This is a genomic window from Streptomyces macrolidinus (assembly GCF_023887685.1).
GTDB lineage: Bacteria > Actinomycetota > Actinomycetes > Streptomycetales > Streptomycetaceae > Streptomyces > Streptomyces macrolidinus.
Genome location: NZ_JAMWMR010000017.1, coordinates 57,672 through 115,342, shown reverse-complemented (window position 1 = coordinate 115,342; position 57,671 = coordinate 57,672). Strand labels below are relative to the sequence as shown.

The window sequence follows — 57,671 nt, the reverse complement described above, 5'->3', positions numbered from 1 at the left end:
GGCGCCCTGCTCGGCATGGACGTCCGCATCGTCGGCCCCCGGCTGCTGTGGCCGGACGACACCATCATCGAGGTGGCCCAGCATCTCGCCCAGACCTCCGGCGCCCGGATCACCCTCACCGAGGACGTCAAGGAAGGCGTGCGCGGCGCCGACTTCGTCGCCACCGACGTATGGGTGTCGATGGGCGAGCCCAAGCAGGTCTGGGACGAGCGCATAGCGCTGCTCGGCCCGTACGCCGTGACCATGGACGTGCTGCGCGCCACCGGCAACGACGACGTGAAGTTCCTGCACTGCCTCCCGGCCTTCCACGACCTCGGCACCGACGTCGGCCGCGAGATCCTGGAGCGGCACGGGCTGACCGAACTGGAGGTCACCGACGAGGTGTTCGAGTCCGAGCACTCCGTGGTCTTCGACGAGGCGGAGAACCGGATGCACACGATCAAGGCGGTCCTGGTCGCCACCCTCGGCGGACCTCCCGCACCCGCACCTTCACCCCTCGGCTGACCGACCGCCCTCCACCCGCACCCCCGGCCTCCCCCAAGCCCCTTCCCGTACCATCCTCGGCGGGCCCGGAACCACCCCCTCCGCGCCCGCCGTGCGACCGCCCCCAGCTCTCGGTATCCCCCCACGGACCCCCGAGCGACGGCACCCCTCTGGTCGCCGCACACCGAAAGAGCACCACCCTCATGCCCGGCTCACCCGCCAACCGCTTCCGTATCAAGTCCCCCACACGGCTCGTCGCCGAGGCAGGCGCCGACCTCGAAGGCCATGGCCTCAAGCGCCACATGGGCCTGTTCCACCTCGTCTGCTTCGGCGTCGGCGCGATCGTCGGCACCGGCATCTTCGTCGGGCTCTCCGAATCGGTCGCCCAGGCCGGTCCCGCGGTCGTCGTCTCCTTCGTGCTCGCCGCGATCACCTGCGTCTTCACCGCGTTCGCCTTCGCCGAGCTGGGCGGCGCGATCCCGGTCTCGGGCTCCTCGTACTCCTTCGCCTACGCGGGCCTCGGCGAGGGCACGGCCTTCCTCGTCGGCTGGTGCCTGCTCCTCGAGTACGGCATCTCGGTGTCCGCGGTCGCGGTCGGCTGGAGCCAGTACGTCAACGAACTGCTGCACAGCCTCACCGGCTGGACGCTGCCCGCGGCGCTCTCCGCCGGACCGGGCGACGGCGGGGTGATCAACCTGCCCGCCGTGATCGTGATCGCCCTCGCCTCCGTCCTGCTCGTGCGCGGAGTGCGCGAGAGCGCGGGCGCCACGGCCGCCATGGCCGTCCTCAAGCTCGCGATCCTCGTCGCCTTCTGCGTCATCGGGTACAGCGCCTTCAAGGACGGCAACCTGACCCCGTTCTCCCCGGCCGGGCTCGGCGGCATCGGCGCCGGCACCACCGCCGCCTTCTTCTCGTACATCGGCTTCGACGCGATCACCACCGCGGGCGAGGAGGCCAAGAACCCCCGCCGCGACATCCCGGTCGCCATCCTCGTCTGCATCGGTGTGGTGACGCTGCTGTACTGCGCGGTCGCGCTCGCCGCGATCGGCGCCATCGGCGGCCCCGAGGTCGGCGGGCGCCCCGCCGCGCTGTCCTACGTCGTCAACCAGGTCACCGGCTCCACGATCGGCGGCGGTGTCATCGCCTTCGGTGCGGTCGTCGCCATCGCCTCGGTCGTCCTCGCCGTGATGTACGGCCAGACCCGCATCCTCATGTCGATGTCCCGGGACGGACTCATCCCGCGGGTGTTCGAACGCATCTCGCCGAAGACCTCGACGCCGGTGGCCGGCACGCTGATCGTGGCGCTCGTCTTCGCGATCCCGGCGGCCTTCGCCTCACTGGACTCCGTGGTCAACCTGTGCACGATCGGCACACTCGCCATCATGGCCGTCGTCAACATCGCGGTCATGGCCCTGCGCCGCCGTGAGCCGGGCCTCGCCCGCACCTTCCGGGTGCCGCTCTACCCCGTGATGCCGCTGCTCGGCGTCGCGTTCTGCCTGTACCTGATCTACCAGACGGGCTGGACGACCTGGGTGCAGTTCGTGGTGTTCCTGGCGGTCGGGTCCCTCGTGTACGTCCTCTACGGGCGTCGGCACTCGCGGCTGGCCGCGGGCCTGCGTACCACGCGTACGGACGAGGTCACGCCGGACGCCACTGCCGTGGAAACACCGGCAGTCTGAACCACACCGCCTTGCCGGACGCGGTGAGGCGGTGGCCGCAGGACGAACTCAGGCTGCGGATCAGCAGCAGGCCCCGACCGTGCTCCTGCCACGGGTCGGGGTCCTCCACGACCGGCTGGGTCAGATTGCCGGGCGGTGCCGGGTCGGGGTCGTGCACCTCGACCTTGCAGCCCGTCGGCAGCAGCTCGACCACCAGCTCTATCGGACCCTCACCCGCGGCGTGCTCCACGGCGTTCGCGACCAGTTCCGCGGTGAGCAGCTCCGCGGTGTCGCCGTCGGTCGCGTGCTCGACATCCGCGATCGCCGTACGGATCAGGGCGCGGGCGACGGGCACGGCCTCGGCGGTGTGGGGCAGGGCGACGCGCCAGAAGGCGGGTTCGGGGGGCTCGTACAAGGCGGATCCGTTCCTGGCGCGCAGGGTGTCCTGCTCTCCATATGAAGGGCATGGTACGGCGCGCCCCATACAGGGCGGTCGGCGGGGTTTCGCCCGGAAACCGCATCGTTTCCGGACTCTGCTGTCTCGTTACGGTCTCTGCTGTCTCGTGAGGGCACTACCTCCACCGACGCCCCACAGAACCACGCAGTGCCCACCGTTACCGGGCTGTCGACAAGGCGTGACGAGACACCCGACCTTCCCGATCGGCCGAATCTTATCGCGCACTCGTGACGACAGTCACGAACAGGTGATAGCTTCATGGTGGAGCAGCGCAGTGGAGCAGAGCAGCAGTCCGGACACCGCCCCGTCCGAGGAGGCAGCACGCCATGAGTCCCTTCACCGGCTCGGCCGCCCGCACATCCGACTGGCGGCACCTGCGGTGCGTCTGCGCCGACGGGGTAGCCACGGTCACCCTCGCCCGCCCGGAGAAGCTCAACGCCCTCACCTTCGGCGCCTACGCCGACCTGCGCGACCTGCTGGCCCAGCTCTCCCGGGAGCGGTCCGTCCGGGCCCTGGTGCTGGCCGGTGAGGGGCGCGGCTTCTGCTCCGGCGGCGATGTCGACGAGATCATCGGCGCCACGCTGTCCATGGACACCGCCTCGCTCCTCGACTTCAACCGCATGACCGGACAGGTCGTACGGGCGGTGCGGGAGTGCCCGTTCCCGGTGATCGCCGCCCTGCACGGGGTGGCCGCGGGCGCGGGCGCCGTCCTGGCGCTGGCCGCGGACTTCAGGGTGGCGGACCCCTCGGCCCGCTTCGCCTTCCTCTTCACCCGGGTCGGCCTCTCCGGCGGCGACATGGGCGCCGCCTATCTGCTGCCCCGGGTCGTCGGCCTCGGGCACGCCACCCGGCTGCTCATGCTGGGCGAACCGGTGCGCGCCGCCGAGGCCGAACGCATCGGGCTGATCAGCGAACTGACCGAGGAGGGCCGCGCCGACGAGGCCGCCCAGGCGCTGGCCCGCCGACTCGCCGACGGCCCGGCGCTCGCCCACGCCCAGACGAAGGCCCTGCTCACCGCGGAGTTGGACATGCCGCTCGCCGCCTCCGTCGAACTGGACGCCGCCACCCAGGCGTTGCTGATGAACGGCGAGGACTACGCCGAGTTCCACGCGGCGTTCACCGAGAAGCGGGCCCCGAAGTGGCAGGGGAGGTAGCCATGACAGCGGTACGCACGGAAGCGGGGCGGCCCCTGCGTGTGGCCGTCATCGGCGGCGGCCCCGGCGGGCTGTACACCGCGGCTCTGCTCAAACGCCTCGACCCCGCCCGCGAGATCACCGTCTGGGAGCGCAACGCCCCCGACGACACCTTCGGCTTCGGGGTCGTCCTCTCCGACGAGACCCTCGGCGGCATCGAACACGCCGACCCGGTCGTCCATGCGGCGCTGAAGGACGAGTTCGTGCGCTGGGACGACATCGACATCGTGCACCGGGGCACCCGCCACACCTCGGGCGGCCACGGCTTCGCCGCGCTCGGCAGGCGGCGGCTCCTCGAGATCCTGCACGAGCGCTGCCGCTCCCTCGGCATCGACCTGCGCTTCCGCGCCGAAGTCCCGCATCCGGCCCGCCTCATGGCGGAGTACGACCTGGTGATCGCCGCCGACGGCGTGCACAGCACCACGCGCGCGGCGTACGCCGAGGAGTTCCGGCCCTCTATCGAGGAGCACCGCTGCCGCTACATCTGGCTCGCCGCGGACTTCGCCTTCGACGCGTTCCGCTTCGAGATCGCCGAGACCGAGCACGGCGTGATGCAACTGCACGGCTACCCCTACGCCCGCCCGACCACCGCGGCCGACACCCCCTCGGGCGCCTCCTCGGACACCTCCGCGGGCGCCTCCACAGTGATCATCGAGATGCGCGAGGAGGTGTGGCGGGCGGCCGGGTTCGCGGAGCTGGACACCGCCGAGACGATCGAGCGCTGCGCCAAGATCTTCGCCGACGCCCTCCAGGGCAGGCCGCTGCGGTCCAACAACTCCGCCTGGACCGCCTTCCGTACGGTCGTCAACGCGCACTGGTCGCACGACAACCTGGTCCTCCTCGGCGACGCCGCGCACACCGCGCACTTCTCGATCGGCTCCGGCACCAAGCTCGCGGTGGAGGACGCCCTCGCCCTGGTCGCCTGCCTGGAGGAGCACCCCTCGCTGCGCGAGGCCCTCACCGCCTACGAGGAGGAGCGGCGCCCGGTCGTCGCCTCCACCCAACGCGCGGCACGCGCCAGCCTGGAGTGGTTCGAGAACCTCGCCCTCTATCTCGACCAGCCCGCCCGGCAGTTCGCCTTCAACCTCCTCACCCGCAGCCGCCGGGTCACCCACGACAACCTGCGCCTGCGGGACGCCCGCTTCACCGAGGCCGTGGAGCGGGACTTCGGCTGCCCGCCCGGCACACCCCCGATGTTCACCCCCTTCCGGCTGCGCGGCCTGACCCTGCGCAACCGGGTGGTGGTCTCACCGATGGACATGTACTCCGCGCGCGACGGCGTCCCGGGCGACTTCCACCTCGTCCACCTGGGCGCACGGGCGCTCGGCGGGGCCGCTCTGGTGATGACCGAGATGGTGTGCGTGAGCCCCGAGGGCCGGATCACCCCGGGCTGCGCCGGGCTCTACACCGGGCGCCAGGCCGAGGCATGGCGACGGATCACCGACTTCGCGCACGCGCAGGCACCGGGCACCGCGATCGGCGTACAGCTCGGGCACAGCGGACGCAAGGGCTCCACGAAGCTGATGTGGGAGGGCATGGACGAGCCGCTCCCGAGGGGTAACTGGCCGCTCGTGGCCGCCTCCCCGCTCCCGTACAAGCCGGGAAGCCAGACCCCCCGCGAGCTGACCCGCGCCCAACTGACCGATATCCGCGAGCAGTTCACGGCCGCCGCCCATCGGGCCGCCCGCGCGGGCTTCGATCTCCTCGAACTCCACTGCGCCCACGGCTACTTGCTCTCCGGCTTCCTCTCGCCGCTCACCAACCGCCGCACCGACGCCTACGGCGGCACGCTGGCCAAGCGGCTCCGCTTCCCCTTGGAGGTCTTCGACGCCGTGCGCGCGATGTGGCCCGAGGAGAAGCCGATGACCGTACGGATCTCCGCGAGCGACTGGGCCGAGGGCGGCACCACCGCCGAGGAGGCCGTCGAGATCGCCCGCGCCTTCGCGGCCCACGGCGCGGACGCGATCGATGTGTCGACGGGACAGGTGGTGGCCGAGGAACGGCCCGCGTTCGGGCGCTCGTACCAGACACCGTTCGCCGACCGCATCCGCCACGAGACCGGCATCCCGGTGATCGCCGTGGGCGCCATCTCGTCCTGGGACGACGTCAACTCCCTGATCCTGGCGGGGCGTACGGATCTGTGCGCGCTCGCCCGGCCCCATCTGTACGACCCGCACTGGACGTTGCACGCGGCGGCCGAGCAGGGCTACAGCGGACCGGGCGTCCAGTGGCCCGCACCCTACCGGGCAGGCAGCCGCCGCCCGCAGACCGGCCGCACGGACGCCCCGAAACCCCGGCTCACGCTGGGGAGTTGAGCAAGACACCAGCCAAGTGGGGGACTACACCCCGGCGAAGGCCGCGCCCGCGTCCCGCAACCGCTCGTGCAGCGCCCGGAAGACCTCGCTCGAACGGGCACCCGGCCAGTCCTCCGGGAGCAGTTCGGCGGGCAACCCCGGGTCGACGTAGGGCAGATGGCGCCAGGAGTCCAGGGCGCGCAGATAGTCGGGGTACGCCTCCTCGGGCGGGGTGTCCTTGCGGTGCTGCCACCTCCGCAGCACCGGGGCGTGGTGGTCGAGGAAGGCCTCGTGCTGTTCGGCGAGCGCGTTCAGGTCCCACCAGCGGGCCACGGCCTGCGCGGTCGGTGCGAAGCCGAGGTGCTCACCGCGGAAGAAGTCCACATAGGGGTCGAGATCCAGCCGCGTCAGCGTGTGCCGGGTCTCCTCGTAGAGCCGGGCCGGGGCGATCCACACCCCGGGGGCCGCCGTTCCGAAGCCGAGCCCGGCGAGCCGGGAGCGCAGCAGATGCCGCTTCTGCCGCTGCGTCTCCGGTACCGAGAACACCGCGAGCACCCAGCCCTCGTCCTTCGGGGACGTCGTCGCGTACACGCGCCGGTCGCCGTCCTCCAGCAACTGCCGGGCGTCCGGGGACAGCGCGTACCCGGCCGCGCCCGTCGCGGTGCGCTCCGGTACGAGCAGTCCGCGCCGCTTGAGCCGTGACACCGACGAGCGGACGGAGGGCGCGTCGACGCCGACCGCGGCGAGCAGCCGGATCAGCTCGGCCACCGGAACCGGGCCGGGGACGAAACGGCCGTACGCGCCGTAGAAGGTGACGATGAGGGACCGGGGAGCGTGCTGATCGGACACGTTGATCACTCTAGATCGTCCGCGTCAGCCATCACCGTCCGCGGGTGCCGACTTGACGTCCGTGCTCTCGACCGTGCTCTCGTCCGCGCTCTCTTCCATGCGCAGCCGGAACCGTTGGAGCTTGCCCGTCGCGGTGCGCGGCAGCGCGTCCACGAAGAGGAACTCGCGGGGGCACTTGTAGGGCGCCAACTCCGCGAGCAGGAAGGCCCGTAAGGCCTCCGGGTCACGGGACGCGCCCGCCCGGAGGACGGTGTACGCCACCGCGATCTGCCCACGTGTCGGGTCGGGCCGTCCGACGACCGCCGTCTCGATGACGTCGGGGTGGCGCAGGAGGGCGTCCTCGACCTCGGGTCCGGCGATGTTGTAGCCCGCCGAGATGATCATGTCGTCGGCGCGTGCGACATAGCGGAAGTAGCCGTCGGAGCCCCGGACATAGGTGTCCCCGGTGATGTTCCAGCCGCCTCGCACGTACTGCCGTTGCCGCGGGTCGGCGAGATAGCGGCAGCCGACCGGGCCGCGCACCGCGAGCAGTCCGGGTTCGCCGTCGGGCAGAGGTCTGCCGTCGGCGTCCTGTATCCGCGCCTGCCATCCCGGTACCGGAACTCCCGTGGTTCCGGGGCGGATCAGGCCGTCCGCGGCGGAGATGAAGATGTGCAGCAGCTCGGTGGCGCCGATGCCGTTGATGACGCGCAGCCCGGTGCGCTCGTGCCAGGCGCGCCAGGTCGCCGCGGGCAGGTTCTCACCGGCCGACACACAGCGCCGCAGCGAGGTGATGTCGTACCCGTCCAGCTCGTCGAGCATCGCGCGGTACGCGGTCGGCGCGGTGAACAGTACGGAGACCCGGTGTGCGGCGATCGCGGGCAACAACTGCCGCGGGCCCGCCTGTTCGAGCAGCAGGGCGCTGGCCCCGGCCCGCAGCGGGAAGATCACGAGCCCGCCGAGCCCGAAGGTGAAGCCGAGCGGCGGGCTGCCCGCGAACACGTCGTCGGGGCGCGGCCCGAGCACATGGCGGGAGAAGGTGTCCGCGATGGCCAGCAGATCGCGGTGGAAGTGCACACAGCCCTTCGGGCGCCCCGTGGTGCCCGAGGTGAAGGCGATCAGCGCCACGTCGTCCGCCGCCGTGTCCACGGGCGCGTACGGCTCCTCGGACGTGGGCAGCCGCGACAGGTCGTCGGGGCCGTCACCGCCGTAGGTGGTGAGACGCAGTCCGGGGACGTCGGCCTTCACCAGGTCGTCGGCCACGCGCGCGTCGCACAGGGCGTGGCTCACCCGGGCGATCTCGCACATCGTGCGCAACTCGTGCGCGCGCTGCTGGGCCAGCACGGTGACGGCGACCGCGCCCGCCTTCAGCACCGCGAGCCAGCACGCCGCCAACCGCGGGGTGGTGGGTCCCCGCAGCAGGACCCGGTTGCCCGGCACGACGCCGAGGTGGGAGGTGAGCGCGTGGGCGATCCGGTCGACCCGGGCGCGGAGCTGTCCGTACGTCCACACCTCGCCGTCCGCGGTACGGAAGGCGGGGCGCTCGGGGGCAGTGCGGGCGAGCAGTTCGACGGCGGCGTTCAGCCGTTCGGGGTAGCGCAGCTCGGGCAGGTCGAAGCGCAGCTCGGGCCACAGTTCGGGGGGCGGGAGGTGGTCGCGCGCGAAGGTGTCGACGTGGGCGGTGCGGGTGGCCTCGGCCGACGTCGGTGCCGGCGCGGGGTCCGCGGTGTCCGTGGCGCTGGTGGGACTGGTGGCGCTTGTAGGACTGGTGGCGCTTGTGGCGTCCCTCGGGTCCATGGCGGTTCGCCCCCTTGTCGTGGTGGGCTCGCGCATCGAGCGTATCGTGTTGGTGACGACAGTCAATGCTTCGCGATACGGTCGGAGGAACAGCCCGGCGCCCGGCGCCCCCGGTGCGCCGTCAGGGAGAGGGGACCGGCCATGAGCGCATTCTCACTCGACCCGGCGCGCACCGCCTGGCGCGCCGAACTGCGCGCGGCGGCCGAGGAGCGGCTGCGCCCGCTCGCGGAGAAGGGCGAGCCTGGCCGCGTCAACCGCGCGCTCGTCAGCGAACTCGGCCGACTCGGGCTGCTGGAGCGGCTGTTCACCTCCGGCGCGCTCGACCTGTGCCTGATGCGGGAGTCCCTCGCGTACGCCTGCACGGAGGCGGAGACGGCGCTCGCCCTCCAGGGCCTGGGCGCGTACCCCGTGCACGCGTACGGCACCGGGGCCCAGCGCGACCGCTGGCTCCCCGGCGTCCGCGACGGTTCCACGGTGGCCGCCTTCGCCCTGACGGAACCGGACGCGGGCTCGGACGCGGGGGCACTCGCGTTGCGGGCGGAGCCGGACGGAGGGGGGACGACGGGCGAGGGCGACGGCCCGGTACGCCATGGCGAGAGCTCGGTGCGTGCCGAGCGCGACGGTCGTCGGGGCTGGCGGCTCACCGGTGAGAAGTGCTGGATCTCCAACGCCCCCGAGGCCGACTTCTACACCGTCTTCGCGCGCACCACCCCCGGCGCGGGTTCCCGCGGCGTGACCGCCTTCCTGGTGCCCGCCGATCGCACGGGCCTGACCGGCACCGCGCTGGACATGCTCTCGCCGCACCCCATCGGCGCCCTCGCCTTCGACGCCGTACCCGTCACGACGGACGACCTCCTCGGCGAGCCCGACCGCGGCTTCCGTGTCGCCATGGGCACCCTCAACCTCTTCCGCCCCAGCGTCGGCGCCTTCGCCGTGGGCATGGCACAGGCCGCCCTGGACGCGACCCTCGCCCACACCACACGCCGACAGGCGTTCGGCGGCGCGCTCAAGGACCTCCAGACCGTCTCCCACCAGGTCGCCGAGATGGCCCTGCGCACCGAGGCGGCCCGCCTCATGGTCTACGCGGCGGCGACGGCGTACGACGCGCAGGCCCCGGACGTCCCGCGCCGCGCCGCCATGGCGAAGCTGCTGGCGACCGAGACGGCGCAGTATGTCGTCGACACCGCCGTCCAGTTGCACGGCGCCCGCGCCCTGCGCCGCGGCCACCTCCTGGAACACCTCTACCGAGAGGTACGCGCACCTCGGATCTACGAGGGCGCGAGCGAGGTCCAACGCGGCATCATCGCCAAGGAGTTGTACGCCACCGTGGAGGCATCGTGACCACCGAACGCACCGACCGACCCGTCCTCTCGCGCGTCGACCCGCCCACGCTGTCCCGGCCGTCGGGCTTCAGTCACGCCGTCGTCGCCACCGGGTCGCGGGTGGTGTTCCTGGCGGGCCAGACCGCGCTCGACGCGGACGGCAAGGTGGTCGGCGCCACCCTGCCGGAGCAGTTCGAACGGGCCCTGACCAACCTGCTCGACGCCCTGCGCGCCGCGGGCGGCACCCCCGCCGACCTCGCCCGCGTCACCGTCTACGCCACCGACGTGGCCGACTACCGTACCCACGCGCCCGAACTCGGCGCCGTTTGGCGGAGGTTGGCGGGCCGTGACTACCCCGCGATGGCCGTCGTCGGCATCACCCGCCTCTGGGACGAGGAAGCCTTGGTGGAACTCGACGGATTCGCGGTCCTCCCGTAACCCCCTCGTGCGGAACCCGTAGCCCCCTCGTACGGAAGCCGGACCCCAACTCGCCACCGAAGGGGTGACGATCACACCTCCGCGCCCGACCTCCCGGTACCTGTGGGAATTCCCCACACCAGGAGGTACTCCCATGTCCTTGCGCCATGCCCTCGGCGCGGCCGTCGCGGCCACCCTGCTGCTGTCCGCCGCCCCCGCCGCGGGCGCCACCTCCGGCTCGTACGACAGGCTGACGATCGACTCGACCGGACGTCTCACCCGCTACGGCGTGCTGACCCTCTCCGGCAGCTACCGCTGTCGGCACAGCACCGGTCCCACCTTCATCGCCTCCTCGATCTCCCAGCGCGACCCCCGCGTACGCCACGGCATCGGCGGCACCATGGCGATCTGCGACGGCACCTGGCACCGCTGGGCCAACTCGGAGCGCAACGAAGGCGTGTACCACCTGGGCCGGGCCTATGTGGAGGCCACCTTGATGGAACTGAGCGGCCACGGACTGCCCCTGCCCCACTTCCACGCGGTCCAGCGAAAGACCATCACCCTGGTCAGACGCTGACCCCGTACGGCGAACGGCCCCGGCACTCCTGTGAACTCCCCGCCGCGCGTGGCGTGTCGGGAGCGCCGGGCCGCCGGATCACGCGCGCGACGACCTCTCACACGGGGGCTCGTCGTCGGTCGCCAGCCGCGCATGACGCTCGACGTCGTAGCGCACGCCGTCGTACTCCAACCTCCGCCGCTCGACGCCCTCCACGGCGAACCCGGCCGCCCTGGCCACCTTGCAGGACGCCGGGTTGTCGACCCGATGGGCCAACTCCAGCCGGAACAAGTCGAGTTCGTCGAAGGCCCAACGCGCCAGCGCCCGGGACGCGTGTGACGCGACACCCTGGCCGCGGGCCGACGCCGTAGTCCAGTACGACACCCACCCGGTCCGATGCCGCCGGTCCGTGACCCGGACCGCGACATTGCCCACCACGCTGTCCGCGGCATCGACCACCGCGAAGGCGAAGGCGGTACCCGAGCCCCACTGCTCGGCCTGGCCCGCGAGCCACCGCTCGGCTGCCTCCAACGAGACCACGGGCTCACGCGCCTGACGCTCCATCAACGGCTCCGCGAACGCGGCCAACACCGACGGCGCGTCCGCGGCCGACCAGCGACGCAGCCACAAGCCCGCGGAAGCCTCCAGATGATCACGCACCCGGTCGAGTCTTCCGCACCGCCACTTCGGAGGCAACGCCGTTCTCGTCAGCCGTTGGGCGTCGACGTGGAGAGCACCGCCCGGACGGTCTTGCCGCTGGGCGGGTAGGGGGCGGTGTCCCAGTGGTCGACGAGAGCGGCCACCAACGACAGGCCACGCCCGCCGCAGTGCAGCGCGTCAAGTTCCGCGTCCATCGCGGGGATCCGCGGATACCGGTCCCCGCGGGCGTCGGTGACCTCGATACGGAGGCGACCGGCCGCCGGGTCGAAGACGAGTGTGAGCCGGAAGCTGCGGCCGGGCACGCGGCCGTGGAGCACGGCGTTGGAGGCGAGTTCACCGACGACGAACTCGGCGCGCTCCGTGAGGTCTTGCGGGGCATCCCAGAACCGCAGTTCGGTGACGCTGAGAAGCCGGGCGAGTCGGGCGCCGCGCCGCGTGGAGGACAGTAGCTGCGTGAACATGCGTTCAGGCGCGCTGACTTGGGGAAACGCTTGGTTCATGGGGTCAGCGTGGCGGTCGCGCACGGGTGAGGGCGAGCGGCGCGCCTCGTACGGTGAGTCAGCGTACGGGCACGAAGAGTGGACAGTACGCGGACGGCTGCGTCACGCTGAGTTGTGTGTAGGGAGCGGCGCAAGGGGCTGCCGCGGCGCGGTACGAGGAGAGGGGCGGCGGATGGGCAACGTCGAAGGGGGCGCGGGTGAGGTCGAGTGGGAGCGGGAGCCTCATCCATCGGACAGTCTGCGCACGTTCGGCGCGGTGGTCCAGGCGCTGCGGGAGCACGCTGGGCTCAGCCGCGCCGAGCTGGCTGCTCTCGTCCAGTTCTCCAAACACATCGTGGAGTCGGTGGAGTTGGGCCGCCGAATGCCGGACGACGCCTTCGTGGACCGCGCGGAGGGAGCGCTCGGCAACACGGGTGCGCTGCGCAAGGCCGCCCGGTTCCTGAGCCGAAGCGAGGTGGGTCTCGCGGCTTGGTTCCGCCAGTGGGCGAGGCTGGAACGGGAAGCGGTGGGCCTGTGTACGTACGAGTGCAGGCTGGTGCCGGGGCTGTTGCAGTCGGAGGCGTATGCGCGGGCGGTGTTCGACAACAGCATTCCGCTGCTGACCGACGAGCAGACGGAGGCGCAGTTGGCCGCGCGGTTGCAGCGGCAGGCGATGATGCGGGATCGGCCGACCGTGCCGTTCGGGTTCATCGTGGAGGAGTCGGTCTTCCGGCGGCGGCTCGGAGGTTCACAGGTGCAGTTGAACATGCTGGACCATGTGCTTGAGGTCACCGCGCCACGCAACATCACGCTTCAAGTGGTCCCGCTGGAGCTGGAGTTCCATGGCTGCCTGGACGGGCCCGTGCGAATCTTGGAGACCTCGGAGGGGCGGCGACTTGGGTACTCCGAAGGGCAGCAGAACGGACGACTGATCTCCGACCCGAAAGAGATGAGCCTGCTCTGTCGACGCTATGACACACTGCGCTCACAGGCCCTGAATCCGAAGGAGTCCAGGGACCTGTTGGAGCGACTGCGAGGAGAGCTATGAGCAGCGGCACGCCGGAACTCGCCTGGTTCAAGTCCAGCTACAGCGGTACTCAGGGCGATGACTGTGTGGAGGTAGCGATCGCTGAACAGGCTGTTCATGTGCGGGACTCCAAGGACGTGAGGCGCCCGGCCTTCGTCGTGGGTCGCGAAGGTTGGGGCCGGTTCGTGCGGTTCGCGTCAGAGCGCTGAGCGACTGCGAGGAGAGCTATGAGCAGCGGCACGCCGGAACTCGCCTGGTCCAAGTCCAGCTACAGCGGCAGCCAGGGCGACAGCTGCGTGGAGGTGGCGATCGCTGAACAGGCCGTTCACGTACGGGACTCCAAGGACGTGAGGCGCCCGGCCTTCACGATGGGCCGTGAAGGCTGGGGCCGGTTCGTGCGGTTCGCGGCGGAGCGCTGAGTGGCTTGAGGATGTGCCGTCCGCTGTGCCCGGTGTCGGAGCGGCGGACGGCACGCCTTCACCGCGTTCGGGGGCTCTTCGTCTCGTCCGTAGGACCGTAGCCGAGGGACGCGCGGTTGATGAAACGGTCACCGAGGTCGCGGACGGGTGCGGGCTTCGGCTTCTGCGTCGTGTTCTTCGCCGTGGACTTCCTCGGGGCAGGCGTCTTGCCGCCCACCCGCCCGGCCGGCGTCGACTTCGCCTGCCTGGCGTTCTTCGCGGCCGTCGTGTTACGAGCCGCGAACTTCTCGCGGAGCGCTGAGAGTTGCTCGCGTTCCTGGACAGCCACGTCGGCGGGGAGGGCGTTGGCGAGGGCCCGAGCCCGGCTGAGCGCGTAACGCGCCGCATGCCAGCGCTTGGCGTTGATCGCTGTGCGGGCCACTTCGATGGTCTGCTGCAACGCCTTGATCTTCCCGGGCTGCCGCCGGGGTATGGGTGACTCGGCCCCGCTGCTCCGTCGCTGAGACGCGGCACGGGTACCCCAACCCGTACCCGAGGTCAGGACAACGGCCGAACGAGGGTTGCTGGTCTGGCTTCGACGTACCACGGGACGATTGTGCCTCGACCGAAGGGCTGCCCTGGGCTGCCCGCCCTGGGGATGACGCCCGAAACCCACGAGGTCGGTGACGAGGTGGCTACCATGTGCGGTCGAGGGCGATCACGCGGACGTCCCGGTACGGGTCCATGGCATCACGGAACGCACGTCGTCCCGTTGCCGATTGCGGCAGACACAGCGGACCATGGCGTTGCGTCCAGGATCCAGTCCTTCGGTGTGAATGGAGAGGTCGTGCAGATCGGGGAGTTGTCCGAGCGCACTGGCGTGAGCCGCCGGTCCATCCGATATTACGAGCAGAAGGGGCTGCTGCACGCGCACCGGACCGACAAGGGATGGCGGGAGTACAGCGAGGACGCGGTCAACGCCGTGCTCAACGTCCAAGGGCTGCTACAGGCGGGATTGACCGTCGACGACATTCAGCGAGTCGCCCCCTGTCTGTCCATGGACGTGATCGACTTCATGTCCTGCGAGAACGCCGACCACGCGATTGCCATGTACGAGGAGAGGCTGGCCGTGATCGACGAGAAGGCGGCGTTGTTGCAGCGCCACCGTGAGGAGCTGACCGAAAGAATCGCCATGCTCCGCACGCACTCGGGCGCCGGCGACTTCGCCGCCCTGCTGAAGCAGGCCCAAGGGGTCTGAGAGACCGTGTCCACTGCTTGCCTCCGTGGCGGGTGCCGACTGCCGACACCGGATGCCACGGAGGCGCGCCGCTACGAGGCGGTGAAGCGTCAGACACCACCGCGGGCGGGGTACGCCCGGTCGAGTACGAAGGCCATGCCCCCGATCAGCTCGTCCAGCGGTGGCCGACCGAACGGCATGTTGAGGATGGACGCGTAGTACAGCTCCTGGTCCGGCTTGACCAGGAACAGGCCAGGCTCGTTGAAGCGCTCCGGCTCCTGGTCGTTCGCGGACCCGGACACGAACAGGCCCCAGTCGCGCATGACCGACACCGGCAGGTCGTACCCCACCGGTACCTTCGTGAGGCCCCACTCGGTCCGGGCGCGCTCGGCGCGCTCCCGTGAATCGGCGCTGATGGCCACCGGGTCGACTCCGAGGGCCTGGAGGTCGTCGAAGCGCTGCTCCATCTGGTTCAACTGGCCCCGGCAAGCGGGGCAGTGCAGGCCCCGGTAGAAGACGATCACCGTGAAGTTCCGGGGACTTTGCTCGGTGAGGTTTCACGTGCCGCCACCGACCAGGGGAACGATCAATGACGGGGCCTTGGTGCGTGGACGGGGTGGAGCGGTGATGACGTCGTGGGCACTGTTCATGTCGACTTCCCTTCTCGCTGCGCGTCATTTCGAATGCAGGCGTGCGAGGTGGATATGAATCGTGACTGCCTTCATCGCGAAAGAAGAACTTTCGCTGCCAGGACATATACCTGATCACCCGGACGTCTTGCTGTCAACTTCCGTGAATCAGGTGGGCGTTGGGTGGCCTGGAATCGAGAAGTAACCGGACGTCGAGCGGCCGGGGCCGAGGGCGGCGACTGTCGGTCGGGTGTGACGCGGGGACGCCGGAGAAGGCGGAGCGGGCCCGGATGCGGAATCAGTCGGGAGGGTCCGGGAACCGTTGTGAACAGCGCTTCAATACCTCGCTGACCAGGCACTTCGGCCTTGCTGTGCCACCCTGCACCCCGGCGTTGAGCCGCTTCGCCCATGTCACGGAAGCACGTGCTGCCGCGGTCCGGCTTGACCTTGACACCAGTGTAACCACCTAGCGTGCATTCCTGCGGGCATCACCATGTCGGCCGTGAATTCGGCCGACTCATTTCGGAACACGCAATCGAGATGAGCACGGGGGCGCGGCATGGGTGCTCCGGTGCGGATTTCAGCGGGTAAGGCGGAGGATTCACAACCATGAAGCAAAGACTGCCGAGTTGGCTGTTCGTGTTGTTCTTGACTCTCTTGGCCACAGCCACCGATGAATTCATCATCGCCGGTGTACTCAAGACGATCGCCGCCGACCTCGACGTCAGCCTCTCCGCCGCTGGGCAGTTGGTGACGGTCTTCGCCGTGGTCTACGCGCTGGGCGCACCGACGCTGGCAGTCGTCTGCGAGCGCTTCCCCAAACGCAGTGTCATGATCGTCGGGCTCCTGTGCTTCGTGGTGGCCAACGTGGTCGCCGCCCTTGCCCCCGGTTACTGGATCCTCATGGGGGCCCGCGTCTTCGCCGGTCTCGCCGCGGCCATCGTCACTTCCGCGGCCTTCACCACGACGGCCATGGGCGCCCCGGAGGGCATGCAGGGCCGATACCTCGGTGTCGTCACCTCGGGTATGACGGCCGCCCTGTTCACGGGAGTTCCGCTCGGTTCGTGGCTGGGCGGTGCTTTCGGCTGGCGGGCGACCTTCTGGCTGATCGCCGGTGTCGGGGCGATCGCTGCCCTCGGCCTCCTCGTCACGGCACCGAACATCCCCGGAAGCAACTCCGCGCCGCTCAAGGAACGGCTCAGCCCGTTGCGTAACGCCGCGGTTCTCCGACTCGTGATGGTCACCTTCCTGGCGGCCAGCGGTGGTCTGATGTTCTACACCTACCTTGGGGCCTACACCACGGAGGTGGCGCACGGGTCCTACCACATGCTGTCCGTCATGCTCTTCATCGTGGGCGTCGCCGGTCTCGCGGGCGCGCTGCTGGCCGGTCGCGCGATCGATGCCAGGGGGCCGCGGACGGGCCTGAAGCTGGTCATCGGGGGGCATGTCATCGGGCTGGCGCTTGCCGCGCTGCTGGTGTTCAGCGGCATCGGTAACCCGATCGTGCTGGGAGTCGTCATCGCCTTCTGGGCCGTCTGGGCCTGGGGGCTCAACCCGCCCATCCAGGGCAGCATCATGGGCGCGGCCGGACCCCAGGTCGGGATGACCGCGTTGGCGCTCAACATCTCCGGTCTCTACCTGGGTACCGGCGTGGCCGGCGCGATCGGTGGAGCCATCGTCGGGTTCGCCGACATCAAGTGGGTGCCCGTCGCAGCCACCGTGATGATGACCCTCTCGTTCTTCCTCATCCCGAAGGCCGCGCCCCAGGAATCGGGTGCGGCCGGATCCGCCGGGGAGCCCCAGGACATGACCGAGTCCCAGCCCGCCGGCACCTGATCACCTCCGCACAGGAACCGGCACAAGGGAGTGAGGGGCGCCGCGAAGCCGCGGCGCCCCTCACTCCAAATGTGTTCCCGCGCCGTTCGGTGTACCCGAACGGGCACACCGAACACACCTGAACGAGTCGGAGGGGGCGGCGGTGCCGCCGACGAGGAGTGTCAGATGTCCCTGAAGATCTCGATCTGCGCCCCCACCGAGTTGAGTCGCTCGGCCAGGTCCTCGTAGCCGCGGTTGATGACGTACACGTTCCGCAGTACCGACGTGCCCGGGGCCGCCATCATCGCCAGCAGGACGACCACCGCCGGGCGCAGCGCGGGCGGGCACATCATCTCGGCGGCGCGCCAGCGGGTCGGGCCCTCGACCAACACCCGGTGGGGGTCGAGGAGTTGGAGGCGTCCGCCGAGCCGGTTCAGGTCGGTCAGGTAGATGGCCCGGTTGTCGTAGACCCAGTCGTGGATCAGCGTCTTGCCCTGCGCGGTGGCCGCGATGGCCGCGAAGAACGGGACGTTGTCGATGTTCAGGCCGGGGAACGGCATCGGGTGGATCTTGTCGATCGGAGCCTCCAGCTTGGAGGGCCGCACGGTCAGGTCCACCAGGCGCGTACGGCCGTTGTCGGCTACGTACTCGGAGGAGCGGTCGTGGTCGAGCCCCATCTCCTCCAGCACCGCCAGCTCGATCTCCAGGAACTCGATCGGCACCCGGCGCACCGTCAGCTCCGACTCGGTGACGACCGCGGCGGCCAGCAGGCTCATCGCCTCGACCGGGTCCTCCGAGGGGGAGTAGTCGACGTCGACGTCGATGTTCGGTACGCCGTGCACGGTGAGTGTGGTGGTGCCGATGCCCTCCACCTTGACGCCGAGGGCCTCCAGGAAGAAGCAGAGGTCCTGGACCATGTAGTTGGAGGACGCGTTGCGGATGACCGTGACGCCGTCGTGGCGGGCGGCGGCCAGCAGCGCGTTCTCGGTCACGGTGTCGCCGCGTTCGGTCAGCACGATCGGGCGGCCGGGGGAGACAGACCGGTCCACCACGGCGTGGTACTGACCCTCGGTGGCGGTCACGTCGAGGCCGAACCGGCGCAGCGCGATCATGTGCGGCTCGATGGTGCGCGTCCCGAGGTCGCAGCCGCCCGCGTACGGGAGCCTGAAGCGGTCCACGCGGTGCAGCAGCGGGCCGAGGAACATGATGATCGAGCGCGTGCGGCGGGCGGCCTCGGCGTCGATGGCGTCCAGATCGAGGTCGGCGCCCGGCAGGATCTCCAGGTCGACGCCGTCGTTGATCCACCGGGTCCGTACGCCGATCGACCCGAGCACCTCCAGCAGGCGGTAGACCTCCTCGATGCGGGCGACCCGGCGCAGGACCGTACGCCCCTTGTTGAGCAGGGTGGCGCACAGCAGGGCCACGCAGGCGTTCTTGCTCGTCTTCACGTCGATGGCGCCGGAGAGCCGACGGCCGCCGACCACGCGCAGATGCATGGGGCCCGCGTAGCCCAAGGAGATGATCTCGCTGTCCAGCGCCCCGCCGATGCGGGCGATCATCTCAAGGCTGATGTTCTGGTTGCCGCGCTCGATGCGATTGACGGCGCTCTGGCTGGTGCCGAGCGCCTCGGCGAGCTGTGCCTGTGTCCAGCCACGGTGCTGGCGGGCGTCACGGATGAGCTTGCCGATACGTACGAGGTAGTCGTCTGACATGAGGTTGAGGCTATCTCAGATATGAGATGGCACCTCCTGAGGGGGTCCATTCGGGTGACCGACCCTCAGGGACGCGCACTCCAACGGCTCAACGAACGGCTCGACCAGCGGCTCAGTCGGCGGCTTGGCTCAGCGGCGGCCAGTCGAGGAGGTGTTGGAGGATGGTGTCGGCGCCCTCGGTGCGCAGGCCGGCCAGCGGGAGGCGGCCGTAGAGCGTGAGGAGTACGTCGCTCGCGGAGCCGTGGAGCGACGCGTCGGCGGTCGCCGGGCTGTCGAGCACGCGGGCGCCGGTGGGGCCGAGGTCGAGCAGCCAGGAGGGGCCCTCGGTGGTGTGCAGGGCGATACGGACGGGGTCGTGCGGCCAGGGGCCGCAGGCGCCGAGGAGCACGGTGAGGAACTCGTCGATGCCGTCCACCGCGATCGCCGAGGGGACCGGCTGCGGGCTGCCCACGGCGAGCTGGGCGTCGTAGGCGTGGACGGCGGCCTCGTAGACCTGGCGGCGGGCGGCCACACCGACCGTCACGGGTGCCCCGGAAGCGGCCCACCAGCCCCAGCACCCCGCCTCGGGCCCGGCCTCGCGCAGCGCACCGACGAACGCCTCGGTCGCCGCGGCCAACTCCGCGGAGCGCTCGGGTGCCCCCGGCGGCTGCTCGCTCGGCCCGGCCTGGACGACGGCGGTCCAGAAGCGCTGCGCCTGCGTGAGATGCACCAGCAGGTCCCGTAACGACCAGCCCGGACAACTGGGAACGGCTGAGCCGAGATCGTCGGCGGAGTCACAGACCTGGAGCAGCGCGGCGGAGCGTTCCTCGATCTGGGACAGGAGTTCCTCGAATGGAGGTGTCTGAGTCATCTTCACGTTCTAGCAGCCGCCTCCGGCGCTGTCCGGACGTTCCGGCAATCCGGAAAGAGGTGGGCGCGAAGGGCGTCCGGCATGACCATCCCGCACCTATGTACTAGAGTTATCTCGACATCGAGATATCTGCCGAAGGCACCGCCGTCGCCATTCCGGTAAGGGCTGCCTAACTTAGCCTTACCTCAGCGGGTCGACCGAGACGCGTGGCGGCAGGATTGCGGTGGTACGCGCACATCAATGAAGGAGACTGTCGTGTCGGCGAACAGCTTCGACGCCCGCAGCACGCTGCAGGTGGGCGACGAGTCGTACGAGATCTTCCGGCTGGACAAGGTGGAGGGCTCGGCCCGCCTGCCGTACAGCCTCAAGGTTCTGCTGGAGAACCTGCTCCGCACCGAGGACGGCGCGAACATCACCGCCGACCACATCCGCGCTCTCGGCAACTGGGACTCCCAGGCCCAGCCGTCGCAGGAGATCCAGTTCACGCCGGCCCGCGTGATCATGCAGGACTTCACCGGCGTGCCCTGTGTCGTGGACCTCGCCACCATGCGTGAGGCCGTCGCGGCGCTCGGCGGCGACCCGGCGAAGATCAACCCGCTCTCCCCGGCCGAGATGGTCATCGACCACTCCGTCATCGCGGACAAGTTCGGCACCAGCGAGGCCTTCAAGCAGAACGTCGACCTGGAGTACGGCCGCAACCGCGAGCGCTACCAGTTCCTGCGCTGGGGCCAGACCGCGTTCGACGACTTCAAGGTCGTCCCGCCGGGCACCGGCATCGTCCACCAGGTGAACATCGAGCACCTGGCCCGTACCGTCATGGTCCGGGGTGGTCAGGCGTACCCCGACACCCTCGTCGGCACCGACTCCCACACCACCATGGTCAACGGCCTCGGCGTCCTCGGCTGGGGCGTCGGCGGCATCGAGGCCGAGGCCGCGATGCTCGGCCAGCCGGTCTCCATGCTCATCCCGCGCGTCGTCGGCTTCAAGCTCACCGGCGAGCTGCAGCCCGGCACCACCGCCACCGACCTCGTGCTGACCATCACCGAGATGCTCCGCAAGCACGGTGTCGTCGGCAAGTTCGTCGAGTTCTACGGCGAGGGCGTCGCCGCCACCTCGCTGGCCAACCGCGCCACCATCGGCAACATGTCGCCGGAGTTCGGCTCCACCGCCGCGATCTTCCCGATCGACGGTGAGACCCTGAACTACCTGCGCCTGACGGGCCGCAGCGAGCAGCAGGTCGCCCTGGTCGAGGCCTACGCCAAGGAGCAGGGCCTCTGGCTGGACCCGAAGGCCGAGCCCGACTTCTCCGAGAAGCTCGAGCTGGACCTGTCCACCGTCGTGCCCTCGATCGCCGGCCCGAAGCGCCCGCAGGACCGCATCGTCCTCGCCAACGCCGCCGAGCAGTTCAAGCTGGACGTCCGCAACTACGTCGACACCGTGGACGAGGCGGGCGTGGAGTCCTTCCCGGCCTCCGACGCCCCGGCCCTCCACCCGAACGGCACGCCGTCCAACCCGGTCCAGGTCACCGCCCCCGACGGCACGACCTACACCCTGGACCACGGCGCGGTGACGGTCGCCGCCATCACGTCCTGCACCAACACGTCGAACCCGTACGTCATGGTCGCCGCCGCCCTGGTGGCCAAGAAGGCGGTCGAGAAGGGCCTGACCCGCAAGCCGTGGGTCAAGACCACCCTCGCGCCGGGCTCGAAGGTCGTGACGGACTACTTCGACAAGGCGGGCCTGACGCCGTACCTGGACAAGGTCGGCTTCAACCTGGTCGGTTACGGCTGCACCACCTGCATCGGCAACTCCGGCCCGCTGCCGGAGGAGGTCTCCAAGGCCGTCAACGAGCACGACCTCGCGGTCACTTCGGTCCTCTCCGGCAACCGGAACTTCGAGGGCCGTATCAACCCCGACGTCAAGATGAACTATCTGGCCTCCCCGCCGCTGGTCGTCGCGTACGCCCTCGCGGGTTCCATGAAGATGGACATCACCAAGGAAGCGCTGGGCACCGACCAGGACGGCAACCCGGTCTACCTGAAGGACATCTGGCCCTCGGAGGCCGAGGTCAACGATGTCGTCGCCAACGCCATCGGCGAGGACATGTTCAACAAGTCCTACCAGGACGTCTTCGCGGGCGACGCCCAGTGGCAGGCGCTGCCGATCCCGACCGGCAACACCTTCGAGTGGGACGCGGAGTCCACCTACGTCCGCAAGCCCCCGTACTTCGAGGGCATGGCCATGGAGCCGGCGCCGGTCCAGGACATCGCGGGCGCCCGTGTCCTCGCCAAGCTGGGCGACTCGGTCACCACCGACCACATCTCCCCGGCCGGTGCGATCAAGGCCGACACCCCGGCCGGCAAGTACCTCACCGAGCACGGCGTCGAGCGTCGCGACTTCAACTCCTACGGTTCCCGCCGCGGCAACCACGAGGTGATGATCCGCGGTACGTTCGCCAACATCCGTCTGCGCAACCAGATCGCGCCGGGCACCGAGGGCGGCTACACCCGCGACTTCACGCAGGACGGCGGTCCGGTCTCCTTCATCTACGACGCCTCGCGCAACTACATCGCGCAGAACACCCCGCTGGTCGTCCTGGCCGGCAAGGAGTACGGCTCCGGCTCGTCCCGCGACTGGGCCGCGAAGGGCACCGCGCTGCTCGGCGTCAAGGCCGTCATCGCCGAGTCGTACGAGCGCATCCACCGCTCGAACCTCATCGGCATGGGCGTGCTCCCGCTCCAGTTCCCGGAGGGCGCCTCGGCCGACTCCCTCGGCCTGACCGGCGAGGAGACCTTCTCCTTCTCCGGCGTCACCGAGCTGAACGAGGGCACCACGCCGCGCACGGTCAAGGTCACCACCGACACGGGCGTCGAGTTCGACGCGGTCGTCCGCATCGACACCCCCGGTGAGGCCGACTACTACCGCAACGGCGGCATCATGCAGTACGTGCTGCGCAGCCTGATCCGCAAGTAAGCGGTCCGGCAGGGCAGTTGAGGGCCGCATCCCCACGGGGGTGCGGCCCTTCGCCGTACCAGGCCCTAGATCCACCCCGCGGCCTGGGCGATCGCGAACGGTGCGGGGACCAGGGCCGTCATGCCGAGCCACAGATGCGGCCGTCTGCCCTCCTGCCACGGTATGAGGACATCCACCACCAGCACCATCCCGACGACGAACGCGCCGCCCAGCACCGCGCCGAGCGTCATGCCGAGGGTGTTGCCCGCGGGCTCCTTGCAGCCCAACCGCTCGGCGCAGCGGGCCAGTTCATGCCCGGTCAACAGCCATCGGACACACAGGCCCGGAACGATCGCCACCGCGCCGATCAGAAGGTTCGCCACCGCGGGCGCCCACCAGGAACCGGCGGTGCCCCTCTCGCGGCCACCGTCCGCACCGGAACCGTGCACAGCCCGCCCTCTCCCCGGCCATTGCGTTCGTTAGCTAGATGACCACGAGAGCACCAGGGTTGCCCTCGCGCGTCCCGGCGCCGACAACACCGCCCCCACGAGTGACCTTGCGTGACCTCGCGGCCGTCCGCCGGTTCGTCGCCCACGTCAGCCCAGCAGTTCCACCTCCGCCAAGGTCGACGCCTTGTCCAGCACCAGCCGATAGCGCGTGTGCGCGGCGGGGCGCGGGATCGAGAACACCCTCGTCTGCCGGTCCCAGGCGAAGGCCCGGCCCTCGCGCCGGTCCAGCGTCGTCCAGTGCGTACCGTCCTCCGAGGCCGTGAGCCGCCAGCCCGCCGGGGCCCGCGTGTGGTCGGCCGGGGACGTCAGGGTGTACTGCACCGCCTTGGTGCGGCCCCCCACCGGCAGGTCCACGCTCGTCACGCTCGCCTCGGTCGCCGATGTGTCGTCGAACAAGGGTCCTGTGCCCAGGAGTTGGTCCGTACGCGGCGACGGCACCCGGTCGTCCCGCGTGATCGAGCCCGGCCCCGCGTTCTTCCCCGTGCCCCAGGCCGACGGCCGCGGACCCATGGCGAAGTCCAGCACCGCGCCCCGGGCGAGCAGCGCGTGCGGCAGCGAAGTCGACGTCCACGCCGTGCCGTTGACCCGGAGACCCTGGACGTACACGTTCTTCGCGCTGTTCTTCGGTGCGTTGACGACGAGGTCCCGGCCGTTGTCGAGATGCACCGTCGCCTTGGTGAACAACGGTGATCCGACGGCGTATTCACCACTGCCCATCACCAACGGATAGAAGCCCAGCGCCGAGAACAGATACCACGCCGACTGTTCACCGTTGTCCTCATCGCCGAGGTATCCCTGCCCGATCTCGCTGCCGGTGTACAGCCGGGAGAGGACCTCGCGGACCTTCGCCTGCGCCTTCCACGGCTGCCCGACCGCGTCGTACAGGTAGATCACATGGTGCGCGGGCTGGTTGGAGTGCCCGTACATGCCCATCCGGACGTCACGCGCCTCCGTCATCTCGTGGATGACACGGCCGTACGACCCCGCGAACCGCGGCGCAGCCGTCTCGGGCGTGGTGAAGTACCGGTCGAGCTTGGCCGCGAGCCGCGCCCGCCCGCCGTACAGGTTCGCCAGGCCCCGGCTGTCCTGCGGGACCGTGAAGGCGAGGCCCCAGCCGTTCGTCTCCGTGTAGTCGCCGCCCCACACCCGAGGGTCGTAGTGCGCCGGGTCCAGCCGCCAGGCACCTCGGGCGTCCCGGCCCTGGAAGAAGCCGACCCTCGTGTCGAAGAGGCGGACGTAGTCACGGGCGCGGTTCAGGAAGTACGCCGACTCCTCCTCGTAGCGCTTCGTGCCGGTCTCCCGGTACAGCGCCCGGCCCATCTTCGCGATGCCGTAGTCGTTGATGTAGCCCTCCATCGCCCACGACAGGCCCTCGCCGGTAGCGGTGGTGGTGTAGCCGAGGAACGGTGAGGTCACCATGCCCTTGCGGCCGACACCGGACGAGGGCGGCGCGACCGTCGCGTTCTTCACGGCCGCGTCGTAGGCGGCCCGCGCGTCGAACCGCACACCCTTGACATAGGCGTCCGCGAACGCCACGTCCGAGGACGTGCCGGTCATCAGGTCGGCGTACCCGGGGGAGGACCAACGGGAGGTCCAGCCGCCGTCCTTGTACTGCTGGACGAAACCATCGGCCAGTTCGCCTGCCTGACTAGGCGTCAGGAGCGCGTACGCGGGCCATGTGGTCCGATAGGTGTCCCAGAAGCCGTTGTTGACGTACACCTTGCCGTCGACGACCTTCGCCCCGGTGTGCGTGGGCGTGTCCGCACCGGTCATGGGGGAGAAGGGAGACGCGTAGCGGTACACCGAACCCACCTTCTCGAAACCCGAGTTGGGGTACAGATACAGCCGGTAGAGCGAGGAGTACAACGTCGTGAGCTGATCCGGCGTCGCTCCCTCGACCTCCACCTTCCCAAGCAGCTCGTCCCAGGCCCACCGGGCCCGGTCCTTCACCGCCTCGAACGACGTGCCGTCCGGGGCCTCTTGGCGCAGATTGGCCTTCGCCTGCTCCACGCTGATCAGCGAGGTCGCGAGCCGGAGGGTCACCGTGCGGTCGGCGCCCGGCCTGAACCGCAGATACCCCTTCACCCCCGAGGCGGCCCCGTCCGTCACGGGCGCGTCGAACACGCCGTAGACGAACAGCCGGGTCGCCCCCGTCGACAGGGGGGACTTCACGTCCGAGAAGCCGGTGACGGTCCCACTCGCCTTGTCGAGGGTCAGCCCGCCCTGCGCCGTCACGTTGTCGAAGAGCACGCTCGCGTCGTCGCCGGGATAGGTGAACCGCAGCACCGCCGCGTGGTCGGTCGGCGCCATCTCCGCCCGCAGGCCGTTCTCGAAGGTGACCCCGTAGTAGTACGGACGCGCGGTCTCCCGCTCGTGCCGGAACGCCAGCGCCCGCGCGGTGCGCCCGGTGTCCGGGGTGCCCGACGCGGCCGACGGCATCACCTGGAACGTCTGCCGGTCGCCCATCCACGGACTCGGCTCATGGCTCGCGCCGAACGCCTGGATTCTCGGCAGGTTGGCGGCGTCATTGCCCCGCGCGTACTCGTACAGCCAGCTCAGCGAGGATGCGTCGGTCACCGGCGTCCAGAAGGTGAAGCCGTGCGGCAGGGCCATCGCCGGGAGGGTGTTGCCGCGCGAGAAGGTGCCGCTGGAGTTGGTGCCGCGCGTCGTCAGCGCGTAGTCGGACAGATGCGCCTTCGGCTTCTCGGGCGGTACGGTCTTCAGGGCGAGGTCGTCGAGCCAGCCCTGGAACCTGGCCGGTCCCTTCGGCGCGTCGTAGGCCACCAGGATCCGGTCCACGGTCTTCCCGGCCGCGACCGACCCGATCCGCGCGACCACGTCGTTCCACTGGTTGACGGACAGGACCTTCGCCGCGCCCTGCCCCCGCGGACTGAGCGGGAAGCCGTGCTGGTCGACCGCGCCGAGGCGGCTGAGCGAGGTGCCGTCGGTGAAGACGAGGTCGACGGAGACGTAGGTGGCCGCGTAGTCCCGGACCCCGTCCGCCATCGACGGGAAGACCCGGTACGAGAGTCGGGTGTCGCGGTCGACGCGCAGACCGACGTGGAAGATCTTGTTGTACGCGTACGCCCGGCCGCGCGCCGTGTGCGCTCCCGCGTACCGCAGGGCGTACCTGCCCGTGAAGCCCGCATTCGCCTTGGCGGTGGGGGAGTTGCTCGGGCCGTGGTCCACCGTCGAGCGCATGCCCGTGCCGGGCCCGTCGGTCACGCCGGAGGACCGCCGCGCGCCGTCCGCCGCGGTGTCGGGGGTGTCCACCCAGGTCGGCGCGGGATCACCGGGTTCGAACGAGGATGCGAACTCCTGTGCGGAGGGGGCGTGTTGCGTGGTGGTCGCCACCGCCGCGCCCTGAGCCGTCACGAGCAGCGCGAAGGCGACCGCGACCACGAGCGCGGTGGAGGCCCGGCCGCCCCGTGGTCGGTGCCTGCGCGAACGGGCTCCCCGCGCGGATAACGGGTGAGACAACGTTGTCACCTTGACTGCGCAAGGATCCGAAAGGGACCAAGTGGTCAGTGATGTCACGGTGTTGAGTGTGCCATTCGAGCCCGATGCGGCGGATGTCCCGTTCGATGGGACGCGCGGGCGTTTCGTGTTTCCGTGAGGTCTCAACTTCGAAAAGCGCGGAGCCAACCTTGCGCTCGATCTTGCTCAGCTCACGTGAAGTGGACTATACCTGTCGGCGTCCGGGCAGCCATCACCAGCCGAACGGCGGTCGCGGGCAGGCACGACCGGGGGGAATCGGAAGACGGTCGACCGGCCGAGCACGACCGGCTGCGGCGCCGTCCCACTGAATCCCTCATGCACGACCCGAGCTTCACCATCATCGCGGTGCCGGGGAGGATCCGGTTCACCGCCTGAGTCCTGGAGAAGGCGAGGACTTGAGCATGGGATCCACTTCCGGCGAGCACCATGAGAGCACCACCACCGGGGGCGTCGGCCGACGCGACCTCATCAAGCGGTCCGCCGCACTCGGCCTGGTCTCCGTGCCCACGATGAGCTTCCTGTCCGCCTGCGCCAGCAGCGGAGGCGGCGGCAGCGACGACAAGCCCAAGACCGGCAAGAAGACCGCGAAGAACCCGCTGGGCGCGGACGAGACCGGACAGATGGAGTTCGTGCTCTTCGACGGCGGCCTCGGCAAGGAGTACGCCGAGGACGCGGTGAAGATCTACCAGACGAACTTCCCCAAGGCGAAGACCAAGTTCTTCCCCACCCAGAAGATCGGGACCGTCCTCCAGCCCCGGTTCAACCAGGGCAACCCGCCGGACCTCATCGACAACTCCGGCGCCGACCAGATGGACATGGGCGGCCTCGTCGGCAAGAAGCAACTGACCGACCTCACCCCGCTCCTCGACGCGCCGTCCTACGACGACCCGAACAAGAAGGTCCGCGACACACTGCGGCCGGGCATCGTCGAGATGGGCCAGTTCGACGGCAGCCCGGTCTGGATCCTGTACTACGCCTACAACGTCTACGGCGTCTGGTACTCGCAGAAGGCCCTGGACTCCCTCGACGAGAAGTACCCCGAGACCTGGGACGAGATGCTCAAGGTCTGCGCCAAGGCCAAGAAGAAGGGCATGGCCGGCTGGACGTACGCGGGCAAGTACCCGTACTACATCCCCTTCTCGCTGTACCCGATGATCGGCAAGGTCGGCGGGCGCGACGTCCTCGACGCCATCGACAACCTGGAGCCGAACGCCTGGAAGCACCCGGCGGTCAAGGTCTGTCTCGAGGCGTACTACGAGCTGTACCAGAAGGGCTACATCCTCAAGGGCACCCCCGGTCTCGACCACATCCAGTCGCAGACCGCCTGGGCCAAGGGCGAGGCGCTGTTCCTCCCGAACGGCTCCTGGGTGGAGAACGAGTCCGCGAAGGTCATCCCGGCCGACTTCGACCTCGCCGTCTCCGCGCCCTCGGGCATCGACTCCTCCGACAAGCTGCCCTTCGGCACGATCTGGGCCTCCGGTGGCGAGCCCTTCATCGTCCCGGCCCAGGCGAAGAACCCCGGGGGCGGCATGGAGCAGCTTCGCATCATGCTCAGCGAGGAGTCCTCGAAGAACTTCACCGCCAAGGTCAAGTCGCTGTCGGCGTTCAACGGCGGCACCACGGGCATCGACCTCACCCCGGGTCTCAAGTCCGGTGCCGCCGCGCTGGAGAAGGCCGGGGACAACGTCCTGAACCCGCGCCTTCAGGACTGGTACGTGCAGTTGGAGAAGGAGAAGATCGGTGTGGCCTGTCTCGGCGAGATGATGGCCGGCCGCCTCACTCCGGCCGAGACGATCAAGAAGATCCAGGGCTTCGCCGACGAGACCGCCAAGGACTCGTCGGTCAAGCACTACAAGCACCAGTGAGGATCCGTCACCGCCGACGTCGGCCGTTCCCGCGGCCGGCGTCGGCGGCGATACGGCGAAATCGGGGTCGGTAGCAATGCAGCACGGCAAGTACCGGTTCATCGTGGGGTTCCTGACCATCCCCCTCGGGCTGTACGCGATCTTCGTCATATGGCCCTTCATCCAGTCCATCTACTACTCGTTCACGGACTGGACCGGGCTGAGCCCGGACTTCAAGATGGTGGGCTTCGACAACTACACGAGGATGCTCCACGACGACATCTTCTGGAAGTCGCTTCAACACAGCCTGCTCTTCGCGCTGTTGGTGCCGCTGGTGACGATCGGTCTGGCGCTGTTCTTCTCCTTCATGATCAACGTGGGCGGCCGACGGCGGAAGGGCGGCCCGGCGATCTCCGGCGTGCGCGGCTCGTCCTTCTACAAGATCGTCTACTTCTTCCCCCAGGTCCTCTCCATCGCCATCGTGGCGCTGCTGTTCGCGTTCGCGTACAACCCGGACACCGGGGCGATCAACTCGCTGCTGCGCGGCATCGGACTCGACAGCGTGCAGCCGCTGTTCCTCGGTGACCCGAATCTCGCGCTGTGGTGCGTGATGGCGGTCCTCGTCTGGTCCACGGTCGGCTTCTTCGTGGTCCTCTTCTCCGCCGGTATGGCCTCCATCCCGGCGGATCTCTACGAGGCAGCGCTGCTCGACGGGGCGGGGCGCGCCACGACGTTCTTCAGGATCACCCTGCCGCTGCTGTGGGACACCGTGCAGTCCGGCTGGGTGTACATGGGCATCCTGGCCCTGGGCGCGGAGTCGTTCGCGGTCGTACAGATCATGACGACCGGGCCGGGCGGTCCGGACTACTCGACCACCGTCCTGGTGCTGTACGTCTACCAGAAGGCCTTCCGCGACGGTCAGGCCGCCTACGCAACCACGATCGGTGTCGCCCTGCTCGTCGTGACGCTGCTGTTCGCGGCGATCGTGATGAAGCTGGGCCGGCGCGAGCGGCTGGAGTACTGACCATGAAGACAACCGAGACTCCCGCTCCGAGCCCGGCCGAACCGGGCGCCACCGTGACCAGGACCGACCCCGCTTCCGGCCGGGCGCCGCGGCGGAAGGGGGACGGCGCCGTCCTCAACGTCTTCTCGCACGGCATGCTCGTCCTGTGGGCGTTCATGGTGGGCATGCCGCTGCTGTGGGCGGTGCTGACGTCCTTCAAGGACGACAACTCGATCTTCAGCTCGCCCTGGTCGCTGCCGGACACGCTGCACTTCGAGAACTGGTCGCGGGCGTGGACCGACGCCAACATGAGCGGCTACTTCCTCAACACCGTGGTGGTGGTGGGCGGTTCGCTCATCGGCACGCTGGTGCTCGGCTCGATGGCCGCGTACGTCCTGGCGCGCTTCGACTTCCCGGGCAACCGGTTCATCTACTACCTGTTCATCGCCGGCATGAGCTTCCCGATCATGCTGGCGCTGGTCCCGCTGTTCTACGTCGTGAACAACATGGGCCTGCTGAACACGATCCACGGCCTGATCCTCGTCTACATCGCCTACTCGCTGCCGTTCACCGTCTTCTTCCTGACCGCGTTCTTCCGCTCGCTGCCGACCTCGGTCGCCGAGGCCGCGTTCGTGGACGGGGCCTCGCACGCCCGGACGTTCTTCCAGATCATGCTTCCGATGGCGAAGCCGGGACTGATCAGCGTGGGGATCTTCAACTTCCTGGGCCAGTGGAACCAGTACATGCTGCCGACGGTCCTGAACACGGACCCGGACAAACGGGTCCTCACCCAGGGGCTGGTCCAGCTCGCGGCCAGCCAGGGCTACAAGGGCGACTGGTCCGGCCTCTTCGCGGGGCTGGTGATGGCCATGCTGCCGGTGCTGGCGGCGTACATCATCTTCCAGCGGCAGGTGGTCCAGGGGCTCACCGCGGGAGCCCTGAAGTAGCCCGCGAAGGCACTGCGGGGCAAGCGCCGCAAGGGATGCGCCGCGAGGATCCGCCGTAAGGGAACTGAACGAGGCACGACACCGATGCCGCCCCTCAACCACGGGGGCGGCATCGTCATGTCCTGGCCATCCACGCCCCGCCTGCCACCCGATTTCCGTCAAGGACTTGACTGCGGTAACCCGTTCAGCGGACTTTGGAGTTCACAACTTGTACGTGACCCGGGCCCCGAGGAAGTGGCCTGGGACACACCGGTGGCCTCCTGGCCGCCGGGCCGAGGGCAGGAGTGGAGAGTCGATGGAGACTCCGGGGTCGCAGTCGTCGCTGCACCGGGCGAATCTCGAGCGCGTCGTCCGTGCGGTGCGCCTTGCCGGGTCGCTCACACAGGCCGAGATCGCGAGAACGACGGGCCTGTCCGCGGCGACCGTCTCCAACATCGTGCGGGAGCTGAAGGACGGCGGAACGGTCGAGGTCACGCCCACGTCGGCGGGCGGTCGCAGGGCGCGCAGCGTCTCCCTCAGCGGTGACGCGGGGATCGTGATCGGCGTCGACTTCGGGCACACCCATCTGCGGGTCGCGGTCGGCAACCTCGCCCATCAGGTGCTCGCCGAGGAGTCCGAGCCGCTCGATGTGGACGCGTCCGCCGAGCAGGGCTTCGACCGCGCGGAAGAGCTGGTCAACCGGCTGATCCAGGCGACCGGGGTGGACCGCTCCAAGGTCGCGGGCGTGGGCCTCGGCGTGCCCGGACCCATCGACGTCGAGTCGGGCACGCTGGGCTCCACCGCGATCCTGCCGGGCTGGTCCGGCACCAGACCCGCCGAGGAGCTGCACAGACGGCTCGGCGTCCCGGCGTACGTGGACAACGACGCGAACCTCGGCGCCCTCGGGGAGCTGGTCTGGGGCAGCGGCCGAGGGGTCAAGGACCTCGCGTACATCAAGGTCGCCAGCGGGGTCGGCGCCGGGCTGGTGATCGACGGGAAGATCTACCGAGGCCCCGGCGGCACCGCCGGCGAGATCGGCCACATCACCCTGGACGAGTCCGGTCCCGTCTGCCGCTGCGGCAACCGCGGCTGCCTGGAGACGTTCACGGCGGCGGGGTACGTCCTGCCGCTGCTCCAGCCCGGCCACGGCCCGGATCTGACCATGGAGGGCGTCGTCCGGCTGGCGCGGGAGGGCGACCCGGGGTGCCGCCGGGTGATCGCCGACGTGGGCCGCCACATCGGCAGCGGCGTGGCCAACCTCTGCAATCTGCTCAACCCCAGCCGGGTGGTCCTCGGCGGAGACCTTGCCGAGGCAGGCGAGCTGGTGCTCGGCCCCATCCGCGAGTCGGTCGGGCGGTACGCGATCCCCAGCGCCGCCCGCCATTGCTCGGTGCTGCCGGGCGCGCTCGGAGGCCGCGCGGAAGTGCTCGGCGCACTCGCTCTCGCGCTCAGCGAGATGGGTGATTCGACCCTTTTGGATGGGACGCTGTCTCCCAATCCCCCTGCCTTCACTTAGAGAACGGATGGCATCGTTGCCATCTCGTTAAGGATTTACTTCTTGACGTCGTACGTATGGCCGACTTGACTTCCTGTCACCTCGGCCGCACCGTCGCGGCCTCGTCAGGGAGGTTTCTGAAGTGAACACGCGTATGCGTCGTGCCGCCGTTGCCGTTGCCGTGGGTGCGATGGCCGTCTCGCTGGCCGCCTGTGGCAGCGCCAAGGAGTCGGGTGGCGACTCTTCTTCTTCGTCGAGCGCGAAGAAGAAGGGTGACGCTATCAAGGTGGGCCTGCTGCTGCCGGAGAACAAGACCGCGCGGTACGAGAAGTTCGACAAGCCGCTGATCGAGAAGAAGATCAAGGAGCTGACGGGCGACAAGGCCACGCTGGAGTACAACAACGCCCGGCAGGACGCCAACCTCCAGGCGCAGCAGGTCGACACCATGATCACGAGCAAGGTCGACGTCCTGATCATCGACGCCGTCGACTCCAAGGCGATCGCCAACTCGATCAAGAAGGCCGATGACGCGGGCATCCCGGTCGTCGCGTACGACCGCCTGGCCGAAGGCCCGATCAAGGCCTACACCTCGTTCGACAACACCGAGGTCGGCAAGACGCAGGGCGCGGCCCTGCTCAAGGCCCTGGGCGGCGACGCCAAGAAGGGCAAGATCGTCATGATGAACGGCTCGCCCACCGACCCCAACGCCAAGCAGTTCAAGACGGGTGCCCACTCCGTCCTCGACGGCAACGTCACGGTCGGCCGCGAGTACGACACCAAGGAGTGGTCGCCGGACAACGCCAACTCCAACATGGAGGCGGCGATCTCGGCGATCGGCAAGAAGAACATCGTCGGTGTCTACTCCGCCAACGACGGCATGGCCGGCGGCATCATCACCGCCCTCAAGGCCGCGGGCATCTCCGGTGTCCCGGTCACCGGCCAGGACGCCGAACTCGCGGGCGTGCAGCGCATCGTCACCGGTGAGCAGTTCATGAGCGTCTACAAGCCGTACCCGAAGGAGGCGGAGGTCGCCGCGGAGATGGCCGTCCTCCTCGCCCAGGGCAAGTCGCTGGACTCGATCGCCAAGGACAAGGTCGACAGCCCGACCGTCAAGCAGGTGCCCTCCGTCCTGGTCCCGGTCATCGCGCTGACCAAGGAGAACATCAAGGACACGGTCCTCAAGGACGGCATCTACACCACCGCCGACATCTGCACCGCGCAGTACAAGAAGGACTGCGACAAGATCGGTCTGAAGTAACCGGTCCAAGCCCCTTCCCCCGTACGGGACTTCGCCATTGAATTCCCGTACGGGACGGGTGCTCCGACAGGCGGCGTTCGCCCTGTCGCACCGAAACTCCCCTCCGGCGCCCCGCGTTCACCAGCCCCGCAAGCTACTGGCGGGGCGCCGGAGGGGAACACTTCCCCCATACTTTGCACAACCTTCCGCCGGGTCAGGCGGCGAAGGAGATGGTTCACGTGTCCGCTACGCCCGTGCTGGCGTTGCGCGGGGTCTCCAAGCGGTTCGGTGCCGTTCAGGCGCTCACCGACGTAGAGCTTGAGGTCCATGCCGGTGAAGTGGTCGCCCTGGTCGGCGACAACGGCGCCGGAAAGTCCACGCTGGTCAAGACGATCGCCGGCGTGCACCCCATCGATGAAGGCGCCATCGAATGGGACGGCAAGACCGTCCAGATCAACAAGCCCAACGACGCCCAGCAGTTGGGCATCGCGACGGTCTATCAGGACCTCGCGCTGTGCGACAACATCGACGTCGTCGGCAATCTCTTCCTCGGCCGTGAGCTGACGCGGCGCGGCGTCCTCGACGAGGTCGAGATGGAGCGGCGCGCCCGCGAGCTGCTCACCACCTTGTCGATCCGCATCCCGAGCGTGCGTATCCCGATCGCCTCGCTCTCCGGCGGCCAGCGCCAGACCGTGGCCATCGCCCGCTCGATGCTCGGCGACCCCAAGCTGGTCATCCTCGACGAGCCCACCGCGGCCCTCGGTGTCGAGCAGACCGCCCAGGTCCTCGACCTGATCGAACGGCTGCGGGAGCGCGGCCACGCGGTGATCCTCATCAGCCACAACATGGCCGATGTGAAGGCCGTGGCGGACAAGGTCGCGGTGCTCCGCCTCGGCCGCAACAACGGCGTCTTCGAGGTGAAGACCACCTCGCAGGAGGAGATCATCTCCGCCATCACCGGCGCCACGGACAACGCGGTGACCCGCCGTGCGGCGCGCGCGAACGGGGAGGATTCCCAGTGAGTACCGACAAGACCTCGAAGGCTCCGCAGGACACGCAGGTCGCCGAGAACCCCGAGGCCGCCGCGGCGGCGGTGACCGCGGTCGACCCCCGTCTTCTCGTGCGCGAGCAGGGACTCGCGGGCTATGTGGGGGAGTTCAAGCGCAAGATGCGCGCCGGTGACCTGGGCTCGCTGCCCGTCATCGTCGGCCTGATCGCCATCTGTGTGATCTTCCAGAGCCTGAACTCCGCCTTCCTGTCCGCCGAGAACATCAGCAACATCACCATCACGATGGTCGGCACGGGCATGATCTCGGTCGGCATCGTCTTCGTGCTGCTGCTCGGCGAGATCGACCTGTCGGTCGGTTCGGTCAGTGGTGCGGCCAGCGCCCTCACGGCCGTGTTCGCCGTCAACCAGGGCTGGCCCGAGTGGGTCGCCGTGCTCACGGCCGTCGCGGCCGGTGCGGCCATCGGCGCGGTCCACGGCTTCTTCTTCGCCGTGCTCGGCGCCCCCGCCTTCGCCGTGACCCTGGCCGGTCTGCTGTTCTGGCTGGGCTTCATGCTCCAGGTGCTGGGCGAGAACGGCACCATCAACCTCAAGAGCGACGGTCTCATCGGCCAGCTCACGACGTACTTCTTCGCCGACGTGGCAGCCGCCTACGGTCTGGCCGCGCTCGTGGTCGCCGTGTTCTTCGCCACCTCCTACCTGGGCAACCGCCGCCGTGAGGCCGCGGGCATCCCGACCCGCCCGCTCAGCGAGACCGTCCTGCGGACGGCGCTGCTGGCGGTCGTCTCCTTCGCCGCGGCCTACATGTACAACCAGTACAAGGGCCTGCCGCTGGCCACGGTGATCTTCCTGGCCTTCCTGGTGCTCACCGACTTCCTGCTGCGCCGCACCACGTACGGCCGCAAGGTCTTCGCGCTCGGCGGCAGTGTCGAGGCCTCGCGCCGTGCCGGTATCAACGTCACGGCGATCCGGATCTCCTGCTTCGCGATCTCCGGACTCTTCGCGGCCATCGGCGGCCTCTTCCTGGCTTCCAAGATCGCCTCGGCCAACCAGAGCGCCGGCACCGGTGACCTGCTGATGAACGCGATCGCCGCCGCCGTCATCGGTGGCACCAGCCTCTTCGGCGGGCGCGGGCGCACCTGGAACGCCCTGCTGGGCGTGATGGTGATCGTCTCGATCCAGTACGGCCTCCAGTTGGAGTCCATCGCGGAGCCCGTGAAGTACATGATCACGGCGGGCGTGCTGCTCACCACGGTCGTGATCGACTCGATCACCCGCAAGACCCAGAAGACCGCGGGTCGCGCGTGACCCACCGGTCGTAAGGCCCTCAGGTGTGCCCGGTACCCCGGCGGTACCGGGCACAGGCCTGTGCGGTCGGACGCGTGGCCTGGAATACGAGGCCCGCCCGTGATCCGCACAGGCGGAACATTAGACTCACCCCGGCGACAGCTCTATACAGCTCGACTTCAAGGAGGCACGGGTGCCGCTGCTGACCCGCATCAGGGGACCGCGCGATCTGGACCGGCTCAACCTGGAGGAGCTGGACAAGCTGGCAGAGGAGATCCGGACCTTCCTCGTCGGCGCCGTCTCCAAGACCGGCGGCCACCTCGGCCCCAACCTCGGCGTCGTCGAACTCACCATCGCCCTCCACCGCGTCTTCGACTCCCCGCGGGACAAGGTCCTCTTCGACACCGGCCACCAGGCCTACGTCCACAAGCTGCTCACCGGCCGCCAGGACTTCTCCAAGCTGCGCAGCAAGGGTGGCCTGTCCGGCTACCCCTCGCGTGCCGAGTCCGAGCACGACATCATCGAGAACTCGCACGCCTCCACCGTCCTCGGCTGGGCCGACGGCCTCGCCAAGGCCAACCAGCTCCTCAAGAAGGACAGCCATGTCGCCGCCGTCATCGGCGACGGCGCCCTCACGGGCGGTATGGCCTGGGAGGCGCTCAACAACATCGCCGACGCCAAGGACCGCCCGCTGGTCATCGTCGTCAACGACAACGAGCGCTCGTATTCCCCCACCATCGGCGGCCTCGCCAACCACCTGGCCACCCTGCGCACCACCGACGGCTACGAGAAGTTCCTCGCCCGCACCAGGGAGGTGCTGGAGCGCACGCCCGTCGTCGGCCGCCCGCTCTACGAGACCCTGCACGGCGCCAAGAAGGGCCTGAAGGACTTCATCGCCCCGCAGGGCATGTTCGAGGACCTGGGCCTGAAGTACGTCGGCCCGATCGACGGCCATGACATCGAGGCCCTGGAGTCCGCGCTGGCCCGCGCCAAGCGGTTCGGCGGCCCGGTCATCGTGCACTGCCTGACCGAGAAGGGCCGCGGCTACAAGCCCGCCGAGCAGGACGAGGCCGACCGCTTCCACGGCATCGGCCCGATCCACCCCGACACGGGCCTGCCCATCAAGGCCGCCGCCGCGAGCTGGACCTCCGTCTTCGGCGACGAGATGGTCAAGCTCGGCCGTGAGCGCGACGACATCGTCGGCATCACCGCGGCGATGCTCCACCCGGTCGGCCTGAAGAAGTTCGCGGAGGCGTTCCCGAACCGCATCTACGACGTCGGCATCGCCGAGCAGCACGCGGCGGTGTCCGCGGCGGGCCTCGCCACCGGCGGACTGCACCCCGTCTTCGCGGTGTACGCGACCTTCCTCAACCGCGCCTTCGACCAGGTCCTCATGGACGTCGCCCTGCACAAGTGCGGAGTGACCTTCGTCCTCGACCGGGCCGGTGTCACGGGCGACGACGGCGCCTCCCACAACGGCATGTGGGACATGTCGATGCTCCAGGTGGTGCCGGGCCTCAGGATCGCCGCCCCGCGCGACGCCGAGCAACTGCGCGCCCAACTGCGCGAGGCCGTCGACGTCGACGACGCGCCGACCGTGGTGCGCTACTCCAAGGGCGTCGTCGGCCCGGCCGTCCCCGCGGTCGGCACGGTCGGCGGCATGGACGTGCTGCGCAAGGCCGACGCCCCCGTCCCGGACGTCCTGCTGGTCTCCGTCGGCGCGCTCGCCCCCATGTGCCTGGAGATCGCCGACCTCCTGAACAAGCAGGGCATCTCCACCACCGTCGTCGACCCGCGCTGGGTCAAGCCCGTCGACGAGGCCCTGGCCCCGCTCGCCGAGCGGCACCGCGTGGTCGTCACCGTCGAGGACAACTCCCGTGTCGGCGGCGTCGGTTCGGCGGTCGCGCAGGCGCTGCGCGACGCGGGCGTCGACGTCCCGCTGCGTGACTTCGGCATCCCGCCGCGCTTCCTCGACCACGCCTCCCGCAAGGAGGTCCTCGCGGAGATCGGTCTGACCGCGCCGGACATCGCCCGCCAGGTCACCGGGCTGGTCTCCAAGCTCGACGGCCGGTTCGACCGCGCCGACGCCGCGCGGACCGCGGACCCGGTCGAGTCCGCGCGCGACTGACCGACCCACAGGTCTCCTCGGGCTCACAGGTCTCCTCGGGCCGGTTCCGCCATCCTTTCCGGTGGCGGAACCGGCCCATTCGCGTGAATCCCCCCGCTTGAGGGCATATGCGTCACGCCCCCTCTCGATCATGTCGGGGACGACGAGCGTGGGAGGAAGCCCGTGAGCAGTGCCCTCTTCCGGACGAAAAACGTCGAGCAGTCGATCCAGGACACCGAGGAACCCGAGCACGCGCTCAGGAAGACCCTGTCCGCCCTGGATCTGACCGTCTTCGGCGTCGGGGTCATCATCGGCACCGGCATCTTCGTCCTGACCGGCAAGGTGGCCAAGGAGAACGCGGGCCCTGCGGTATCCCTGGCCTTCGTGGTGGCCGGTGTCGTCTGCGCGCTGGCCGCCCTCTGCTACGCGGAGTTCGCCTCGACGGTCCCCGTCGCCGGCTCCGCGTACACGTTCTCGTACGCCACCCTGGGCGAGCTGCCCGCCTGGATCATCGGCTGGGACCTGGTCCTGGAGTTCGCGCTGGGCACGGCGGTGGTGGCGGTCGGCTGGTCCGGGTACATCCGCTCGCTGCTGGACAACGCGGGCTGGCATCTGCCCGCCGCGCTCAGCAGCCGGGAGGGGGCGCACGGCTTCGGCTTCGACATCCTCGCCGCCGCGCTCGTCCTGGCGCTCACCGCCATCCTCGTCGTCGGCGTGAAGCTCTCGGCGCGGGTCACCCAACTCGTCGTCGCCGTCAAGGTGACCGTGGTGCTGATCGTGATCGTTGCGGGCGCGTTCTTCGTCAGCGGCGCCAACTACCGGCCGTTCATCCCCGCGCCCCAGCCGGTCCCGGCGGGCGGCAATCTCAAAGCCCCCCTGATCCAACTCCTGTTCGGCTGGGCGCCGTCCAACTTCGGTGTGATGGGCATCTTCACCGCCGCGTCCGTCGTCTTCTTCGCCTTCATCGGCTTCGACATCGTGGCCACGGCGGCGGAGGAGACCAGGAACCCGCAACGGGACATGCCGCGCGGCATCCTCGGCTCCCTGTTCATCTGCACCGCGCTGTACGTGGCGGTGTCGATCGTCGTCACGGGGATGCAGCACTACTCCGATCTGTCCGTGGACGCCCCGCTGGCCGACGCCTTCAAGTCCGCCGGGCACCCCTGGTACGCGGGCGTGATCAGCTTCGGCGCCGCCGTCGGTCTGACGTCCGTCTGCATGATCCTGCTGCTCGGCCAGACCCGTGTGTTCTTCGCGATGAGCCGTGACGGGCTGCTGCCGCGCTTCTTCTCCCATGTCCACCCGCGGTTCAGGACCCCGCACCGGCCGACCATCCTGCTCGGCGTGATCATCGCCATCGTCGCGGGCTTCACGAGCCTCAGCGAACTCGCCGAACTGGTCAACATCGGCACGCTCTTCGCGTTCATCGTGGTCGCGATCAGCGTGGTCATCCTGCGCCGGACCCGCCCCGACCTGCCCCGCTCCTTCCGCACACCCTTCGTTCCCTGGGTACCGATCCTGTCGGTGTGCGCCTCGCTGTGGCTGATGCTGAACCTGCCCGCCGAGACCTGGCTGCGGTTCGCGATCTGGCTGCTCATCGGCGTCGTCGTGTACGCCCTCTACGGCCGCTCGCACAGCCGCCTGGCCGAACGGGAGGCGGCTTCGGCGAAGTAGGGCCCTCGCGCGGACGGGCCGCCGAAGCGCGCGGGCTCAGGCCGACCCCCGGCCGAGCACCGTACGCGGCCCGGCCACCTCCGCCCCCGACTCCCGTACGCGGCGCCGCAGTTCCCTGTCCGCCGTGATGACCAGACAGGGGCGGCCCGCGGCGCGGGCGGCCACCGCGACGATGTGGTCGTCCCCGCTCCCGGGCGCGTCCTCGACGCACACACCGGGCACGGAGGCGACACCTCGGGCTGCGCCCTCGAGCACGAGGACCACCTCCAGGGGCCCGGGATGCCCTGGCAGCCCCGACTCCGCGCGGCGCACCAGCCGGTCCCGCAGGCGCTCGGCGGCGCCCCGCCGGTCGCGCCACCAGCCGTCCGGCACGGAGCCGACGACGTTCGCGCCGTCGACGACCAGCAGGGTCGGGGCCGCCTCGCTCTGCTCGATGCCTTCGGATCCGTACATGCCCTCAGCCTGACACGGAGCACGCGACCCCGGCGACGGCGTCCGTCACACGCGCGTGAGCGGACGAACGCTGCCTTGGGGAACTCCTGAGCGAACGAATTATGATGTCCCGAGTCTCAGGGGTCCCGTGTTCGCGACGCGACGGGTTCAGGAAGGTGCACCAGGCTATGCGCAGAGGGTCGTCAGACCGCGTGGGTGCCGCGCACCCGACCGGGCTCACGGCTGCGGAACGCGAGCGGATCGCGTCCGGGGCCGCCCACGGCGACTGGCTCACGCTCGGCAAGTCCGGTCGGCTCAGTCTGTACGCCCCCACCGACGAGGGCTTGCTGCGCTGGACGGAGGTCACCGCCGGCGGCCCTGAGTGGAGCGGACCGCACTTCGTGGCCGCACCCGGGCTGAGCCACCTGGCGGTGGCTCAGGGACCGGACACCTATGTCCACTTCCTCGGCCGCAGAGAGCGAGCCGCCGCCGACGGTGCGCGGAGCGTGGACATCGTGCACGCCATCCAGTACCAGACGGGACTGGCCTTCACCGACTGGCGCTCGCTCGGCAATCCGGACAAGGACCGTGAGCAAGGGCGGCAGGTGGGCGCACCGGTCGGAGCGATCGCGCCCGACGGCACGGTGCACGTCTTCGTACGGAACGCGCAACGCGGCCTGTCGCTGCGCCGGGAAGGGCCGGGCGGCAAGTGGAAGGCCTGGGAGGATCTGCACGGCATCGGCATCGACGCGCTGTGCGCGCCGGTCGCCCTCGCCACCGGCCGGATCGAGGTCTGCGCCGCGGCCGAGACCGGCGTGTTCCTATGGCGGCAACTCGAGCCGGGCGGTGACTTCACAGGGCCGCGCGGCTTCTCGCTGCGCCCCGCGCCGGGCACAGTCAGCGCTGTGGAGAGCGGACCGGAGCGCGCCACGTTCTTCTGGACGGACGCCGACAGCGGCGGTGCCGCGGCCTGGCGGGTGGGCCGCTGGCCGGCCGTGCTGGGAGGTTCCCCGGCCGACCGTCCGTACGCGGCACTGCGTACCTCGTTGGACGGCTACGACTGTGTCGTCCTCGCCTACCGGGACCGTGACGGCTCGGCGGTGCTCGGTGTGGGGGGTACCGAGGACGAGGACAACGGCTTCTGGTGGTACACGCTGGCGGAATCCTGCCAGGGCGCGCCCGCCTTGGCGCGGGACGGGCACGGGCGGGTGGTCATGGCGCTGATCGATCCCGACGGGGTGCCGAAGGTGGCCCGGCAGGAGAACACCGCCGGGCTCACGTTCGGTCAGTGGCACAGACTCTGAAGTGCCGTAGCGCGATCAACCACCCGTAGCCGGTGACTTCTTGGCCGACTCGGGGATCTGCTCGTCGGTGCGGATCGCCTTCCACAGTGTCGTCGCCTGCGGCTCGGCGGCCACGACCCGGTTCGGGTCGATCTTGTCGTAGGCCACCGGGAGCATGATCGTCTCCATGGTGGACGGATCCACGCCGTTCATGCTCCGGCCGAACTCCGCCAGCTTGGTCAGGGAGGCCAGTTCCGAGTCCGTGGTGAGCGCCGTCGTCAGCTCGTCGGCGATCTTGTAGGTCTTGGTGGGGCTGCCCATCAGGTCCTGCTTCTTGATCTCGCTCAACAGCGCGAGCATGAACTGCTGTTGCAACCCGATCCGGCCGAGGTCACTGCCGTCCCCGATGCCGTGCCGGGTCCGTACGAACTGAAGGGACTGGGTGCCGTCCAGGCGATGGGTGCCGGCGGTCAGGTCCAGGCCGCTGGACTTGTCGTGGATGTCCTTGTCGACGGTGACGGTCACACCGCCTATTGCGTCCACGAGACCCTTGAATCCCGCGAAGTCGATCTCCATGTAGTGGTCCATCCGTACCCCGGACATCTTCTCCACGGTTTTGACCACACACGCCGGACCGGCCTGGGAGTAGATGGAATTGAACATCACGCGGTTCGCCGGGGGTACTTCGGTGCCGTCCGTCTTCGTGCATTCAGGGCGCGTCACCAGGGTGTCGCGCGGAATGCTGATGGCGACGGCCTGCTGACGGCCGTCGGGTATGTGCATCACCAGCGCGGTGTCGGAACGCGCCCCGGCGACATCGCCCGTGTGCAGCGCGGCGTTGGCACCCGCACGCGAGTCGGAGCCCAGGATCAGCACGTTCTGCCCAGAGGTGGGCAGCTTCTCCGGACGGTCGTCACCGAGCGCCTTGTCGATGTCGACGCCGCTGATGTTGCCGTCCAGGTTGCGGTACAGCCAGTAGGCGGTGCCACCCGCGGCCAGCAGCAGGACCAGAATCGTCAGGAGCACGATGCGTCCCCAGCGCCGCTTGCCGCGCTCGGGCGGCTGTCGCCTGCCGGTGGCAGACCCGCGTTTTCCTCGCGGCTGCGCGGTCACGCTGTGCGTCATTGACTTCGGTCCTCTCCTCATGGGCTCCGCGCCTGCGGAGTTGCGGGGCCCGGGTGGGGGGTGACCGGCCCACTGATGCGATCGTCCAGCGGGAGAACTATAGGCCTACGTGTTGTCGCGTATTAAGGGCGGTTGACCACCGTACGAGACAGCGATGAAGGACACATTCACTCATCTTGACCAGATGTTATGTTCGAATAGTATGTGGAAAACCTGTGGTTGAAGGTTGGAGGGGGCTCACATCGAGGTCACAGGTTCGGATGATGCCAAGGCGGCAGGGGGGTTGGCCGGGCACGCCGAGTAGGGGTGGACGCCCGAGGTGGGATGTCTGTTGTCCCCATGGGTGAAATGTCTCGGTAGGAGTGCATGTTGGCGGATCATCCGCGGCTGAGTGTTGTCGTTCCCTTTCAGGATGTCGAGGTCTACCTCGCCGAGTGTCTGGAGTCGATCGCACGTCAGTCGTTCCGTGACTTCGAGGTGATCCTCGTCGACGACGGTTCCACGGACGGGTCCACGCGGATCGCGGCCGACTTCTGTGCCGCCGACCCCCGTTTCCGGCTGATCCGTCAGCACTCGCACGGACCTGGGCACGCCCGGAACACCGGGCTGCGAGCCATGCATCCCCGAGGCGAGTTCCTCGCCTTCGTCGACGGCGACGACGTCATTCCCGAGTACGCCTACGACCTGCTGATCCGCACTCTCGACGAGTCCGGCTCGGACTTCGTCTCGGGCAACGTGCAGATGATGAACTCCACGAAGAAGTGGCAGTCTCCGCTGCACAAGGGCCCGATGCAGAAGAACCGGCGCGGAACGCACATCACGAAGTTCGACGCGCTGATCTACGACCGCACCGTCTGGAACAAGGTGTTCCGGCGGTTCTTCTGGGATCACAACTTCATCCAGTTCCCCGAAGGCGTCCTGTACGAGGACTCGTGGGTCAACATGTTCGCCCACTTCCGCGCCGCCAAGGTCGATGTCATCACGGACATCGTCTACTTCTGGCGCCGCAGGGAAGGCGGAGCCGCCCCCTCCATCACCCAGCGCCACACCGAACTGTCGAACCTGCGCGACCGTGTCTCGGCGGTCCAGTCGGTCAGCCGGTTCCTCGCGGAACGGCGTTCCCGGCTCTACGAGGAGAGCAAGCGCAAGTACGACCTCGCCTGTCTGAAGTCCGACCTGATGCTGCATCTCAAGGTGCTGCCCGACGCGGACGAGGAGTACCAGCAGGCCTTCATGGAGTGGGCCAACGAGTTCCTCGACGAGGTCGATGCCGGCATCATCGACGAACTGCCCGCCGACGCCCGGGTCAAGTGGCTCCTGGTACGTGACTGGCGGCTGCCCGAACTGCTCGAGGTCATCGAGTTCGAGCGCCGCGGTGGTCCGATGCCGGTCCAGCGGCGGTTCCACCGCTATCTGAAGTACCCCTACCTGGGGGACCGGGAAGTCGGCATCAGCAAGAAGGCGTACCGGCTCGACAAGGAACTCTCCTTGCACGGCTCGCTGACCGGGGCGCGGTGGAGCACCAACTCCGACTCCTACCTGCTGACGCTCACGGGAACGGCGTACGTCCGCTTCATCAACGTGCACAAGAAGCACATGTCGGTGAAGGCCATCGCCCTGCGGAACAAGAAGCAGGGACGCATGGTGATCAGTACGGCGAAGACCACCTACGCGCCGCAGGCCACCGAGCACTCCAACCAGAATCGTTACTGCTACGACTGGGCGGGCTTCGAGTCCCGGCTCGACCTCACCCGCCTGAAGCGCAAGGGCCAGTGGGTCGAGGGGACATGGGACGTCGCCGCGGGTGTCCTCAGCCGCGGGCTGTTCCGGTACCGGGGCATCGACCGGGGCGGCGCGGGAACCGCCGCCAATCCGCCGTACCGGTACGTGGACAAGAACACCCGTATCCTCCCGCTGTTCCTGCAGGGCAAGCTCAAGCTACGCGTGGAGACCGTGCGCTGCCGGATCACCGGTCACCGATTGGCCGGGGACCAACTGGAGCTGCGTGGCGTCTATCTCGGCCCCAAGGTCCCGGAGTGGGGCAAGTTCCGGGTCACCAGTATGAGCGGAGCAGGGCGGCACGACTCCTGGGTCCGCTTCACCCCGGGCGGCGAGGGCTGGTGCACCTTCACCACCCGGCTTCCGTTGCGTTCGCTGGTACCGGGATACCGCGCGGACATCCAGGCCGGGGAACAGATCCCGGAGTCCTGGAGCATGGGCAGCAACGGCTGGAAGACCACCTTCCATGTCGAGGGCCGCAAGATGACCATCTATCCGGTCATGGCGCAGGAAACAACGGACGGGCACTACCGGATGCCCGATTCCCTGCAGACCCGCGAGGGCGACCGGGAGGTCGTGGTCCACCGCAACGGCTCGGGCTACCTCGTCCTCTTCGAGCGCGCGACGCTGCCCATGGCCACGAACGTCGCCTGGCAGCCGGACGGCTCACTGGACATCACCGGCCGCTACCTGGCCGCGGACCAACTGTCCGCGCAGGAGTACCGCAGCACGCACATGGTGGTGCGCTCGCGTGCGCACGGCGCGGAACGAAGCGTCCCCCTCACATGGAGCGGCAATGAGTTCCGCTGCGTCCTGACCCCGGCCGGCATGAGCACACTCGCCGGCGAGATCCCGCTCGCGGCGGGCCGCTGGGACTTCTTCCTGCGTCGCCAGGACCTCTCGGCGGTGGCCCGTGAGGACCGTCTCGAAGACCTGATGGTGAAGATCGAGCAGGACCTCATCGAGGTCTTCCCGCAGGACTACGAGGAGAACGAACGCCGCTACGAGCTCCAGGCCGAGGCCTATGACCGGTTGTCCCTCCTCGTCCACTCCGCCATGCCCGACGACGCCCGCGGCCCGTACCGCCAGAAGCTGCTGCGCACCAAGGCCTACCCCGCGGCACGCCGGCAGGCGGTACGGCCCGCGATCCTCTTCGACGCCTTCAAGGGCACCCAGTACTCCGACAGCCCTCGCGCCCTGCACGAGGAACTGGTACGCCGGGGCGTCGACCTCGACCATCTGTGGGTCGTACGCGACGACCAGGTCCACGTGCCCCCGACCGCCACGCCCGTGCGTATGTGGTCACCCCAGTGGTACGAGGCGCTGGCCACCAGCCGGTATGTCGTCGCCAACAACCACCTTCCCGACTGGTTCCAGAAGCGGGACGGCCAGGTCGTCGTGCAGACCTGGCACGGCACCCCGCTGAAGAAGATCGGCCACGACATCGAGTCCATCCACTTCGCGGACCAGCGCTATCTGGAACGGGTCGAGAAGGAGGTGCAGAACTGGGACATGCTGGTCTCGCCCAACAGCTTCTCCACACCGATCCTCAAGCGCGCCTTCGGCTTCCCGGGCGAGATGGTGGAGTGCGGCTACCCGCGCAACGACATCCTGCGCCTGCCCGGTACGGAAGCGCGGGAGCAGGAGATACGCCGCCGTATCGGGCTGCCGGACGGCAAGCGTGTCGTCATGTACGCACCCACCTGGCGTGACGACCAGTTCTACGCCCCCGGCAAGTACAAGCTGGACTTCCGCATCGACCTGGAGGACGCCCACGCCCGCCTGGGCGGCGACCATGTGCTCCTGGTCCGCCGTCACCCCAACGTGGTGGACCCGGTGCCAGGGGCCGGCGACGGCTTCGTGTTCGACGTCTCCGACTACCCGGACATGGCCGATCTGTCCCTGATCACCGACGTGATGATCACGGACTACTCGTCCCTGATGTTCGACTACGTCAACACCGGGCGTCCGATCCTCTTCTTCACCTACGACCTGGACCACTACCGCGACACACTGCGCGGCTTCTACTTCGACTTCGAGGGCAGCGCTCCCGGTCCTCTGGTGTACACCTCGCAGGACCTGGTCAGCGCGATCCGCGAGATCGACCGGATCCAGGACGCCTATGCCGAGCGATACCGATGGTTCCAGCGTGAGTTCTGCGACCTCGACGACGGGTACGCCGCCGCACGCCTCGCGGACCGGATGCTCGTCGCGGGCGGGGACCTCGCGCCCGGGCAGGCCATGGCTCCGGCAGTCGGCACCGTCGACACCCGCCACACCGGGCGCGCGCTCACGCCCATCCAGTGGAACTCCCCGGGCTGGTTCGCGCCGCGGCAGAGCCCGGCGCAGGCTCCTGCCGGGCCCGACGGGCTGGTGGGCGCGATCCCCGTACAGCCCGGTCCCGCCGACCGCGAGGTGTCGCCCGCCGAGATGGGAGGTCCGCAGCAGGCATACGCGCCCGCGGGTCCCCAGCAGACGTACCCGCCCGTCAGTCAGCAGCAGGCACAGATGCCCGTCGATCAGCAGCAAACGCACGCGCTCGCCGACCAGCAGCAGGCGTATGCGCTCGCCGGCCAGCAGCGGGCACATGAGTTCGCGAGTCCGCAGGCGCGCCCCCGGACGCAGTTGGCGTCGGCCCGGCTCCAGCAGCCGTCCGGGCCGTCCCCGGCGGGGCGGTCGCCCGAGGACGGGGTGGTCGAGGGCGTGATCGTATGACGGCGCCGACCGCTGCCGGGGGCCGTCGCCGCAGTGCACGGCCGCGTCCGGACCGGCCGGACGGCCACGACGCTCCATGACCGCGCCTTCGCACATACCCGAAGCGCTCACCGTCTCCGTCTCGGCCCGGCCGCGGGCCGAGCGCTCTCTCGGCGTTCCCTCAGACGGTCCGTACGCGCAGGAGGAGGGCGAAGTGATCGGAGGCACCGGTGTCGTGCAGCGTGCAGCCGATCCTGGGCAGCCCGGTGAACAGATGGTCCAGCTTGTGACCGGAGACATGGGTCGCCCGGCCCGAGCGGGAGGACGCGGAGGCCTGATCGCACTCCCGATGCACGGTGTAGGGCGTGGACGGCCACACCCATGCGAGGGGGTTGCGGGCCCCCGGCGGATCCACGTTCAGATCACCGCCGTACACCGTGCGCCTCATGGGCACCGCGGCGATCAGCGCCTTCAGTTGATCGTCGCGCAACTCCCAGTGCGGGTGCGCCAGGTCACTTCCCTGTGGACTGAGATGGGCGGTGCACAGCCGGATGTCGTACGCCGCGACGAAGGCGCACAGGATGCCGCGTTGCACGCCCACGGAGGGCTGTTTCGAGGGCACCGTGGCGATGCCGGACAGGGGATACGCCGAGAGAATCGCGATACCGGCGGCGCCCTGCCCGGCCTCGGCACACCGCACCGTGGTCTTGTGGCCTGTCGCGTCGCGTCGGCCGTAGGCCCGGAACGCCGACTGCCAGGAGGACGGGCCGAGTTCTCTGCGTACCGCTTCGACATCGGCGGCACAGGCCTCCTGAAGGAAGACGACCCGGGCTCCGTACCGGGTGGCGAGGCCCTTCAGCTCCCGCCGCTTCAGGGCACGGCTTCCGGTGTCCTCACAATGCCACTGCCGTACGCCGCACATGTTCCAGGTCGCCACGGTCAGCGTCGGGCTCGTGGTGACGGAACCGGTCGACCGGGCGGTCTGCGCCACGGTCACCGCTACCGAGAGTCCCAGCAGGAGCACCACCGCGCTCACGACCCTGCGGCGCCGACGCCCGAATCGGCCGGACAAGGGCGGAAATTTCGCGGACAGCATCACGTCATGATGTCCGACCGGCCGAGGCAACACCAAAGTTCCGATGGACCAACCTGCCTCGGGCATCCGTCCCGCCGGGGGCAGCGCACCCGCGCGACGGCGAAGAACCTGATGAGAGTGGAACCGCAGCATGTCTGACACATCCGCGAAGGGCCGCCGGGTGATCCAGGGGATAGACGCCTCCGGCGGCTACCCCGTCGAGTACCGGTTCGCCCCCGCGAGGAGCGGGAACCGGCACTTGATGGTCGTCTTCGCCAACATGTTCGCTCCGGACGACTACGGCTGGGCCACCGGTATCCTCGACAATCTCCGGTCGAACATCCTCTGGATCCGTGACCGGTTCGACGGCGGAAACACCTACTACCTGTGCAAGGGGATGGACTTCGCCGTCGAGCAGTCGGTGATCGGACTCGTATCGCGGGTGATCAAGTCCCTCGGACTGACGCCGGGCGACGTCACGCTGTGGGGTAGTTCCAAGGGCGGCACCGCAGCGCTCTACTTCGGGCTGAGATACGGATTCCGGAACATCGTCGCCAGTGTTCCGCAGCTCCGGATGGGCACGTTCCTGCGCGACGTGTACCCCGACACAGGCCGGCACATGCTGGGCGAGACGATGCCGGACGCCAACGTCGCTGTCCTCGACGCGATCATGCCCGACCTGCTGGCGTCGGGGGCGAACCCGGACGCGCACATCTACATGGTCTCCTCGCCGCAGGACGAGCAGTACAGCTCCCAGGTCGAGCCGTTTCTCGGGCTGCTTCAGCGGTACAAGCACTTCAACTTCATCTTCAGCGAGTCCCCGTTCATCACGGACCACGGGAAGGTGACGCAGCGCAATACCCCCCCTCTCCTGGGCATCGCCTATCTACTCGTCGAGGGCATCTCGCCACGCCTCGGCCTCACCCGCCATGGATACGAGGAGCCCGAAGCCGATACCTCCGGTATCGACGCCTTCCTCAAGTCCACGTCGGTGGTGCAGGAGTCGTTCGCCGCTCCGGTCGTGACCATGCCCACGACGCACGATGTGCTGCCCGCCCGGGAAGTCCACTTCGAGGGCCGCGCGCCCGGGGCGGTTCGCGTGAGCATCTGGGAGAACGGCAAGTATCTGGCGTCGGCTCCGGTCGGTGCCGACGGCGGCTGGGTCTGGGACCGGAACCAGCCCTGGAGCACTGGTGAGCACCTGGTGAGGCTCTTCGCCGTCGATGCGAACGGCTACCAGTCCGAGCGCAGCGATGTGCGGTTCACCGTTTCGGAGAACGCGCCGGCGCAGCCGGGCGGTCACGCAGCCGGTGTGGCCTACGGGTACCCGGGGACCCCGCGTGTTCTTCCGGCGCCGGTGGTGCAGATGCCGGAGCCGCACCGGCAGGCGCTGGGGACGAGGGTCGGCTTTGCGGGCGTGGCCGGGGGTGCCGCTCAGGTGGGATTCAGGGAGAACGGGGTCTTCCTCGGGGCATGCGCGGTCGCCCCCGACGGCCGGTGGTCCTGGGACCCGGGCCGGCCCTGGGCTGAGGGGCCGCACACCGTCGAGGTCTTCGCGGTGGATGTGACGGGAGGCGAGTCCCCGGCGTCCTCGGTGCCCTTCGTCGTCACGGGTGACCCGGCCGGTACGGCACCCCCCGGGTACTGAGCCCGGCCCACCAGCAGGTGAGGGCAGGACGCCCCGACGTCGACGCACATCACAGAGTGGATCACGCACATGGCCAAAGCACCCTCGAACGGGCGGCAGTTGTTCACCGGGATCGAAGCCTCCGGGACGTTTCCCGTCGAGTACCGGTTCACCCACGCCAAGAACGGCAACCGGCATCTGATCGTCGTCTTCGCCAACTTCTCGGCTCCCCACGACTACGGATGGTCGAACGGCGTCTTCGACAACGTCAGGGCCAACATCCTGTGGGTCCGCGACCGGTTCGACGGCATGAACAGCTACTACCTCTGCAAGGAGATGGACTTCTCCCTGGAGAGATCCGTCGCCGGGCTCATCTTCAACGTCATGAAGGCACTTGAGCTCACCCCGGACGACGTCACCATGTGGGGCGGCTCGAAGGGCGGCAGCGCGGCCCTGTACTTCGGGCTGCGCTACGGCTTCCGGAACATCGTCTCCATCGTGCCCCAGTTCCTGGTCGGGACCTATGTGGCCACGGTCCACCCGAAGGTGGCCCGGTACATGCTGGGGGAGGGCGTCCCGGACGAGAACGTGCGGATCGTGGACGCGATCCTGCCCGACCTCGTCCGGTCGGAGACCAATCGTGGCGCCAACATCTACCTGCTGTCCTCTCCCCAGGACGAGCAGTACACGGTGCAGGTGGAGCCCTTCCTGGGCCTCTTCCAGCACTACGAGAACTTCAACTTCATCTACAGCGAGTCCCCGTTCATCACGGACCACACGCAGGTCACCCGGCGCAACGTCCCCGCGCTCATGGGACTGGTGAACCTCCTCGCCGACGGCACCCCACCGCGCCTGGGCTATGTCCGCAACGGCTACGAGGAGCCCGACCGCGACCAGTCGGCCATCAGCACCTACCTCACCGCCACCTCGGTGGTGAGAGGCCCGGAGTTCCCGCCGCCGATGGTGACGGCTCCAGCGTTCCAGGAGGAAGTGCGCCGCGACGCCGTACGGCTCACGGGCTATGCCCAAGACGCCGTCCGCGTGATCTTCTGGGAGCACGGAAAGTACCTGGGACAGGCGGATGTCGCCGCCGACGGCAGCTGGTCCTGGGAGCTGGGCAGGGCCTGGAGCGTCGGCAAGCACCCCGTGAAGATCTACGCGGTGGACGCGTCCGGCTACCAGACGGAGCGGACCGAGGCGCTCTTCACGGCGGTCGACCGTCCGGCAGGAGCCGGGGCCGCCGTTCCGCCGGGAGCCGGGATGCCGGGCACTGTTCAGGGGGCCATGCCGTCGACCGTCGGGCCCAACGCGGCCTCGCCCGTGGTGCTGGAGCCCGTGGCTCATGAACAGGTGATGGGCTCCCGGGTGGTCTTCACCGGGTCCGCCACGGGCGCCGCACAGGTGGGAATCCGGGAGAACGGCGTATTGCTGGGCGCCGCCGCGGTCGCGCCGGGCGGCAGTTGGTCCTGGGACTCGGGCTGGGCCTGGAGCGCGGGCATGCATCTCGTCGACGTCTTCGCCGTCGACGCCTCCGGCGGCGAGTCCCCGGTGACCCAGGTCCCCTTCACCGTCATGAACACCCCGGCCGGGGCGGGGGCGCACCAGTACTACGGCTAGGGCGGACTTTCGCACCAGGAACGCGAAAGAGGGCCTCCGCACAGAGCGGAGGCCCTCTTCAGCAAGCGGAACGCAGGACGGTTACGCGGGAACCGACGCCACCCCCGGCGCCAGGAACTTCTTGCCGTTCACCCGCTCCGCGACACCCTCGCGGTCCAGGTACGGCGTGATGCCGCCCAGGTGGAAGGGCCAGCCGGCGCCCGTGATCAGGCAGAGGTCGATGTCCTGGGCCTCGGCGACGACACCCTCGTCGAGCATCAGACCGATCTCCTGGGCGACCGCGTCCAGGACCCGGTCGCGGACCTGCTCCTCGGTCAGGACGGTGTCGCCCTGCTTCAGCAGCGCGGCGACCTCCGGGTCCAGCTCCGGCTTGCCGCTGTCGTAGACGTAGAAGCCGCGCTTGCCCGCCTCCACGACCGCCTTGAGGTTCGGGGAGACCGTGAAGCGGTCCGGGAACGCCTTGTTGAGCGTCTCCGACACATGCAGACCGATCGCCGGACCGACCAGCTCCAGCAGCACCAGCGGCGACATCGGCAGACCCAGCGGCTCGACCGCCTTCTCCGCGACGGCGACCGGGGTGCCCTCGTCGATGACGTTCTGGATCTCGCCCATGAAGCGGGTGAGGATGCGGTTGACGACGAACGCCGGGGCGTCCTTCACCAGAACCGCCGTCTTCTTCAGCTTCTTGGCGACACCGAACGCCGTGGCCAGCGAGGCGTCGTCGGTCTTCTCACCGCGGACGATCTCGAGCAGCGGCAGGATCGCGACCGGGTTGAAGAAGTGGAAGCCGACGACCCGCTCGGGGTGCTTCAGCTTCGAGGCCATCTCGGACACCGAGAGGGAGGAGGTGTTGGTCGCCAGGATCGCGTGCGCCGGGGCGACCGCCTCGACCTCCGCGAAGACCTGCTGCTTGACACTCATCTCCTCGAAGACCGCTTCGATGACGAAGTCGGCGTCCGAGAAGCCCTCGGCCTTGTCCAGCACACCGGACACCAGCGCCTTGAGGCGGTTGGCCTTGTCCTGGTTGATGCGGCCCTTGCCCAGCAGCTTGTCGATCTCGGCGTGGACGTAGCCCACACCCTTGTCGACGCGCTCCTGGTCGATGTCCGTGAGGACGACCGGCACCTCGAGGCGGCGCAGGAAGAGCAGCGCGAGCTGCGAGGCCATCAGACCGGCGCCGACCACGCCCACCTTCGTCACCGGGCGCGCCAGGCTCTTGTCCGGGGCACCCGCCGGGCGCTTGCCGCGCTTCTGGACGAGGTTGAACGAGTAGATACCGGCGCGCAGTTCGCCGCCCATGATCAGGTCCGCGAGGGCCTGGTCCTCGGCGTCGTAGCCCTGCTGCAGATCGCCGTTCTTCGCCGCGGCGATGATGTCCAGGGCGCGGTAGGCGGCCGGGGCCGCGCCGTGCACCTTGGAGTCGGCGATGAACCGGCCGCGCGCGACGGCCTGGTCCCAGGCCTCGCCCCGGTCGATCACCGGGCGGTCGACCACGGTCTCGCCCTTGAGGACGGAGGCCGTCCAGAGCAGTGACTGCTCCAGGAAGTCGGCGCCCTCGAAGATCGCGTCGGCGATGCCGAGTTCGTGGACCTGCACGCCCTTGAGCTGCTTGTTCTGGTTCAGGCTGTTCTCGATGATGACCGAGACGGCCTTGTCGGCGCCGATCAGGTTCGGCAGCAGGGTGCAGCCGCCCCAGCCCGGGACCAGGCCCAGGAAGACCTCGGGGAGCGAGAACGCCGGCAGCGCCTTCGAGACGGTCCGGTACGTGCAGTGCAGACCGACCTCGACGCCGCCGCCCATCGCCGCGCCGTTGTAGTACGCGAAGGTGGGGACGGCCAGCTTCGACAGCCGCTTGAAGACCTCGTGGCCGCCCTTGCCGATGGCCAGCGCGTCCTCGTGCTTCTTCAGCAGCTCGACGCCCTTGAGGTCGGCGCCGACGGCGAAGATGAACGGCTTGCCGGTGATACCGACACCGACGATCTCACCGGCCGCGGCCTCCCGCTCGACCTGGTCGATCGCGGTGTTGAGGTTCGCGAGCGAGGCCGGGCCGAAGGTGGTCGGCTTGGTGTGGTCGAGGCCGTTGTCCAGGGTGATCAGGGCGAAACGGCCCGCCTGGAAGGGGAGTTCGAAGTGGCGTACGTGCGCCTGCGTGACGACCTCGTCCGGGAACAGCTCGGCCGCACCCTTCAACAGCTCAGCGGTGGTGCTCACTTGTCCCCCTCGAAGTGCGGGTTCTCCCAGATGACGGTCGCGCCCATGCCGAAGCCGACGCACATGGTGGTCAGGCCGTAGCGGACCTCGGGCTGCTCCTCGAACTGGCGGGCCAGCTGCGTCATCAGACGGACGCCGGAGGAGGCGAGCGGGTGGCCGAAGGCGATGGCGCCACCGTACTGGTTGACGCGCGCGTCGTCGTCCGCGATGCCGTAGTGGTCGAGGAAGGCCAGGACCTGGACGGCGAAGGCCTCGTTGATCTCGAACAGGCCGATGTCCGAGATGGACAGGCCCGCCTTGGCGAGGGCCTTCTCGGTCGCCGGGATCGGACCGTAGCCCATGACCTCCGGCTCGACGCCCGCGAAGGCGTACGAGACGAGGCGCATCTTGACCGGCAGGCCGTTCTCGCGGGCGAAGTCCTCGGACGCGATGATCGACGCGGTGGCGCCGTCGTTCAGACCGGCCGCGTTGCCCGCGGTGACCCGGCCGTGGACGCGGAACGGCGTCTTGAGGCCCGCCAGGTTCTCCAGGGTGGTGCCCGGACGCATCGGCTCGTCGGCCGTGACCAGGCCCCAGCCGGTCTCACCGGTCTCGGGGGTGGTGCGGCGCACGGAGATCGGCACCAGGTCCTGCTGGATCTTGCCGTTGGCGTACGCCTTGGCGGCCTTCTCCTGCGAGCGCACCGCGTACTCGTCGGCGCGCTGCTTGGTGATGTGCGGGTAGCGGTCGTGCAGGTTCTCCGCCGTCATGCCCATGAACAGGGCCGACTCGTCGACCAGCTTCTCGCTCACGAACCGCGGGTTGGGGTCGACGCCCTCGCCCATCGGGTGGCGGCCCATGTGCTCCACACCACCGGCGATGACGGCGTCGTACGCGCCGAACGCGATGGAGCCGGCGGTGGTCGTCACGGCCGTCAGCGCGCCCGCGCACATGCGGTCGATCGAGTAGCCGGGCACCGAGGTGGGCAGGCCCGCGAGGATGCCTGCGGTACGGCCGAGGGTCAGGCCCTGGTCGCCGATCTGCGTGGTCGCGGCGATGGCGACCTCGTCGATCTTCTTCGGGTCCAGACCCGGGTTGCGGCGCAGCAGCTCCCGGATCGCCTTCACGACGAGGTCGTCGGCGCGGGTCTCGTGGTAGATGCCCTTCGGGCCCGCCTTGCCGAACGGGGTGCGGACGCCGTCGACGAAGACGACGTCCCTGACGGTACGAGGCACGATGGCTCTCCTCCAGGGTGCGGGATGGCACTGCTGCGACACGCTGAGCGCGCGCTCAGGCCCATGCTACTCATGGGTAACCATGCTGCCCAGTCCCGCGGGCCCAAGCGGCGAAGGTCACACACCATCGGCGCACTCCGCGACCCCCGTCGTCAGGTACGCCTAGACCCGCTTGATCGTCATCGCGGCGACAAGAGCCGGTGTCACCAGCTCGATCTGCCACGAGCGGGCCCCGTACCCCAGCAGTGCGGACGCGACCGTCGTCTCGTCGGTCTGTGCCGGCGGCTGCCAGCACACCCGGCGCACCGTGTCCGGAGTGATCAGGTTCTCCTGCGGCAGGTTCAGCCGCTCGGCGAGCGCCGACACCGCGGAGCGCGCCGCGGTCAGTCGCGCGGCGGCGAGGGGGTTCTTGTCGGCCCACGCGCGCGGCGGCGGGGGCCCGGCGACCTGCTGCCCCGGCTGCGGCAGCTCGGCCTCGGGCAGCGCCCTCGCGCGGTCCACGGCGGCCTGCCACTGCTCGAGCTGACGGCGGCCCATGCGGTTCCCGAAGCCGCTGAGGGCGGACAGGGCGTGGACGTTCGGCGGGATCGCGAGGGCGGCCTCGATGATCGCCGCGTCCCCGAGCACCTTGCCGGGGGAGACGTCACGGCGCTGCGCGATCCGGTCCCGGGTCTGCCACAGCTCCCGGACGACCGCCATCTGCCGACGGCGGCGCACCTTGTGCATCCCGGACGTACGGCGCCAGGGGTCCTTGCGGGGCTGCGGCGGCGGCGCGGAGGCGATCGCGGCGAACTCCTCCAGGGCCCACTCCAGCTTGCCCTGCCGGTCCAGCTCCTTCTCCAGCGCGTCGCGCAGATCGACGAGCAGCTCCACGTCCAGGGCGGCATAGCGCAGCCAGGGCTCGGGCAGGGGGCGGGTGGACCAGTCGACCGCGGAGTGCCCCTTCTCCAGGACGAACCCGAGGACGTTCTCCACCATGGCCCCGAGCCCCACACGCGGGTACCCGGCCAGGCGCGCGGCCAGCTCGGTGTCGAACAGGCGCGTCGGCAGCATGCCTATCTCGCGCAGGCACGGCAGATCCTGGGTGGCGGCGTGCAGCACCCACTCCGTTCCGCCGATCGCCTGGCCGAGGCCCGACAGATCGGGGCAGGCCGCGGGGTCGATCAGGGCCGTACCGGCACCCTGGCGGCGCAACTGCACCAGATAGGCGCGCTGACCGTAGCGGTAGCCGGAGGCGCGTTCGGCGTCGACGGCGACGGGGCCGGTGCCGGCGGCGAAGGCGGCGATCACCTCGGCGAGCGAGGCGTCGTCGACGACCACGGGCGGGATGCCCTCCCGTGGAGCGAGCAAGGGGAGCGGCGCCGCTTCGACGTCGTCCGGAGGGGCGCCTCCGGTGGTACGCAGTGGGCTGTCTGCTGCGGTCTCTTGGGCGTCGGTCACATGTACAAGGGTATCCGTGGATGCGCCGCGCCCGCCGACGGAACGTTCCGTCGGCGGGCACGGGAAGGTCGTGAACCAGTCACGCGACCACGGGTCGAGGCCGGATCGGAGGGTATCGGGGGCTATCAGCGGGTATCGGGGGATCAGAGGGCCGGTGTAGGGATCAGAGGGAAAGGGAGATCTGAGCGCGGTGTCGGGGTCAGGTCAGTGGATGATGCCGGTGCGCAGGGCGACGGCCACCATCCCGGCGCGGTCGCCCGTGCCGAGCTTGCGGGCGATCCGGGCGAGGTGGCTCTTGACGGTCAGCGCGGACAGACCCATGGAGACGCCGATCGCCTTGTTCGACTGGCCTTCGGCGACCAGGCGCAGCACCTCGACCTCACGGCCGGACAGTTCGCGGTAGCCGCCCGGGTGGCTCGGGGCACCCGGGGGGCGGCGGTGCAGACGGGCGGCGGCGGCACCGATGGGGGCGGCGCCGGGCCGGGTGGGGAGCCCGATGTTCGTGCGGGTGCCGGTGACGACATAGCCCTTCACACCGCCCGCGAGGGCGTTGCGCACGGCGCCGATGTCATCGGCGGCGGACAGGGCGAGCCCGTTGGGCCAGCCCGCCGCACGGGTCTCCGACAGGAGAGTGAGGCCGGAGCCGTCGGGAAGATGGACGTCGGCGACACAGATGTCGCGCGGGTTGCCGATACGGGGACGGGCCTCCGCGATGGACGACGCCTCGATGACGTCGCGCACTCCGAGCGCCCAGAGGTGGCGGGTGACGGTGGAACGGACCCGAGGGTCGGCCACGACCACCATGGCGGTCGGCTTGTTCGGGCGGTAGGCGACCAGGCTTGCGGGCTGCTCGAGGAGAACGGACACCAGGCCTCCTGGGGGTGCGGGACGGGGCCGGCTCTGGGGGTGAAGCCGGGACGAACCGTGCTTTCAAGGTCACAGTCGTCTTCGGCATCACACACGTGCTCCTTTAGGGAATGATCACGATTTGGTGAGTAACAATCCGTGCAATTCGGACGAGCGAGCGATCAGACGAAGATCGATCGGGAGCGTTCCTTTGTCGATATGAGGTCGAAAGTGGTCGTATCGACAAAGTGATGACAAGGATCGTCAAGATCGTCCGGTCGGTCGACGGCAGCGACGGCAGCGACGGCAGCGACGGAAGAAGCGACGGGAGCGACGGCAGCGACTGGTGTCGGGCACGTGGCGTGTGTCGGCGCACGCGAGGGCGCGCCGTGGCGACGTAGCGGCACGGCGTGTCGGAGCCGGGGGAGCGGAGAGGGTCAGCGGGGGCGTGGGCCCCTGCGCTGCGGCAGTGTCACCACCGAGGTGTCGCCCGGAGCCGCCGGGGGCAGGCCCGCCACCTGGGACAGCAGATCGGACCAGGACGCCAGGTGCGCGGCCGTGTCCGGGGCGCCGCCGAGGCCCTCGTGCGGCGTCCAGGAGGCGCGGATCTCGATCTGGGAGGCGGCCGGGCGCGCGGAGAGCCCGCCGAAGTAGTGGGAGCTCGCGCGCGTGACGGTCCCGCTCGCCTCGCCGTACGACAGCCCGCGGGCCTGGAGCGCGCCGGTCAGCCAGGACCAGCAGACATCGGGCAGCAGCGGGTCGGCGGCCATCTCCGCCTCCAGCTCCGCGCGCACCAGCGTCACCAGGCGGAAGGAACCCTGCCAGGCGGCGTGCCCGGCCGGGTCGTGCAGCAGGACGAGGCGGCCGTCGGCCAGGTCCTCGCCGTCCTGGACGACCGCGGCCTCCAGCGCGTACGCGTACGGGGCGAGCCGTTGCGGCGGACGGACGGCCTCGATCTCGACCTCCGGTCGCAGGCGT

General features: G+C 69.3%; 45 protein-coding genes (2 of these 45 cut by a window edge). 26 read left to right on the top strand and 19 right to left on the bottom strand.

Going from position 1 to position 57,671, the window contains the following annotated elements:
- Nucleotides 1-504, top strand: the 3' portion of a protein-coding gene (gene argF / locus NGF19_RS19465) for an ornithine carbamoyltransferase (RefSeq protein WP_252426310.1). The gene continues 537 nt to the left of window position 1, outside the view; only the last 504 of its 1,041 coding nucleotides appear in the window; its start codon lies off the left edge, out of view; it ends in the stop codon at nt 502-504.
- 182 nt (nt 505-686) lie between these two features.
- On the top strand, nt 687-2,162 hold the full coding sequence (locus tag NGF19_RS19460) for an amino acid permease (protein ID WP_252426279.1): 1,476 nt from the start codon (nt 687-689) through the stop codon (nt 2,160-2,162).
- Here the strand turns inward: NGF19_RS19460 and NGF19_RS19455 are convergent.
- Nucleotides 2,122-2,625 (bottom strand): ATP-binding protein, encoded by a 504-nt coding sequence (locus tag NGF19_RS19455; protein WP_252426277.1) that lies wholly within the window; start codon nt 2,623-2,625, stop codon nt 2,122-2,124. The genes NGF19_RS19460 and NGF19_RS19455 overlap by 41 nt on opposite strands.
- A gap of 299 nt (nt 2,626-2,924) precedes the next feature.
- On the opposite strand from NGF19_RS19455, the gene NGF19_RS19450 reads away from it, so the two are divergent.
- Nucleotides 2,925-3,752: an enoyl-CoA hydratase family protein gene (locus NGF19_RS19450; protein ID WP_252426275.1), complete on the top strand. Its 828-nt coding sequence runs from the start codon at nt 2,925-2,927 to the stop codon at nt 3,750-3,752.
- Between the two features lie 2 nt (nt 3,753-3,754).
- The gene (locus NGF19_RS19445; RefSeq protein ID WP_252426274.1) at nt 3,755-6,106 is read left to right on the top strand and encodes a bifunctional salicylyl-CoA 5-hydroxylase/oxidoreductase; all 2,352 of its coding nucleotides are present in this window, start codon (nt 3,755-3,757) and stop codon (nt 6,104-6,106) included.
- Nucleotides 6,107-6,130: 24 nt separating this feature from the next.
- On the opposite strand, the gene NGF19_RS19440 is transcribed toward NGF19_RS19445, so the two are convergent.
- Both NGF19_RS19440 and NGF19_RS19435 read right to left on the bottom strand, forming a co-directional pair.
- On the bottom strand, nt 6,131-6,943 hold the full coding sequence (locus NGF19_RS19440; RefSeq protein WP_252426272.1) for a PaaX family transcriptional regulator: 813 nt from the start codon (nt 6,941-6,943) through the stop codon (nt 6,131-6,133).
- A gap of 15 nt (nt 6,944-6,958) precedes the next feature.
- Nucleotides 6,959-8,710, bottom strand: coding sequence for an AMP-binding protein (locus NGF19_RS19435; protein ID WP_252426270.1), 1,752 nt, complete (start codon nt 8,708-8,710; stop codon nt 6,959-6,961).
- Nucleotides 8,711-8,851: 141 nt separating this feature from the next.
- On the opposite strand from NGF19_RS19435, the gene NGF19_RS19430 reads away from it, so the two are divergent.
- The 3 genes from NGF19_RS19430 to NGF19_RS19420 all read left to right on the top strand — a co-directional run bounded on the left by NGF19_RS19430 (nt 8,852) and on the right by NGF19_RS19420 (nt 11,026).
- Nucleotides 8,852-10,051 carry an acyl-CoA dehydrogenase family protein gene (locus tag NGF19_RS19430; protein ID WP_252426269.1) on the top strand — a complete coding sequence of 400 codons (1,200 nt, stop codon included), beginning with the start codon at nt 8,852-8,854 and terminating at the stop codon, nt 10,049-10,051.
- Nucleotides 10,048-10,470 (top strand): RidA family protein, encoded by a 423-nt coding sequence (locus NGF19_RS19425; RefSeq protein WP_252426268.1) that lies wholly within the window; start codon nt 10,048-10,050, stop codon nt 10,468-10,470. The genes NGF19_RS19430 and NGF19_RS19425 overlap by 4 nt, the downstream gene beginning before the upstream one ends.
- Before the next feature lie 133 nt (nt 10,471-10,603).
- Complete coding sequence (locus tag NGF19_RS19420; protein ID WP_252426266.1) at nt 10,604-11,026, top strand: DUF6299 family protein; 423 nt, start codon at nt 10,604-10,606, stop codon at nt 11,024-11,026.
- Nucleotides 11,027-11,104: 78 nt separating this feature from the next.
- Here the strand turns inward: NGF19_RS19420 and NGF19_RS19415 are convergent, their stop codons facing one another.
- Nucleotides 11,105-11,665: a GNAT family N-acetyltransferase gene (locus NGF19_RS19415; protein ID WP_252426265.1), complete on the bottom strand. Its 561-nt coding sequence runs from the start codon at nt 11,663-11,665 to the stop codon at nt 11,105-11,107.
- A gap of 47 nt (nt 11,666-11,712) precedes the next feature.
- Entirely contained in the window at nt 11,713-12,165 is a 453-nt protein-coding gene (locus tag NGF19_RS19410) for an ATP-binding protein (RefSeq protein ID WP_252426264.1), read from the bottom strand.
- A gap of 172 nt (nt 12,166-12,337) precedes the next feature.
- Here NGF19_RS19410 and NGF19_RS19405 point away from each other — a divergent pair, with 172 nt between their 5' ends.
- The 3 genes from NGF19_RS19405 to NGF19_RS19395 are packed head-to-tail and all read left to right on the top strand — an operon-like array spanning nt 12,338 to nt 13,590.
- The gene (locus tag NGF19_RS19405) at nt 12,338-13,192 is read left to right on the top strand and encodes a helix-turn-helix domain-containing protein (protein WP_252426262.1); all 855 of its coding nucleotides are present in this window, start codon (nt 12,338-12,340) and stop codon (nt 13,190-13,192) included.
- A complete protein-coding gene (locus NGF19_RS19400) occupies nt 13,189-13,380 on the top strand; it encodes a DUF397 domain-containing protein (RefSeq protein WP_252426261.1) in 192 nt (63 codons plus the stop codon). Before NGF19_RS19405 ends, NGF19_RS19400 begins: the two co-directional genes overlap by 4 nt.
- An 18-nt stretch (nt 13,381-13,398) precedes the next feature.
- On the top strand, nt 13,399-13,590 hold the full coding sequence (locus NGF19_RS19395; RefSeq protein ID WP_252426260.1) for a DUF397 domain-containing protein: 192 nt from the start codon (nt 13,399-13,401) through the stop codon (nt 13,588-13,590).
- A gap of 58 nt (nt 13,591-13,648) precedes the next feature.
- On the opposite strand, the gene NGF19_RS19390 is transcribed toward NGF19_RS19395, so the two are convergent.
- Nucleotides 13,649-14,029 carry a hypothetical protein gene (locus NGF19_RS19390; protein ID WP_252426258.1) on the bottom strand — a complete coding sequence of 127 codons (381 nt, stop codon included), beginning with the start codon at nt 14,027-14,029 and terminating at the stop codon, nt 13,649-13,651.
- Nucleotides 14,030-14,416: 387 nt separating this feature from the next.
- Here NGF19_RS19390 and NGF19_RS19385 point away from each other — a divergent pair, with 387 nt between their 5' ends.
- Nucleotides 14,417-14,827: a MerR family transcriptional regulator gene (locus tag NGF19_RS19385; RefSeq protein WP_252426257.1), complete on the top strand. Its 411-nt coding sequence runs from the start codon at nt 14,417-14,419 to the stop codon at nt 14,825-14,827.
- 89 nt (nt 14,828-14,916) lie between these two features.
- On the opposite strand, the gene NGF19_RS19380 is transcribed toward NGF19_RS19385, so the two are convergent.
- Nucleotides 14,917-15,330 carry a redoxin domain-containing protein gene (locus tag NGF19_RS19380; RefSeq protein ID WP_252426255.1) on the bottom strand — a complete coding sequence of 138 codons (414 nt, stop codon included), beginning with the start codon at nt 15,328-15,330 and terminating at the stop codon, nt 14,917-14,919.
- A 714-nt stretch (nt 15,331-16,044) separates the two neighbouring features.
- Between NGF19_RS19380 and NGF19_RS19375 the strand changes: the two genes are divergently transcribed.
- The gene (locus NGF19_RS19375; RefSeq protein ID WP_252426253.1) at nt 16,045-17,271 is read left to right on the top strand and encodes an MFS transporter; all 1,227 of its coding nucleotides are present in this window, start codon (nt 16,045-16,047) and stop codon (nt 17,269-17,271) included.
- Between the two features lie 161 nt (nt 17,272-17,432).
- On the opposite strand, the gene NGF19_RS19370 is transcribed toward NGF19_RS19375, so the two are convergent.
- Nucleotides 17,433-18,962 (bottom strand): UDP-N-acetylglucosamine 1-carboxyvinyltransferase, encoded by a 1,530-nt coding sequence (locus NGF19_RS19370; RefSeq protein WP_252426252.1) that lies wholly within the window; start codon nt 18,960-18,962, stop codon nt 17,433-17,435.
- A 112-nt stretch (nt 18,963-19,074) separates the two neighbouring features.
- The gene (locus tag NGF19_RS19365) at nt 19,075-19,812 is read right to left on the bottom strand and encodes a maleylpyruvate isomerase family mycothiol-dependent enzyme (RefSeq protein ID WP_252426251.1); all 738 of its coding nucleotides are present in this window, start codon (nt 19,810-19,812) and stop codon (nt 19,075-19,077) included.
- A gap of 255 nt (nt 19,813-20,067) precedes the next feature.
- Between NGF19_RS19365 and acnA the strand changes: the two genes are divergently transcribed.
- Nucleotides 20,068-22,785, top strand: a complete 2,718-nt coding sequence (gene acnA / locus NGF19_RS19360; protein WP_308288502.1) for an aconitate hydratase AcnA — start codon at nt 20,068-20,070, stop codon at nt 22,783-22,785.
- 65 nt (nt 22,786-22,850) lie between these two features.
- Here acnA and NGF19_RS19355 read toward each other — a convergent pair whose 3' ends face one another.
- Nucleotides 22,851-23,147: a hypothetical protein gene (locus tag NGF19_RS19355; RefSeq protein WP_252426248.1), complete on the bottom strand. Its 297-nt coding sequence runs from the start codon at nt 23,145-23,147 to the stop codon at nt 22,851-22,853.
- 213 nt (nt 23,148-23,360) lie between these two features.
- Nucleotides 23,361-26,753, bottom strand: a complete 3,393-nt coding sequence (locus tag NGF19_RS19350; protein ID WP_372505695.1) for a GH92 family glycosyl hydrolase — start codon at nt 26,751-26,753, stop codon at nt 23,361-23,363.
- Between the two features lie 419 nt (nt 26,754-27,172).
- Between NGF19_RS19350 and ngcE the strand changes: the two genes are divergently transcribed.
- The 9 genes from ngcE to NGF19_RS19305 all read left to right on the top strand — a co-directional run bounded on the left by ngcE (nt 27,173) and on the right by NGF19_RS19305 (nt 39,350).
- Nucleotides 27,173-28,636 (top strand): N-acetylglucosamine/diacetylchitobiose ABC transporter substrate-binding protein, encoded by a 1,464-nt coding sequence (ngcE, locus tag NGF19_RS19345; RefSeq protein ID WP_252426247.1) that lies wholly within the window; start codon nt 27,173-27,175, stop codon nt 28,634-28,636.
- 76 nt (nt 28,637-28,712) lie between these two features.
- Entirely contained in the window at nt 28,713-29,639 is a 927-nt protein-coding gene (locus tag NGF19_RS19340) for a carbohydrate ABC transporter permease (RefSeq protein WP_252426245.1), read from the top strand.
- A gap of 2 nt (nt 29,640-29,641) precedes the next feature.
- Nucleotides 29,642-30,565 carry a carbohydrate ABC transporter permease gene (locus NGF19_RS19335; RefSeq protein WP_252426244.1) on the top strand — a complete coding sequence of 308 codons (924 nt, stop codon included), beginning with the start codon at nt 29,642-29,644 and terminating at the stop codon, nt 30,563-30,565.
- A gap of 295 nt (nt 30,566-30,860) precedes the next feature.
- Nucleotides 30,861-32,060, top strand: coding sequence for an ROK family transcriptional regulator (locus NGF19_RS19330; RefSeq protein ID WP_252426242.1), 1,200 nt, complete (start codon nt 30,861-30,863; stop codon nt 32,058-32,060).
- Between the two features lie 133 nt (nt 32,061-32,193).
- Complete coding sequence (locus NGF19_RS19325; RefSeq protein ID WP_252426308.1) at nt 32,194-33,297, top strand: ABC transporter substrate-binding protein; 1,104 nt, start codon at nt 32,194-32,196, stop codon at nt 33,295-33,297.
- A 209-nt stretch (nt 33,298-33,506) separates the two neighbouring features.
- Nucleotides 33,507-34,298, top strand: a complete 792-nt coding sequence (locus NGF19_RS19320) for an ATP-binding cassette domain-containing protein (RefSeq protein WP_252426241.1) — start codon at nt 33,507-33,509, stop codon at nt 34,296-34,298.
- Nucleotides 34,295-35,590 (top strand): sugar ABC transporter permease, encoded by a 1,296-nt coding sequence (locus tag NGF19_RS19315; RefSeq protein WP_252426240.1) that lies wholly within the window; start codon nt 34,295-34,297, stop codon nt 35,588-35,590. The genes NGF19_RS19320 and NGF19_RS19315 overlap by 4 nt, the downstream gene beginning before the upstream one ends.
- Nucleotides 35,591-35,762: 172 nt before the next feature.
- Complete coding sequence (gene dxs / locus NGF19_RS19310; protein ID WP_252426239.1) at nt 35,763-37,697, top strand: 1-deoxy-D-xylulose-5-phosphate synthase; 1,935 nt, start codon at nt 35,763-35,765, stop codon at nt 37,695-37,697.
- A 162-nt stretch (nt 37,698-37,859) separates the two neighbouring features.
- Nucleotides 37,860-39,350 (top strand): amino acid permease, encoded by a 1,491-nt coding sequence (locus NGF19_RS19305; RefSeq protein ID WP_252426238.1) that lies wholly within the window; start codon nt 37,860-37,862, stop codon nt 39,348-39,350.
- 36 nt (nt 39,351-39,386) lie between these two features.
- Here the strand turns inward: NGF19_RS19305 and NGF19_RS19300 are convergent, their stop codons facing one another.
- Nucleotides 39,387-39,803: an NTP pyrophosphohydrolase gene (locus tag NGF19_RS19300; protein WP_252426237.1), complete on the bottom strand. Its 417-nt coding sequence runs from the start codon at nt 39,801-39,803 to the stop codon at nt 39,387-39,389.
- Nucleotides 39,804-39,970: 167 nt separating this feature from the next.
- Between NGF19_RS19300 and NGF19_RS19295 the strand changes: the two genes are divergently transcribed.
- A complete protein-coding gene (locus tag NGF19_RS19295; RefSeq protein WP_252426236.1) occupies nt 39,971-41,086 on the top strand; it encodes a PLL family lectin in 1,116 nt (371 codons plus the stop codon).
- A gap of 15 nt (nt 41,087-41,101) precedes the next feature.
- Here the strand turns inward: NGF19_RS19295 and NGF19_RS19290 are convergent, their stop codons facing one another.
- Nucleotides 41,102-42,190 (bottom strand): LCP family protein, encoded by a 1,089-nt coding sequence (locus tag NGF19_RS19290; RefSeq protein WP_252426235.1) that lies wholly within the window; start codon nt 42,188-42,190, stop codon nt 41,102-41,104.
- Nucleotides 42,191-42,556: 366 nt separating this feature from the next.
- On the opposite strand from NGF19_RS19290, the gene NGF19_RS19285 reads away from it, so the two are divergent.
- Complete coding sequence (locus NGF19_RS19285; RefSeq protein WP_252426234.1) at nt 42,557-46,684, top strand: bifunctional glycosyltransferase/CDP-glycerol:glycerophosphate glycerophosphotransferase; 4,128 nt, start codon at nt 42,557-42,559, stop codon at nt 46,682-46,684.
- 160 nt (nt 46,685-46,844) lie between these two features.
- Here the strand turns inward: NGF19_RS19285 and NGF19_RS19280 are convergent, their stop codons facing one another.
- Nucleotides 46,845-47,735, bottom strand: coding sequence for an endonuclease/exonuclease/phosphatase family protein (locus tag NGF19_RS19280; RefSeq protein ID WP_252426233.1), 891 nt, complete (start codon nt 47,733-47,735; stop codon nt 46,845-46,847).
- 154 nt (nt 47,736-47,889) lie between these two features.
- Between NGF19_RS19280 and NGF19_RS19275 the strand changes: the two genes are divergently transcribed.
- On the top strand, nt 47,890-49,386 hold the full coding sequence (locus NGF19_RS19275) for a hypothetical protein (RefSeq protein WP_252426232.1): 1,497 nt from the start codon (nt 47,890-47,892) through the stop codon (nt 49,384-49,386).
- A gap of 69 nt (nt 49,387-49,455) precedes the next feature.
- Nucleotides 49,456-50,982 (top strand): hypothetical protein, encoded by a 1,527-nt coding sequence (locus NGF19_RS19270; RefSeq protein ID WP_252426231.1) that lies wholly within the window; start codon nt 49,456-49,458, stop codon nt 50,980-50,982.
- Between the two features lie 81 nt (nt 50,983-51,063).
- Here the strand turns inward: NGF19_RS19270 and NGF19_RS19265 are convergent, their stop codons facing one another.
- The 5 genes from NGF19_RS19265 to NGF19_RS19245 all read right to left on the bottom strand — a co-directional run.
- Nucleotides 51,064-53,193 carry a 3-hydroxyacyl-CoA dehydrogenase NAD-binding domain-containing protein gene (locus NGF19_RS19265; RefSeq protein WP_252426230.1) on the bottom strand — a complete coding sequence of 710 codons (2,130 nt, stop codon included), beginning with the start codon at nt 53,191-53,193 and terminating at the stop codon, nt 51,064-51,066.
- Nucleotides 53,190-54,407, bottom strand: a complete 1,218-nt coding sequence (locus NGF19_RS19260) for a thiolase family protein (protein ID WP_252426229.1) — start codon at nt 54,405-54,407, stop codon at nt 53,190-53,192. The genes NGF19_RS19265 and NGF19_RS19260 overlap by 4 nt, the downstream gene beginning before the upstream one ends.
- A gap of 162 nt (nt 54,408-54,569) precedes the next feature.
- Nucleotides 54,570-55,847 (bottom strand): ribonuclease D, encoded by a 1,278-nt coding sequence (locus tag NGF19_RS19255; RefSeq protein ID WP_252426228.1) that lies wholly within the window; start codon nt 55,845-55,847, stop codon nt 54,570-54,572.
- Between the two features lie 204 nt (nt 55,848-56,051).
- On the bottom strand, nt 56,052-56,714 hold the full coding sequence (locus NGF19_RS19250) for a response regulator transcription factor (protein WP_043444816.1): 663 nt from the start codon (nt 56,712-56,714) through the stop codon (nt 56,052-56,054).
- Between the two features lie 416 nt (nt 56,715-57,130).
- Nucleotides 57,131-57,671: the 3' portion of a DUF3000 domain-containing protein gene (locus tag NGF19_RS19245; protein WP_252426227.1), read on the bottom strand. The gene runs 128 nt beyond the window's last position; 541 of the gene's 669 nt are visible here — the last part of the coding sequence; the start codon falls outside the window, past its right edge; its stop codon occupies nt 57,131-57,133.

Coding starts and splice junctions, on each gene's coding strand:
- NGF19_RS19460 (WP_252426279.1), top strand. CDS start 687: ATGCCCGGCTCACCCGCCAACCGCTTCCGTATCAAGTCCCCCACACGG.
- NGF19_RS19455 (WP_252426277.1), bottom strand. CDS start 2,625: ATGGGGCGCGCCGTACCATGCCCTTCATATGGAGAGCAGGACACCCTG.
- NGF19_RS19450 (WP_252426275.1), top strand. CDS start 2,925: ATGAGTCCCTTCACCGGCTCGGCCGCCCGCACATCCGACTGGCGGCAC.
- NGF19_RS19445 (WP_252426274.1), top strand. CDS start 3,755: ATGACAGCGGTACGCACGGAAGCGGGGCGGCCCCTGCGTGTGGCCGTC.
- NGF19_RS19435 (WP_252426270.1), bottom strand. CDS start 8,710: ATGGACCCGAGGGACGCCACAAGCGCCACCAGTCCTACAAGCGCCACC.
- NGF19_RS19430 (WP_252426269.1), top strand. CDS start 8,852: ATGAGCGCATTCTCACTCGACCCGGCGCGCACCGCCTGGCGCGCCGAA.
- NGF19_RS19420 (WP_252426266.1), top strand. CDS start 10,604: ATGTCCTTGCGCCATGCCCTCGGCGCGGCCGTCGCGGCCACCCTGCTG.
- NGF19_RS19410 (WP_252426264.1), bottom strand. CDS start 12,165: ATGAACCAAGCGTTTCCCCAAGTCAGCGCGCCTGAACGCATGTTCACG.
- NGF19_RS19405 (WP_252426262.1), top strand. CDS start 12,338: ATGGGCAACGTCGAAGGGGGCGCGGGTGAGGTCGAGTGGGAGCGGGAG.
- NGF19_RS19400 (WP_252426261.1), top strand. CDS start 13,189: ATGAGCAGCGGCACGCCGGAACTCGCCTGGTTCAAGTCCAGCTACAGC.
- NGF19_RS19395 (WP_252426260.1), top strand. CDS start 13,399: ATGAGCAGCGGCACGCCGGAACTCGCCTGGTCCAAGTCCAGCTACAGC.
- NGF19_RS19375 (WP_252426253.1), top strand. CDS start 16,045: ATGAAGCAAAGACTGCCGAGTTGGCTGTTCGTGTTGTTCTTGACTCTC.
- NGF19_RS19370 (WP_252426252.1), bottom strand. CDS start 18,962: ATGTCAGACGACTACCTCGTACGTATCGGCAAGCTCATCCGTGACGCC.
- NGF19_RS19365 (WP_252426251.1), bottom strand. CDS start 19,812: ATGACTCAGACACCTCCATTCGAGGAACTCCTGTCCCAGATCGAGGAA.
- ngcE (WP_252426247.1), top strand. CDS start 27,173: ATGGGATCCACTTCCGGCGAGCACCATGAGAGCACCACCACCGGGGGC.
- NGF19_RS19340 (WP_252426245.1), top strand. CDS start 28,713: ATGCAGCACGGCAAGTACCGGTTCATCGTGGGGTTCCTGACCATCCCC.
- NGF19_RS19335 (WP_252426244.1), top strand. CDS start 29,642: ATGAAGACAACCGAGACTCCCGCTCCGAGCCCGGCCGAACCGGGCGCC.
- NGF19_RS19330 (WP_252426242.1), top strand. CDS start 30,861: ATGGAGACTCCGGGGTCGCAGTCGTCGCTGCACCGGGCGAATCTCGAG.
- NGF19_RS19325 (WP_252426308.1), top strand. CDS start 32,194: ATGCGTCGTGCCGCCGTTGCCGTTGCCGTGGGTGCGATGGCCGTCTCG.
- NGF19_RS19320 (WP_252426241.1), top strand. CDS start 33,507: ATGGTTCACGTGTCCGCTACGCCCGTGCTGGCGTTGCGCGGGGTCTCC.
- NGF19_RS19300 (WP_252426237.1), bottom strand. CDS start 39,803: ATGTACGGATCCGAAGGCATCGAGCAGAGCGAGGCGGCCCCGACCCTG.
- NGF19_RS19295 (WP_252426236.1), top strand. CDS start 39,971: ATGCGCAGAGGGTCGTCAGACCGCGTGGGTGCCGCGCACCCGACCGGG.
- NGF19_RS19290 (WP_252426235.1), bottom strand. CDS start 42,190: ATGACGCACAGCGTGACCGCGCAGCCGCGAGGAAAACGCGGGTCTGCC.
- NGF19_RS19285 (WP_252426234.1), top strand. CDS start 42,557: ATGTTGGCGGATCATCCGCGGCTGAGTGTTGTCGTTCCCTTTCAGGAT.
- NGF19_RS19275 (WP_252426232.1), top strand. CDS start 47,890: ATGTCTGACACATCCGCGAAGGGCCGCCGGGTGATCCAGGGGATAGAC.
- NGF19_RS19270 (WP_252426231.1), top strand. CDS start 49,456: ATGGCCAAAGCACCCTCGAACGGGCGGCAGTTGTTCACCGGGATCGAA.